The sequence below is a fragment of the Fibrobacter sp. genome (assembly GCF_017551775.1).
GTDB lineage: Bacteria > Fibrobacterota > Fibrobacteria > Fibrobacterales > Fibrobacteraceae > Fibrobacter.
In genome coordinates this window covers 1-43482 of the sequence record NZ_JAFZKX010000065.1, presented here as the reverse complement: position 1 = coordinate 43482, position 43482 = coordinate 1, and the positions used below count along the sequence as shown (strand labels likewise).

General features: G+C 52.7%; 40 protein-coding genes, 2 tRNA genes and 2 pseudogenes. 24 read left to right on the top strand and 20 right to left on the bottom strand.

All coding sequences use genetic code 11. The features are described 5' to 3' along the window. The 8 genes and pseudogenes from IK012_RS07560 to IK012_RS07525 form a co-directional block, all read right to left on the bottom strand. Positions 1–246 (bottom strand): 2Fe-2S iron-sulfur cluster-binding protein (locus IK012_RS07560; RefSeq protein ID WP_290952653.1); only part of this gene is annotated, 246 nt, incomplete at its 3' end. A 4-nt stretch (positions 247–250) separates the two neighbouring features. Beyond that, entirely contained in the window at positions 251–1558 is a 1308-nt protein-coding gene (gene nuoF, locus IK012_RS07555) for an NADH-quinone oxidoreductase subunit NuoF (protein WP_290952650.1), read from the bottom strand. Between the two features lie 2 nt (positions 1559–1560). Then, the gene (locus IK012_RS07550) at positions 1561–2622 is read right to left on the bottom strand and encodes an NAD(P)H-dependent oxidoreductase subunit E (protein ID WP_173344062.1); all 1062 of its coding nucleotides are present in this window, start codon (positions 2620–2622) and stop codon (positions 1561–1563) included. After that, positions 2619–3812 carry an NADH-quinone oxidoreductase subunit D gene (locus IK012_RS07545; protein WP_173379146.1) on the bottom strand — a complete coding sequence of 398 codons (1194 nt, stop codon included), beginning with the start codon at positions 3810–3812 and terminating at the stop codon, positions 2619–2621. Before IK012_RS07545 ends, IK012_RS07550 begins: the two co-directional genes overlap by 4 nt. Further along, a complete protein-coding gene (locus IK012_RS07540) occupies positions 3809–4414 on the bottom strand; it encodes an NADH-quinone oxidoreductase subunit C (protein WP_290952643.1) in 606 nt (201 codons plus the stop codon). Before IK012_RS07540 ends, IK012_RS07545 begins: the two co-directional genes overlap by 4 nt. A 159-nt stretch (positions 4415–4573) precedes the next feature. Further along, positions 4574–5053 (bottom strand): annotated as a pseudogene (locus IK012_RS07535) (NADH-quinone oxidoreductase subunit B); the annotation flags it as partial. Positions 5054–5181: 128 nt separating this feature from the next. Next, complete coding sequence (locus tag IK012_RS07530) at positions 5182–7125, bottom strand: immune inhibitor A domain-containing protein (protein WP_290952636.1); 1944 nt, start codon at positions 7123–7125, stop codon at positions 5182–5184. Positions 7126–7159: 34 nt separating this feature from the next. Continuing rightward, a complete protein-coding gene (locus IK012_RS07525) occupies positions 7160–7876 on the bottom strand; it encodes an AgmX/PglI C-terminal domain-containing protein (protein WP_290952633.1) in 717 nt (238 codons plus the stop codon). Positions 7877–7961: 85 nt separating this feature from the next. On the opposite strand from IK012_RS07525, the gene IK012_RS07520 reads away from it, so the two are divergent. The 6 genes from IK012_RS07520 (at position 7962) to IK012_RS07495 (ending at position 14019) form a co-directional block, all read left to right on the top strand. Further along, complete coding sequence (locus tag IK012_RS07520; RefSeq protein ID WP_290952630.1) at positions 7962–8786, top strand: TIGR02147 family protein; 825 nt, start codon at positions 7962–7964, stop codon at positions 8784–8786. Between the two features lie 54 nt (positions 8787–8840). Further along, positions 8841–10463 (top strand): hypothetical protein, encoded by a 1623-nt coding sequence (locus IK012_RS07515; protein ID WP_290952628.1) that lies wholly within the window; start codon positions 8841–8843, stop codon positions 10461–10463. 85 nt (positions 10464–10548) lie between these two features. Then, positions 10549–10740: a 4Fe-4S binding protein gene (locus IK012_RS07510; RefSeq protein WP_290952624.1), complete on the top strand. Its 192-nt coding sequence runs from the start codon at positions 10549–10551 to the stop codon at positions 10738–10740. Continuing rightward, positions 10733–11950 (top strand): NAD(P)/FAD-dependent oxidoreductase, encoded by a 1218-nt coding sequence (locus IK012_RS07505; protein ID WP_290952621.1) that lies wholly within the window; start codon positions 10733–10735, stop codon positions 11948–11950. Before IK012_RS07510 ends, IK012_RS07505 begins: the two co-directional genes overlap by 8 nt. A 28-nt stretch (positions 11951–11978) precedes the next feature. After that, positions 11979–12641 carry a type II secretion system protein gene (locus tag IK012_RS07500; protein WP_290952618.1) on the top strand — a complete coding sequence of 221 codons (663 nt, stop codon included), beginning with the start codon at positions 11979–11981 and terminating at the stop codon, positions 12639–12641. A gap of 145 nt (positions 12642–12786) precedes the next feature. Then, positions 12787–14019 carry a type II secretion system protein gene (locus tag IK012_RS07495; RefSeq protein ID WP_290952616.1) on the top strand — a complete coding sequence of 411 codons (1233 nt, stop codon included), beginning with the start codon at positions 12787–12789 and terminating at the stop codon, positions 14017–14019. A 2-nt stretch (positions 14020–14021) separates the two neighbouring features. Here the strand turns inward: IK012_RS07495 and IK012_RS07490 are convergent, their stop codons facing one another. After that, on the bottom strand, positions 14022–14741 hold the full coding sequence (locus IK012_RS07490; RefSeq protein WP_290952613.1) for an NAD(P)H-binding protein: 720 nt from the start codon (positions 14739–14741) through the stop codon (positions 14022–14024). A gap of 9 nt (positions 14742–14750) precedes the next feature. Continuing rightward, positions 14751–16799, bottom strand: a complete 2049-nt coding sequence (locus tag IK012_RS07485) for a fibrobacter succinogenes major paralogous domain-containing protein (protein ID WP_290952610.1) — start codon at positions 16797–16799, stop codon at positions 14751–14753. A gap of 332 nt (positions 16800–17131) precedes the next feature. Here IK012_RS07485 and IK012_RS07480 point away from each other — a divergent pair, with 332 nt between their 5' ends. The 11 genes and pseudogenes from IK012_RS07480 (at position 17132) to IK012_RS07430 (ending at position 26213) form a co-directional block, all read left to right on the top strand. Beyond that, on the top strand, positions 17132–17368 hold the full coding sequence (locus tag IK012_RS07480) for a hypothetical protein (protein ID WP_290952607.1): 237 nt from the start codon (positions 17132–17134) through the stop codon (positions 17366–17368). Between the two features lie 564 nt (positions 17369–17932). Further along, positions 17933–18289 carry a DUF2019 domain-containing protein gene (locus IK012_RS07475; protein WP_290952604.1) on the top strand — a complete coding sequence of 119 codons (357 nt, stop codon included), beginning with the start codon at positions 17933–17935 and terminating at the stop codon, positions 18287–18289. Positions 18290–18304: 15 nt separating this feature from the next. Then, positions 18305–18652, top strand: a complete 348-nt coding sequence (locus tag IK012_RS07470; protein WP_290952601.1) for a hypothetical protein — start codon at positions 18305–18307, stop codon at positions 18650–18652. 55 nt (positions 18653–18707) lie between these two features. After that, positions 18708–19496 (top strand): hypothetical protein, encoded by a 789-nt coding sequence (locus tag IK012_RS07465; protein WP_290952598.1) that lies wholly within the window; start codon positions 18708–18710, stop codon positions 19494–19496. Positions 19497–19647: 151 nt separating this feature from the next. After that, positions 19648–19809, top strand: a complete 162-nt coding sequence (locus IK012_RS07460; RefSeq protein WP_290952595.1) for a hypothetical protein — start codon at positions 19648–19650, stop codon at positions 19807–19809. Positions 19810–19811: 2 nt separating this feature from the next. After that, positions 19812–20243 (top strand): annotated as a pseudogene (locus IK012_RS07455) (zeta toxin family protein); the annotation flags it as partial. Between the two features lie 57 nt (positions 20244–20300). Then, a complete protein-coding gene (locus IK012_RS07450) occupies positions 20301–20927 on the top strand; it encodes a hypothetical protein (RefSeq protein ID WP_290952588.1) in 627 nt (208 codons plus the stop codon). A gap of 291 nt (positions 20928–21218) precedes the next feature. Next, positions 21219–21626 (top strand): hypothetical protein, encoded by a 408-nt coding sequence (locus IK012_RS07445; protein ID WP_290952585.1) that lies wholly within the window; start codon positions 21219–21221, stop codon positions 21624–21626. Between the two features lie 117 nt (positions 21627–21743). After that, positions 21744–22355 carry a hypothetical protein gene (locus IK012_RS07440; protein WP_290952582.1) on the top strand — a complete coding sequence of 204 codons (612 nt, stop codon included), beginning with the start codon at positions 21744–21746 and terminating at the stop codon, positions 22353–22355. Continuing rightward, positions 22352–23587: a hypothetical protein gene (locus tag IK012_RS07435; RefSeq protein WP_290952579.1), complete on the top strand. Its 1236-nt coding sequence runs from the start codon at positions 22352–22354 to the stop codon at positions 23585–23587. Before IK012_RS07440 ends, IK012_RS07435 begins: the two co-directional genes overlap by 4 nt. Positions 23588–23738: 151 nt before the next feature. Next, a complete protein-coding gene (locus IK012_RS07430; RefSeq protein WP_290952576.1) occupies positions 23739–26213 on the top strand; it encodes a glycogen/starch/alpha-glucan phosphorylase in 2475 nt (824 codons plus the stop codon). Positions 26214–26414: 201 nt separating this feature from the next. Here IK012_RS07430 and IK012_RS07425 read toward each other — a convergent pair whose 3' ends face one another. Beyond that, positions 26415–27356 carry a Gfo/Idh/MocA family oxidoreductase gene (locus tag IK012_RS07425; protein WP_290952575.1) on the bottom strand — a complete coding sequence of 314 codons (942 nt, stop codon included), beginning with the start codon at positions 27354–27356 and terminating at the stop codon, positions 26415–26417. After that, positions 27353–28075 carry a 4'-phosphopantetheinyl transferase superfamily protein gene (locus IK012_RS07420; RefSeq protein ID WP_290952573.1) on the bottom strand — a complete coding sequence of 241 codons (723 nt, stop codon included), beginning with the start codon at positions 28073–28075 and terminating at the stop codon, positions 27353–27355. The genes IK012_RS07425 and IK012_RS07420 overlap by 4 nt, the downstream gene beginning before the upstream one ends. A 65-nt stretch (positions 28076–28140) precedes the next feature. Between IK012_RS07420 and ybaK the strand changes: the two genes are divergently transcribed. Both ybaK and IK012_RS07410 read left to right on the top strand, forming a co-directional pair. Further along, positions 28141–28641, top strand: coding sequence for a Cys-tRNA(Pro) deacylase (gene ybaK / locus IK012_RS07415; RefSeq protein WP_173383381.1), 501 nt, complete (start codon positions 28141–28143; stop codon positions 28639–28641). A gap of 9 nt (positions 28642–28650) precedes the next feature. Beyond that, positions 28651–29721: a glycoside hydrolase family 16 protein gene (locus IK012_RS07410; RefSeq protein WP_290952569.1), complete on the top strand. Its 1071-nt coding sequence runs from the start codon at positions 28651–28653 to the stop codon at positions 29719–29721. A 2-nt stretch (positions 29722–29723) separates the two neighbouring features. Here IK012_RS07410 and tatC read toward each other — a convergent pair whose 3' ends face one another. From tatC to IK012_RS07385, 5 genes are read right to left on the bottom strand one after another with little or no spacing between them, the layout of a single operon-like run. Further along, on the bottom strand, positions 29724–30437 hold the full coding sequence (tatC, locus tag IK012_RS07405) for a twin-arginine translocase subunit TatC (protein ID WP_290952567.1): 714 nt from the start codon (positions 30435–30437) through the stop codon (positions 29724–29726). Positions 30438–30464: 27 nt separating this feature from the next. Beyond that, positions 30465–30662, bottom strand: a complete 198-nt coding sequence (gene tatA / locus IK012_RS07400; RefSeq protein ID WP_173379050.1) for a twin-arginine translocase TatA/TatE family subunit — start codon at positions 30660–30662, stop codon at positions 30465–30467. A 28-nt stretch (positions 30663–30690) separates the two neighbouring features. Beyond that, positions 30691–32190, bottom strand: coding sequence for a pitrilysin family protein (locus IK012_RS07395; RefSeq protein ID WP_290952563.1), 1500 nt, complete (start codon positions 32188–32190; stop codon positions 30691–30693). Between the two features lie 43 nt (positions 32191–32233). Then, entirely contained in the window at positions 32234–34288 is a 2055-nt protein-coding gene (locus tag IK012_RS07390; protein ID WP_290952561.1) for a hypothetical protein, read from the bottom strand. 25 nt (positions 34289–34313) lie between these two features. Next, entirely contained in the window at positions 34314–36479 is a 2166-nt protein-coding gene (locus IK012_RS07385) for a glycoside hydrolase family 9 protein (RefSeq protein WP_290952558.1), read from the bottom strand. Positions 36480–36759: 280 nt separating this feature from the next. Between IK012_RS07385 and IK012_RS07380 the strand changes: the two genes are divergently transcribed. Then, a complete protein-coding gene (locus IK012_RS07380) occupies positions 36760–37587 on the top strand; it encodes a hypothetical protein (RefSeq protein ID WP_290952555.1) in 828 nt (275 codons plus the stop codon). A gap of 68 nt (positions 37588–37655) precedes the next feature. Here IK012_RS07380 and IK012_RS07375 read toward each other — a convergent pair. Further along, positions 37656–37727 (bottom strand) — tRNA-Gly (locus IK012_RS07375). Between the two features lie 118 nt (positions 37728–37845). Here IK012_RS07375 and infC point away from each other — a divergent pair. Genes infC through rplT form a run of 3 tightly spaced genes read left to right on the top strand, consistent with a single transcriptional unit; the run spans position 37846 to position 39044 of the window. Beyond that, a complete protein-coding gene (infC, locus tag IK012_RS07370) occupies positions 37846–38463 on the top strand; it encodes a translation initiation factor IF-3 (protein WP_290952551.1) in 618 nt (205 codons plus the stop codon). 21 nt (positions 38464–38484) lie between these two features. Further along, positions 38485–38682, top strand: a complete 198-nt coding sequence (gene rpmI / locus IK012_RS07365; protein WP_072812865.1) for a 50S ribosomal protein L35 — start codon at positions 38485–38487, stop codon at positions 38680–38682. An 11-nt stretch (positions 38683–38693) separates the two neighbouring features. Continuing rightward, the gene (gene rplT, locus IK012_RS07360; RefSeq protein ID WP_290952549.1) at positions 38694–39044 is read left to right on the top strand and encodes a 50S ribosomal protein L20; all 351 of its coding nucleotides are present in this window, start codon (positions 38694–38696) and stop codon (positions 39042–39044) included. Positions 39045–39437: 393 nt separating this feature from the next. Here the strand turns inward: rplT and IK012_RS07355 are convergent, their stop codons facing one another. Together IK012_RS07355 and IK012_RS07350 are read right to left on the bottom strand one after the other, a co-directional pair. Then, positions 39438–40709: a pitrilysin family protein gene (locus tag IK012_RS07355; RefSeq protein ID WP_290952546.1), complete on the bottom strand. Its 1272-nt coding sequence runs from the start codon at positions 40707–40709 to the stop codon at positions 39438–39440. 34 nt (positions 40710–40743) lie between these two features. Further along, positions 40744–43152: a DEAD/DEAH box helicase gene (locus tag IK012_RS07350; protein ID WP_290952544.1), complete on the bottom strand. Its 2409-nt coding sequence runs from the start codon at positions 43150–43152 to the stop codon at positions 40744–40746. 212 nt (positions 43153–43364) lie between these two features. Between IK012_RS07350 and IK012_RS07345 the strand changes: the two genes are divergently transcribed. After that, positions 43365–43449: transfer RNA gene (locus tag IK012_RS07345), tRNA-Ser, on the top strand. The last annotated feature ends 33 nt before the right edge of the window (positions 43450–43482 follow it).

The following is a 43482-nucleotide window of genomic DNA, read 5'->3' as shown; positions in this document are numbered from 1 at the left end:
CGTGTAGCATGCAATCACGAGCATGCGGCCGCGGGGGCCTTCCTGTTCCACCAAGCACTGGCGGCAGTTACCCGATACCGGCAGGTAAGGATGGTAACATACGTGAGGAGTTTCAATCCCGACAGCCTTGAGGGCCTCGAGCAGGTTCGTATCGCCAGGAACCATCACCGGCTTGTCGTCCACGAAGATTTCCACCTTCGGGCTGTTCTCGGTCGGGAGTTTCGGCATGTTGTAGTAGTTACTCATATTATTACCAGAAAATTCCAGGACGATAGTTATCCTGAACACGCGGCTTGGCGTGGTCGGGGTTCTTTGCGATTAATTCATCGAAGTCGGCTCTGAACTTCGCCGTGTAGCTTGAAACCGGGCCACCGAGCGAAATGGACAGCGGGCAAATCGTCACGCCGCCAAAGCCGCCAGAGAGGCTCTGCATCAGTTCCACGTCGCCGTCGTGGCCCTTGCCTTCCACAATCTGGTTCAGAATGCGGTGCAACAGGCCCGTACCTTCGCGGCACGGAGTGCACTGGCCGCAAGATTCGTGGCTGTAGAAGTTGCCAAGCACGTTCAGGAGTTCGGCCATGTTGTGCGTATCGTTGATCACGATCATGGCGCCCGAACCGAACATCGTCTTCATCGAGGCGAGGCATTCGTAGTCCATCGTGGCCACGGCGCATTCGCCCGCATTCAGCGGAGCGCAAGAAGAACCACCCGGCAAAACCGCCTTCAGGTTTCCGCCCGCGACACCGCCGGCATATTCGTTAATCATCGTCATCATCGGGGTTCCGAGAGGAGCCTCGTACACGCCCGGGTTCTTCACGTCGCCGGAGATGCAGAACACCTTCGTGCCGCCGGCACGGGGCGTACCCATCTTGGCGTATTCGCTCGGGTCGTGCTGCAGAATCCACGGGAGAGCCATGATGGTTTCCACGTTGTTCACGCAGGTCGGGGATTTCCAGGCGCCGCTCACCGCCGGGAAAGGCGGCTTCAGGCGGGGCTGACCCTTCTGGCCTTCGAGCGAGTTGATAAGAGCAGTTTCTTCACCGCAGATGTAGGCACCGGCGCCGCGATGCACGAAGATGTCAAAGCAGAACTTCGTGCCGCAAATGTTTTCGCCGAGGTAACCGGCAGCGTATGCCTGGTTCAAGGCCTTGTTGATGCTTTCGATGCAGGGCAGGAATTCGCCACGGCAGTAGATGTATGCCGCGCGGGAACCGAGGGCCCATGCCGCAATGATCAAGCCTTCGATAAGACGGTGCGGATCTTCCATCATCAGGAAGTGGTCCTTGAACGTACCGCCTTCGCCTTCGTCAGCGTTCACCACGATGTACACGGGCTTGCCGGAATTGCGGGGCACGAAGCTCCACTTCATGCCGGTCGGGAAGCCCGCACCACCACGGCCGCGCAGGTTAGAGCGCTGCACGTAGTCGATGAGCTCGAACTGGCTCATGTTGAACAGGCGTTCCGAAATATTCGCGTAGCCGCCCAGCTTCTTGTAGACTTCAATGTCCTGGGCGCCCTTGCCGAAATTCGCTGTACAAACTTTTACACATTCTGCCATAATTACTTAGCCTCCTCGACCGGAGCCGGCTTCTGGGTGGTCACGGCTTCATTCGAAGGTTTCGCCGTACGTTCGCCGGAAGTGGCAATCATGCGGTACACGTCGCCGACCTTGCCGGCAGCGTCCACGAAAGCCTTGTCCTTCACGCCGGGTTCACCGACAGCGACCCAAGAAGAGCCGTTCTTCTTTTCCACCACGATCTTCGTGAACTCGGGAGCGCCCTTCCATGTGAGGGTAGCGCCGCTTTCATCGGCTTCGGCCTTCACGTTCAAAACCGGAGAAGGAGGAGCGTAGTCGGCAACCTGCGGCTTCGCCGTAGCGCCCGGAGCACCGGGGTGGCCGCAGTGGCCCTTCACGATACCGCCCAGCACGTCGTGCTTCGGCATGTCGTTCACATGCGCACGGCACCAGTCGATAATGCGGTCGATGCTTGCTTCGGTAAGAGTCGTACCGCGCTTCATCTTGAGCTGACCATCGACCACGTCGGTGGCGAAGTCATCGTTCACCAGCATCATCGGGCCGTTTCCGCAACTGCCCAGGCATTCCACCTGAAGCACGGTAAAGAGCCCGTCGGGAGTGGTCTCGCCCGTCTTCACGCCGAGCTTGTTTTCCACGTACTTGATGAGCGGCTGAGCGCCCTTGATGGCGCAGCTGATGTTGCGGCAGAACTGCAGCAGGAACTTGCCCTTCGGAGCGTGGTTGTACATCGTGTAGAAAGTCGCGACACCGAGCGCGTGTGCCGGAGCGCAACCGCAAACGTTAGCAGCCCAGCGGATACCTTCGGTCGGAACCCAGCCGAACACGCCCTGCACGAGCCACAGCACTTCGAGGAGAGCGCCCTGGCCCACCGGGTAGCGGCTGAGCAGATCGGCGCAACGTTCCTTGATTTCGGGAGTGTCGAGCTTAGCGAGCACTTCCTTCGGCTCGGGCTGCGGCACGGCCTTGTTCACGTAGCCGAAAGTCTGGCCCGGATCCGGAAGCGCGTCGATAGACTGCGTCGGACCGTCGAACTTCAGGCGGTTATTGGAGACAAACTGAACAGCACCAGTAATGTGATCTCTCATCGGTCAAGTTCTCCAGCGATAATGTTGAGGCCCGAAAGTACGGCCATGGAGTCGGCAAGCTGACCACCTTCCACGAGGTCGTGGAACGCGGCAAACTGCGTGAGGCAAGGCGGACGCACCTTGATGCGGTACGGATGGCCGCTGCCGTCAGAAACAATCGTGAAACCGAGTTCGCCGTTCGCACATTCGCTACCGCAGTAGTATTCGCCCTCGGGAACGCGGATGCCTTCGTACACGCTCTTGAAGCGCCCGATAAGGCCTTCCATATCCTGGTAAGCGAGCTTGTGCGCCGGCACGCGGATGCGTGGGTCGACGATGTCGACCGGCCCTGGCGTAAGGCGCAACAGGGCCTGGCGCACGATCTTCACGGATTCTTCGATTTCGGCGAGACGCACCTGCAGGCGGTCATTGCAGTCGCCCTGCGTGCCAACCACGACTTCCCAGTCGTAGGTCTCGTAATCGTAATAGGGTTCGTCCTTGCGGAGGTCGCTTGCAACACCGGAGGCGCGCAGGCACGGGCCCGTCCAGCCGTAGCTGATGGCCTTCTCTGCAGAAATCTTGCCGATGCCCACCGTACGGTCGAGGAAGATGCGGTTCCTATCCAAGCAGGCGTGCAGGTCCTTCAAGGCCTTCTCAGTAGAGTCGAGAGCGGCGAGCACGTCGGCCTCGAAGCCTTCGTAGCTGTCGCGGTAGAGGCCGCCGATACGGGCATAGCTGTTGGTAAGGCGCGCACCCGTGAGCTTTTCCCAGATGCACATGATTTCTTCACGCGGGTTGAACGCGTACATGAACGGGGTGGTGCCGCCCAAATCCTGGAAGGCAGCCGCGACGCACACGAAGTGGTCGTTTATACGGGATAGTTCGTTCACAATCACGCGGAGCACTTTCGCGCGTTCCGTGATTTCCACGCCGAACATCGTTTCCACCGCGCGGCAGAACGCGATGTTGTTCATGATGGCCGAGCAGTAGTTGAGGCGGTCGGTATAGGGAATCACCTGCTGCCAGGTGCCGCGTTCCACCATTTTCTCGAACCCGCGGTGCAGGTAGCCGATTTCTTCCACGCTAGCGACGATGGTTTCGCCGTCCATGGCGGCCAAAAAGCGCAAGCAGCCGTGAGTGGCCGGGTGGCTCGGGCCCACGTTCAAGGGCATCAAGTTCAGCTTTTCGCCATTAGGATCCAGTACGATCATTCTTTGATACTCCCTTCCAAAAATTCGTTGTCGTTGGTCCCGACTTCCTTGCTACGCTGGACGACCCGGTAACCGAGGTCTTCCAGGCGCTTCTCGAGGGCCGGGAGCAGGTAGTCGTTGGTGGAGAGCCACTGGCGCTTCTGCGCGGGGTAATCCTTGCGGAGCGGGTGACCGACAAATTCAACGTGGTTCAACAGGCGGCGGAGGTCCGGGTGGCCTTCGAACACAATTCCGAACTGGTCGAACACTTCGCGCTCGTACCAGTTGGCGTTCGCATAGAGGCCGCACAGCGTAGGCACCTTCAGGCTGTCCTCGGAGACCAGCACCTTAAGACGGAAGCGCAGTCCCGGATTCGAAGTGCTCTTGAAGGAATAAGAAACCGCAAAACGCGGGCCTTCGTGGTTCGGGTAAGTCAGGTAGTCAATGCCCGCGATGTCCACGAGCATGTCGAGTTTCACATCGGCTTCGTCCTTGAGGAACTGCACCACGTTGCGCAGGTAGCCCGCGCTCACGATTGCGGTCACGCCCCACTTGTCGAGCGTTTCTCTCTTGGCACCGAATTTCTCTTCCAGGGCGGTGAAGATTTCTTCTGCAGTCTTCATCTTCTACTCCTTCCAGAATTGGGCTTTTTTCACAAGGTTCTGCTCTTTTTCCTTCACAAAACCCTTGAATTCCGAGACCTTCTCGTGGGCGAATTCCTGAGCGTTGGCCTTGGCCTCGGCAGTCTTCGCCTTGATCATCTCGAGCTGTTCCTTGACGCGTTCGGCACGCTGCTTCATGTAGGATTCGTCCTTGATCTTCTTCTGAAGGTCGAACATCGCATCGAAGAACGCTTCCGGACGAGAGGGGCAGCCGCCGATATACACATCCACCGGGATGATGTGGTCAATGCCCGGAACCGTGCAGTAGCAGTCATAGAAGCCGCCGGAGCAGGCGCAAGCGCCCATCGCGATAACCCAGCGCGGTTCCGCCATCTGCTCGTAGATGCGCTTCAAAATCGGGGCCTGCTTGTAGGTAATCGTACCTGCAACCAGGAGCACGTCGGACTGACGCGGCGTAAAACGCACGTATTCTGAACCAATGCGGGAAAGGTCGTAACGACCCACTTCCGTACTCATGAATTCGATAGCACAACATGCCGTACCGTAAGGGAACGGCCAAAGGGAATTGGTCCTGCCCCAGTTGACTATAAAGTCCAGGGACGATGTTATGATGTTTGGCTTTTCTGCCTCAGCTGTCATAGAGGGTACCTCGTAAAATGCGCGTGTAAAGATAGAAAAAAACGCCAAAACTCGGGCGAAATCGCACCCGATTGGAGCGTTACAAAACCATCACGAATTTGATACGGAGTAGCGTAATTCGGTGACTATCAATGCATTACAACACGCACCCGTTCCGAGAGGCCTTTGCCGGCATCGACGCGCACAATGTATGCCCCAAAAGCAAGCCCCGAAAGGTCATGCGAGAACGACTCTCCCGCAAAGCGGTAAGCGGCAAGGAGATTGCCCTGCATGTCGAACAGGCGCACGTTCTTTTCGCCCGCGACATGCGCGAACACATCGAGCGTACGGCCCGAAACAGAGATACGCACCCGCGGATCCACGGCGACCGCGGCGGCAATCGCAACCACCGAAGAAGAACTCCCGGCAACGGAAGAATACGCCATGCTGCTGGAACTTTTCTCAGACGAACTGGATTCTACGGGACACTCCCCTATGCGGCGCGAGGCATTGGGCGTGAAGCATGCGTGTTCCTTCCCTTCGAAACGGACGTTGTAGACGCCTGAAACTTTCGCCTTCCCGCCGCCATTGACGAACGTAAAATTCTTGGAATTCGCCCCCGACTTCACGATATCCTTCACTGCGATACGCTGGTGATTGGGATCCCTGTTGATGGCGTTCTGCTCGACGTACATACCTTTGTCGTAATCGATATACCAGACAAGCACCGCATCGTCGTATTTTCCGCCGCCCAACTTGGAATCGAACTTTTCGGACGGACGATATTCCACTATATAGTACTCGTCGTTTTGGTTCGGGTTCGTAACCGAATACGCCTGCATGTCTGCCAGCCTTTTCAGGCCATAGACGGAATCTTCCTTCGAAATCTCGGTCAGCGTAAGCCAGCCCATGGCTTCCCTCTCGAAAGCCGAAAAAGCGGCAGGGATATTGCCCGCGTTCCAGCTCGTACCGTTGTACATCCCGAGCGACATGATGTCGTAATTTTCCGGCCCGGAGAGCATCTGGCCTCCGCTGGGCTTGTAATAATGGTCCATCAGGCCCAGCACATGGCTGAACTCGTGCGCGAAAATGCCCATCATGTTTATCTTGGAATTGTGGCTTCCGTCATCGTACTGCGCGATAAAGAGGTACTTGTCAAAGACGTACCCGTTGGACTTGTAGGTCATCGAAAACGGATCCGTCACCGAGCCGTTCGCCGACATCTGGTACGCATGTCCCCAGAACAGGCTGCTCTGCTTGAGCGCATCCTCTTCCATTCCCGGGAACAGGAATATGAACCCGTCCACCTTTTTGTCTTCCGAGCAGTACTTATCCGCCTTCGCGAGGAAGTCGGCACGCCGGGTCAACACCTTCACGCCTTCCGACAAGAATTCCCCTTCGCTAAAGCGGTCGCCCGACCCGAAACTGGTCAGCGAAGCATTGATATTTACCGGATACACATCGAAATGCGGGTTGAACTTGCCGCCCGAAGAATACAGGTAATAGTCGCGGAGGCTTCCGACATTGCCGTCCTTGCTGTAGCCTTCCTGGTTCAAAAATGCATGGAATTCCGCGGAATCGCCATGCGCCTTGTCCGTAGTCCCCACAAGCAACACAGGAATCCAACGCTCGCCCGTCACCCACTTCTGCGGCTTAGGCCTCGCCAGCCGAGCAGGTTTCGCATCCCGGCTGTACATCACGGGAACGTGCTCGAAATTCAGTCCTCCCGAGATTTCTTCGGTATCGGGAAATCGGCCCCCGTTCAATTCTTTGTGGTTCTTCCGGGCAGCCTCCTGATCCAGCCCCTCAAGGAATTTTACATCGTCGGCGCTGCGGTCCACCGCGTTTTTCGCGACTACCGAACTCGCCTTGCCCGAGGCGTCTACGTACACGTAATTTCCATCCGCACCCGTAACCAGGTATCCATCGGCAGTTTCGGTATAATGGTAATGTTCATCGCCAAAATGACGGATAGAAACCGAGCTCCCGTCCTTATTCTGCACCGTCTGTACGGCCATGCTAGCCGGGCGCGCAAAAGGCAGCGCAGCCAAGGCACAGACCAGAACGGCCACTATTTTTTTGCAGGAATTCATCATCATCAATATAAATAAATCCACCCCAAAAGAATCATTCAGAGAATGTAAAAGGTATGGTCACAGTGGTATTACCGCTCGTCACCTTGTTAAACTCCCAAGAAGCGACAGCGTCCTTGATACGCTCATCGAATTTGTCGTAGCCGGTCGTGGACGATTCTATGGAAATATTTATCACCTTGCCGTCCGGAGCAATCGTGAACTTCAAGACCACACGGCCTTGGAACTTCCTTTTTTTCAGATGCTCATTGTAGACGACGCGCAATTCCTTCAAACGCAAGCGTACCACCGCCATAATATCACCAGAAGTGCGGCCATTTCCTGTCCCCTTATCAACGCTGCGGTCGACAACGGAGCCGTCGCCGTTGATGCACCGTTCGCTATCGCAGATTCCTCCGGCACGTCTCCCTGCGTTATTTTTCCCGTTTGCGAATTTTGAATAACATTCATCGAGAGCCGATTTCAAAAAGGAGTTGTATTCCGGAGACTCCCTGTTTTTTTGGTAATCGGCCTCGTATTTCAAATATTCGGATTCGCCGTATTTCTGCTGCAACCTACCAAGAGCGCACCCGCAAACCTGTTCGCTTTCCATCCGCGTACAGCTCTTCATGAACACGTTTTTCGTTTCCGCGGAATAAACTGTTTTTTCAGGCTTGCTCCCCTGCGTAGCAATAGACGTCACTCCGATTGCAATCAGAGCGACACCCACAAAAGCAAGCAGTCCAAGCGTTATGTTATTGGAATTTCGCATAATCCAAATATATACAAATATACGGCAAAAACAATGTTCTCAAAAAACAAATACATTTTTAGCAAAAATTATGTATATTTGAAGCGTGAACCGCTTTTTAGACATTTATCAATTTACGCATTTCCGCAAGTTCCTGGAAGAATACCAGGCGGCCCGCACAAAGGCGGAGCCGAGCTTCACGCGCACCGAAATCTGCAACCTGCTCGGGCTAGAAAAGAGCCGCAGCTACTTTGCCGATGTTCTCAGGGGCAAGAAGGTTTCCCCCCGCATGGTGGCCAAGTTCATCGAAATCCTCGAACTCGACAAGAAAGAGGCGAAGTATTTCGAGACGATGGTAAAACTCGACCAGGCCAAAAACGATTCCGCACGCAACGCCGCGATGCAGGAACTGCTGAAACTGCACCCGAACCCGCAGCACATCCTGAACGAGGACGCCTACGAGTATTACAGCCGCTGGTACCACAGCGCGCTCTTCGCCATCCTCGACGCGATGGACGTGGGCGACGACATGGCGCCCGTGCAAAAGAGAATTTTCCCGAAGGTCCCGCTCGGAAAGTTGAAGGATTCTCTCGCCCTGTTGGAACGTCTCGGGCTTGCGCGCAAAAACGCGGACGGATTCTGGAAACCGACCCGAGAAAGCATCAGCAGCGGGCCGTACAACAACGCGGAACTCATCAAGCAATACCAATTGCAGTGCTTCGAACTATCGAAGCAGGCACTCATCACGCCGCCCAAAAAACCGACAGTAATGAGCACGCTCACGTTCAGCATCTCGAGCGAGGCGTACAAGCAACTCGAAGCGGAACTGCAGGAATTCAAGGCGAAGGCAAGGCGCATCATCGGCGAAGACAAGGAAAAGGCCGACGGCGTCTACCAGATGAACATTCACCTGTTTTCGAATTTGGAGTGACGTAGTCATCCTGAGCGGAGCGCAGCGAAGTCGAAGGATCCAGAAGAGGTTTTTATGACTAGAATGATGAAGTTTAATAGTGTATTCTTTTTTGGTGCGGCGGCACTGCTGTCGTTTATGGCTTGCAGCAACGGCACGGACACTGCGGGCGTCATCACCGAAACGGAATCGGGACAGACGGCATCCGTGTACCTCGCCGGCACCGTCAAGGATCCGGAAGGCACGCCAATCGCCTATGCACGCGTGCTGTTCACCGAACTGGATTCCAACCACCACACCATCGTGCGCGACTCCACCGAAGCCGACGCCGACGGAAAGTTCTCCTTCGGGAAAATTGTCGGCTGTACGGAATTCAACAAGCACGACAACTGCTACATAGTCCGCCTGCTCGCCAAGGCCGGAACAAAGGACGCTCCCCTGCTCGGCATCAGCAGAACGTTCAACGACATGAACCACGAGGATTCCCTGGACATCGACATCGAGGCAGGCGCCCCCGCAACAGTCGTATTGTACACAAACTACCTTGACCGCACCACCGACAAGATCGATTCCATCTGCTTCGGCGGAACCTTCATCTGCGCCACGATAACCGATGCCGACAGGGAAAAAGGCTTCATCACCATCACGGATGTTCCCGTAGGGACCCTCCAGGAAATGTATGCGTGGGACAGCAAGTACGCATCGAACAGACTCTTCCATCACGAAATACTCGCGGGTCAGACCTACTTCATGGGCAGCAGCACTTCGGGCTACCCCTTCGATTCCACCAAGTTCGCCCTCCCCACGAAGGTCGTCAAGTTCATGGATTCGCTCGGGCTCGAGCCCCAAATTGTCAACCTGCCCGTACCCGTCATGGTGAAGGATCCCCAAAAGTCCGACCGCCTCGTAGACGAGCACGGAAACACATTCTATTACGCGAACGTTGCAAACGAAACGCAGACGAACAGGCTCTGGTACATGATCGATACCCTGGGCAAGGACAGCACGAAGGCCCGCTGGCTCGGCAATGGCATTGTAAGCGGTTCCGACTACTGGTTCTTCAGTTATCACATGGATGCCGCGGCCCAGCCCGGAACTTCATTTGACGACAGCCTATTTGCAAAACACCATTATGTTGGTAGAGTCTGCGTCATGTACAATTCTCCCAAGTGGTCCGTTGACGACGGGTGCACCATCGAGGGAGAATACGACACGCAGGACAGCAGCATCGGCATCAGTTTCTGGATAACCGCAGACGCGGGCAGCTTCGCAAGTGAAGACAGCGCCGCCAGCCAGAAGTTCATCCTTTCCGCAGGCAACGATTCCGCCGGGTTCAAGATTGCCCCGTGCGAAAAGGACCCGGAAAATATCTGCGCCCAGGTGTTCTCGGGCGTGGATTCCCTGGACACGCGCATCTACGGGAAATCCAAGGCGTTGGACGGCAAGCGCCACCACGTTTCTTTCATCATCTACTGGAAGCATATCGCCATTGCCATCGACGGCGAAACCGTGCACAGCACCGACATGAAACTCGGAGAAAAGTTCTATGACGGCTTCGCCGGGATCCAGGTCGGTGACTTCGCACTCGAAGACCTGTTCATCTACGAGCCCGACAGCCGCATTCTAAATGCAAGCGAGAAGGACTGGGCCCGCCTCAAGGCATGGCTCATGGCCTACTACGAGATGCAAAAACAGTAGATGTTTATCACCCAATGTCTCCCGGGCGCAGTTCCGGGGTCACCGATAAACACGCACTGTCTGCATTTTTGTATATTCTGCAGTAATGAAAACTCTCGTCCACGACAGAAAGGTTTGTCTCGCCTGCGCGGGCTGTGTAGGCCTGTGCCCCAAGATGGCGCTTGACATGTACGGCCTCGACCTGCAAATCGACAGCGAAAAGTGCATCAAGTGCGGCATCTGCGCAAAGGCGTGCCCCGTCGGTGCGCTCAAGATTACGGAGGCAAACGATGCTTGATTCCAATTACGATGTCGTGGTGATTGGCGCGGGGCCCGGCGGTTCCGTTGCCGCAAGGAACCTCGCACGGGCGGGGCACAAGGTATTGCTCCTCGAAAAACGCGAACGCATCGGCTTCCCGGTACGTTGCGGGGAGGCGAGCACCACGCTGGCCGACCTACAGACCTACGGCCCCATCGACGAGAGCTGCATAGAAACCATTATCAACGGGCTCTACATCTACGGCCCGAACGGCGTGAACATCGAAGTCCCGAAACCGAATACGGGCATCATGCTCAATCGCGAAATTTTCGACCCGTGGCTCGCGAAACTCGCAGCCGATGACGGAGCCCAGGTTGAAACCTGCGCACGCGCGGAATTCGTGGGTGGCGTCGAAGGCGACAGGCGCATGGTCCGCGTCGTTCTCGGCAAGGGCGACGGGTGCGGCGCCGTGACGGCAACCGAAACCCAGGAAATTTTTGCGAGGATGGTCATCGCCGCCGATGGCGTCGAAAGCCGCATCGGTCGCATGGTGGGCCTGGACTGCGGACAGAACCCGCGCGAAACCTGCACGGGCGTCGACATCCAGGTACAGGGCCTTTTGACCAAGCCCGACTACCTCACCTTTTGGCAGGGCCACGACTTTATCAACGACGGCTATATCTGGAGTTTCCCGAAGCAGAAGTCGAACGTCACTAACTTCGGCGCCGGCTTCCTCGCCGCGGGCAAGCACGCGGGCAACATCCTCGAAGTCACCATGGAATGGCTCGAAAAGCTCTTCCCGGGCGCAAAGATCAACCACACCGTCGGCGGGCTCGTTCCCGTCTCCAGCACGCTCAAGGACTACACGCTCGACCGCTTCGCCCTCGTGGGCGACGCCGCCCACCACACCAACCCGCTCACGGGTGGTGGTATCGCTGCCGCGATGAGGGCCGGTCGATTCTGCGCCGAATACGTGGACAAGGGATTGAGGGAGACTTCCGGCGAAGCCGCGAGCCTCAGCAAGAAGTTCCTGAAACAATACGAAAAGCGCTGCCACGACCGCTTCGGCAAGACGCACGATTTCGAATACAAGTTCCGCAGGTTCCTGCTCGCCATCAACCGCGAAGACCAAATCGGGCTGTACAAGGTATTGCAGGGGTTCGCCCTGAGCGGATACAAGAAGCGCGCCTTCCTCAAGACGCCCGTCCAGACCGCCAAATACCTCGTTAAGTTCGCAAAGTTCAAATAGAAAACACAATCGCAGCAAGGGTTCAGCCATGACGAAAAGAAAAGGTTTTACTCTCATAGAACTGATGGCAGTCATCGTCATCATGGGTGTCCTTGCGGCCGTAGCCGTGCCCAAACTGTTCGGCCTCTCGGCCAAGACAAAGGCTGCCGAAGTCCCCACGGCCGCAGGTACCTATATCCACCTGCAAGACGCCCACATTCACAGCGACCACACCGTCGGCACGTGGAAAGAAATCGGCTACTACGCTCCCGGCAACGGGAGGACAAACAACTTCATTTACAGGGACTGCGTCCGGTCCGGCACCACCTTGCAAAAGGACGGGGGCAACCTCACAAGCTGGCAGGCTTCGAACGTGGCCGTCCTCAATTCCTGTTCCGCAAACAGTTCCTGGGCTATCATCCTGGTTCCCGTCGCAGACGACAACGCCAATTTCCAGCAGCTCGTTTCTTCGCCAGATTGCGCAGCGCTTACCAGCAGCTGGAACATAGGCGACATTGACGCCAGCGCCTGCACATCGGCAAGCAACGACAACGGAAACGAAATCGACAACGACAAGAACAACGGCAACGGCAAAAATAACGGTAATGGCAACGGAAACGGAAACGGCAAAAACAATGGTAATGGCAACGGTAATGGCAAAAACAACGGCAATGGTAACGGCAACGGTAACGGAAACAGCAATAAAAACTAGCCGTAAAACCACCGTAAAGCCACATTCCAAGTTGGACTAAGGCAAAACAGAATATTTTTTTGGAGCCCTAGGCTCTTTTCCGCCCTTCAATGTTTTATTTTTCTTACGGTTTACTTTTCCGAGTTTCTCGGGAAGGAGTTTTCGTATGATGAAGAAGGGCGGATTTACCCTAGTCGAAGTAATGGTCGTCATCATCGCCTTGGGCGTGCTCGCAGCCGTGGGCCTACCCAAAATGTTTGGCGTCATCGCAAAAGCAAAGGCATCGGAAATACCCGTCGCCGCAGGTACCTACATCAGCCTGCAGAACACCTACCTGCACGAAAACAACGGCGTAGGCAGCTGGCAGAACATCGGCTACGGAGCCCCGGACGGCGGCCAGAGCGAATACTTCGAGTACAGAGGCTGCATCCAGGGGACCATCGCCCTCAAGCCCAACGGGAAACGCATGGTCGGATGGCAGGCCTTCAACAGATCCAAGCTCAACGACTGTCAGCCGTACAGCGCCTGGTCGATAGTCCTGGAACCCCTCGACGTCCACGAACTCCGATACAGGCATCTAGTCTCCTCGGGCGAATGCGGCGCGCTGACAACCAGCTGGGACATAGGGAACGCGGGCGTAGGCGCATGCGAAGCCACCGCCGAAATCACCTCCGACACCCCGCCCGACACGGAAGAAGAACCGGAAGATACGAACGAAGAACCGCCCAGCGACCCCACCCCGTCCAGCACCGGCAGCACCCAGAGTTCCAACAGCAACCAGAGTTCTTCGAGCAATAGCCAGGTAGACTGCGAAGCGTTAATGGCCACGGGACACGCCAGCGACCCCAGAAATATCAAGGGCGGTCACTGCGGATGGTGCTACGTGCAGGAATGCAGGCTAGCAGTCAACAAGGGACAGAGCGGCCTCAGCGTCGACGAGTGTGTAAGGCTGTGCGACTACGAAAAGGACCATGACATCGATAGCGAAATTAAAAAATACGAAGAAGAGCAGAAACAAAAACAGAAAGAACAGCAAGAGCAACAAGAACAACAAGAACAACAAGAACAGCAAGAACAGCAAGAACAGCAAGGACAGCAAGGACAGCAAGGACAAGAAGGCCAGTCCGGAGGCAACGGCAATGGACAGGGCAGCGGTTCCGGGAACGAGGCCGGTGGAGTCTACATGCACGACGACACGCCATTAATCAAAGACCAGAACGGCAACGACGTGGATTATGAATCGCTCCCCGACGAAATCAGTTGCAAGACAAGCGATTGTTGCACAAGCTACAAGGGAAACAGCGGCAAATGCGCCAGCTACAAGAGCATACCGAAGTCCCAGTGCGCGGTCTACGACACCGACACAAGGACATGCACACAAACGGTTGAAAACCCTTAAGTTCAGTTCTCCCGGAAAAAAGCATCCGCATTCGTACTCGACAGCACGCGGTTGTATATGATGCGCTTGCCCTTCACGCCGTCGCTTGCGCACACGTGGTCGGAAGGCGGCTTCAGGAGCGAAGCCACCAGGTGGGCCGCGACCGATTCCGCAAACACAGGGCGAATCCTTGCTGGGATAATCGCGAGGTGACCGCCGAACAGCTTCTGCATCAATTCTTCGCCAAAGCGCTTGTCGCGGTGTTTCCCGAGCAATAGCGAAGGTCTCACCAGCGTGAGCGACTCGAAGTTCATCATGGTGAGCCCTTCTTCGAGCATGCCCTTCAGGCGGTTGTAGAAGAACGGCGAATGCGAATTCGCGCCCTGCGCGCTCACGCAGAGGAAATGCTTCACGCCGGCTTTTTTCGCGACGGCGGCCAGCGTCAGCGGGAGTCTCAAATCAATCCTTTCTTGCGCGGGTTTGCTGCCCGCCTGCTTGATTGTCGTGCCCAGGCAGCATATCGCCGCGTCGAGGCCCGCAAACTTCTCGCGCAGCTTGTCCACCTGTTCAAAGTCGACCACATCGAAATCGATTTTTGCGGCACCTTCCAAGATTCCCGTTTCGGCGGGCTCGGGCACGCGGCGTACCGGGCAGTACACATGCTCCACCTGGTCAAGGCGCACCAGGAGTTTCAGGACATTTTTTCCAATCAGGCCGGTCGAACCGAAAAGCGCAACTTTCATACTGTAAATTTAGTCCTTTACGCAGCGGACAGAATAGCCGTTATCTTTATCGCCATATTCTAGGCCAATTCCGCCATACTTGTATTCAAAAGAGGCGAGATGCACTTTTCCTCCTTTATTCCTGCTTATAAACACCTCCGAGGACGTCCAGAAAAGCGCCTGTTCACCCTCGCCTCGGTAATCGCTATGTTTTTTCGATTCATACTTTTCATCAGCATGCAAGTAATGAATCTCTCTCAGAAGATTAAGAATTGCCTTACTATTTAACCTGTCGCTCACCCTGAATCCCGTCGGTAGCACAGAGAACCCGAACAAATCCGTCCCCTTCCGTTCACTTCCACATAGCAAAAGATTCTTGCACATCGGTCCCGACGAGTCTACCACACTTTTCCATCCCGTCCTGGATTTGAGCATGTCGGCGGAAACCGAATCATTGTACACTTCATGGCTCAGTTCTATTTTCAAGTCCAGAATTTCCTTATAGCTCGGCAGATGCCAACCGGCTGGGCAGGCATCCGTTGCTGGCTCCCATTTATAAAGGCGGCCATACTGGAAACAGGTCAGTTCGTCATCATCGTAGCAATAGCTTCCTTCCGTCCTGTAATTCAGGTTTTCCGCCATCCACGTCTGCTTGCCTATGACAACCGTCCTGTATTTTTGCCCGTCACGTTCATCCGTCATAATCCCGCTACGATAATCCGTCACGTTATAATCCGTTACAAGTCTAAAATCATCCATCTTAAATTTTACCGCATTTTCAACTTTTGCAGGCGACGGTTCCTTGGTCTTTTTTGCAGTTTTTTCCTTGAAGCAACGGACAGCACACCAATACGGACCTCCAAAGAAGTCATCTTCGGTATAGAAAGAGTTGTAGTTCGCCTCATCCATCATATACTCCATTGTCATGGCATACTTGAAATTGCTTTCAGAATCAAACCCGTCAGAACTCCAGAAGCACACATTCTCGCCGCGATCGCTTTCGGGCAAGGCGGTAAACGAAAATGCATCTATGCCATTGCCGTCCGTCATTATGCTTTTCCTTCTAGTTCTTATCGGTTTTGTACTCACATAATGGTCGCTTTCCCAAACATGCCAATGCCATCCTGTCCTGGATTTTAGCATTTTGGCAGCGGTCGATGACCCGCCTACATTTTCAAACAACGTAAGGAACTCTTTCATTTTCGGCAAGCGCCATCCTGACGGGCAAGCGTCTTTTGCCGCCCCCCAAGTGTAGAGGCGCCCGTACTTGTCGCAATTACTTGTGCTATCTTCGTAGCAAGCGCTACCATCTGCCTCGTAATTCAGGTTTTCCGCCATCCACGTCTGGTCGCCAATAGTGACCGTCCTGTAGGTCAAACCATCACGAAAGTCCTTTATATGCCCATTACGGTAATCCGGCATAATATAATCCGGAATAAACTTGACAAACCCTTTGTCTTTCTTGAAAGAAAAAGGCTCCGCAGATTCATCCTTGACACAGCGAACGTTATACCAGGAATCGCTAATCCTCGGCAGGCTACCTGCATAGTTTATAAACACACTATCGCTATAATAACTCAGGCTTACATAGTATATAAAGTTGTCATCTCCCTCGGAAATCCAGAAGTTCGCGTCCCAGCTCCTCCTGATATCGGGACTGGCAGAGAACGAGAACGCATCCGTGCCGTTGCCAGCCGATTCCTTGCCCGACATGTCGCGCCAACCATGTTTTGACTTGAGCATTTTCCCTGCGACCGACTTCCCGCCCACGGCTTCGAACAACATCTCAAATTCGCTTTTACTCGGAAGATGCCAACCCGCAGGACATGCGATCATTGCACTTTTCCATTCGTACAGCTGCCCTTCCCTGGCGCAAGCAGCATAATCGCCCCCATAGCAACGGCTATAGTCTGCTTCGTAATTCAGGTTCTCCGCCATCCACGTCTGCGAGCCGATTGTGGCTGTCTTGTAGACGTGGCCATCGCGCAAATCCATGAACGAGCCCGTCACGGCGGAAGTCGCCGCCATCGCAGCAACCGCCATCAGCGCAATCAAGATGAAAGGCAACCTCTTCAACATGTTTTAAATATATGTTATTTAATCAATTTGAGTTCAAAAATACGTCCCTTACATACTATTTTGCCTGTTGGAGGGCTTTAGTATGTAATTTTCGCAAAATCACAAATAAACTAACAATCAAAAAGCACTTTTAACAGTTTATTTTACATACTAACAAAGCATTTTCCGACATCTAGTATGTAAAGCATCACGCGAATTCCCCCACACGTCCACATTCTTACATACTTTTTCATCTCTTTTGCCGTTTTAGTATGTAAGAGTGTCAAAAAAGCCACCCCAAACCATGTGCAAGCCACCTCTTAGGACGACTTTTCTTTTTTATCTTTATCATTATGGCATTCTTCACTAGATCAAACCTCGACGACCTGCGCCGCGAAGCGGACCAGCTTTCCATCTGCGTGGAGCACTTCCTGTACGCCTCCGAAATCGTCCCCGAATGGGACGAAAAAACCAAGGGGTTTTACGACAACTGCATCGAAAAATGCAACGGCCGCCTCAAGGCCATCCACTTCCTGATGGAAAACATCCGCACCCAGAAGGAATCGGCCCCAGAATCCGACGAACCCTAGGACCACCCCGCCCAGTTGTTCAGACGGCCAGATTTTACTATTGTTATTTCTAATAAGCGAATAGAAAAAGGCCCCGAACGTGACAAACTGGATTAAAACAGTCAATTCCACGAACGTCATCTTCCTGATTATTTCAACAATAATCTGCGTTTTGCAGTATGCTGTTTTTCGTGTAGATCGTTTTGTTGCTGCTGGTGTTTATGATTCACATGGGAATCCCGATACATTCTACACCCGCGATTTAATGAGTCTAGGTAGTGATGACAACGGAATCATGTTTACCATGATGCTTTTCAGGATTATTTTCATTTTTATTACTTTGCTAAACTTGAAAAAGCGGTGCTTGAAATTTTTCATCATTCCATTTCTTTTTGACATATTGTGCCTATGCCTAATATCAGATACGACAAGCATTGGCCGGACAATTGTTGACAACGGCGTTTTTCTTGCATGGTTCTTGATATGGATTATTAGTTTTGTAGGCTGCATTTTTGTGATGTATCGTCAATGCGTGCGATAATCGAGCAACTTGGATTGGAATTTTAGTAAGTGCGGAGCGTCAAAATGAAGAAGAAAAACTCTCACGAAAACTTGATTTTAGAATATGCTTACCTTTCAGATTTGTATGGCGACGCAATAGAAACGGGCAACCATAAAAAGGCGAATAAAGCCTACGACGAATTGATGGCAGTTTATCAGCAAATCAAGGCTCAAGGTGCTTTGACCAGCGATGCTTTTCATGAATTACTTTCCGCTCCGTCTATGGGAACAAGGCTTTGGGCCGCAACGCATTATCTTGTAATTTCGCATGAGGAATCTAAAAAGGTTTTGACCGCCCTTGGCGAAGTTTCGAACAGTCTGCTGGCCGTATCTGCCAAAATGACACTTGACGAATGGAAAAAAGGAAATTTAATTTTGTAAGTTTGATAAAAGACGATGAATAAAAACGATTATGCTGCGACAAGAATCTTTTTAAAGGGCTTCTCAATTGTTGCCCTTCTGGGTTCTTTTCTAGGTTCTTTCGTATTTACTTGCTTGGCGCTGTTGGCTCCATTACGTCCGTATACGGAAGCAGAAATAGAAACAATAGTAGATGATGATTGTGTTGCTTTTATTGGTGTAGCATGTTGTTTCAGTCTTTTCTTATTGGCCATATCATTGATAATTCTAAAATTTGGAAAATTTGATTTTTCAAGAAAGCTGCCTACGAAGATTGTTTATATGTTCTGGATTGTGGTTACTATGGCAAGATTGTTTTATGTAATCCCTTATTTTCACGGTTAGTTTTGTGTTTGCCAAAATCCTTATGAAATTAATTACATGCAAAATAACTGTTGTCATGACGATTTTGGCATTCGTCTGTTATGCATATTCAGAGGATGACGCTTGGGATGAAACGTTTCCTGTTTATGTGAATATCACAAAAAAGTATATGAACGTTGGCGCCGAAGGCGGTCATCTGCCTGATGTCTTCTATACAATGCAATTGGACCGTTACGGCTCCCGCTACGTTTCTCTTGATAAGGAAAACGAGGGCGATCCCGGTCGCATCGTGTGGGCCTTGTACACTGAAAAGAACGGCATGTTGGACAGCGCGATTGAGGATGAAAACGGCAAATTGTACAAGTCGGTTGGCGGTGGGACCGGCGGTAGGATCCCGCCCCCATTAAAAGAAAAACTAAAGCTCCGCGATTCGGAAAATGTTGTTGTCGCCCCTTTGTCTGCTTTTGACGAAATTGCAGTTGATTTGAAGAGCCTCAAAGGGGATGGCTGCCCATTGTGCGATCGAGTCAAGATTACTTTTGTTTTAGAACTCTATGGTGATAGAAAAAGCTTTATTCGACGCCTTCAGTCCTATGAACCATTATTCCAACAGGCACGCGAAGCAGGATTCTCGGTCATTAATTTTGCTTTAATTTGCGACGAAATCTCTTGTGGTGATTTGTCACTCTTTTTGGAGATGTTTCAATCAGTCGGTTTGGAACCGCCACCACCTCCAAAAAAGACGAAACTTCTCCACCTGCCCAGCACAAACGGTAATGTATTAAGACTCTTAGAACAAAAGAATAACATTGATAAAGTGCTAAAGGATATAGAGAAACTCGGAACAACTAAGAATTTCCAGTGAAGAGGCTGAAAAAGTTTTGTCTGCACTAGGTGAAGTCCCGAATAGCTTATTGGCGGTTTCTGCAAAATCACTCTTGAAGAGTGGGGAAAAGGACGTTTAGTTTACTCCGTTCCGCAAAAAAGAGTATATTTACAGAAAACGAGGTGGTAAAATGACTTTGGATACTTATAAGTTGACTAGCACCGAGGAACCATCGGACGAGCTTCTTTCACAGTTGATGAAAGAGGCTTTTGACGATGCCCGCAAGGCTGATGCCGAAGCCACCGCCCGTTATTTCGCCGAACTCAAATGCGCTGCAGCAAAAATCCGCTAGTTATGTCTCCGACTGAACATCGCCCTGTGCTAATCGTGATTGCCGGTCCAAATGGGTCTGGAAAAACGACAATTACATCCAAAATCCTTCGCCATGAATGGATGGAAGATGCTGTTTACATCAATCCCGATGTTGTTGCCCAGGATCGCTTTGGGGATTGGAATTCTCCTGAGGCGGTTCTTAAGGCTGTTCAGTATTGTGAATCTTTGCGTGAAGATTGCCTTAAACAGCGGAAAAGCCTCATTTTTGAGAGTGTTCTTTCTTCAGACGGCAAGGTCGATTTTATCAATCGAGCAAAACTGGCTGGTTATTTTATCCGTATCTTTTTTGTCGCTACGAGTCACCCGTCCATTAACGCTGCACGAATTGCTAAACGAGTGATGCAGGGCGGCCATGATGTTCCGATAACAAAAGTTATTTTCCGATACTATCAGTATTTATTTAAAGGAAAGACTCCCCCCAAAAATTAGGTTTTTGTAAAAGGTGAAGTTATGAAAGTTAAAACTCTGATAAGTATTTTATTGATTTCTTTGTTTTATGTTTCCTGTGGAGATAATTCTAAAGAATCCAATATATCTTTAGTAAATAAAAAAAGTAATTATAGTGATGAATTTGTGGAATTAGTTCAACGTTATGGTCAATACAGTGTTGTGCTGGCGATAATAAATATAAGTATGAGGCTGAATGAAAATTCAGAATTTGTGCGCATCATAGAAGATTGGGATTATGCTGATTATAAAGAAAATATTTTAAAAACTATTGATTCCAGTGAATCCTTTAATCAGGCGATACGCAATCAAGTGGAAACTTTAAAAAGAAAAAGATCGTTACAAAACATTATTGAATGTTGGTTGGAAATTTATAATTTTATTAATCATCTAAGGAAATTGAATTTTGACATGTCTTTTGAGGAATTCCTTTATAGCATTTCAGAAATGAAACCGATAATGGATAAATTTTTTCAAGAAAATGATATACAAGAGTGGTCCAGCATGTCGTATTCGCAAATGTATCTGTTAGATTATTATTTATGCAATTATTTGGCAAGTATTCCAGAATACGAAAGTATGAAATTACTAAGTGTCTTAACAAAATCGAGCGTTGATCATTTAGAATGACTCAAAAAAAAATAATCCGCTGATTTTTGGTATAAGATGAAAAAAAGTAGAATTGTGAAAATAAAATTGAAAAAATTAAACTGAAATTATGGGGAAGTCTAGTCGTTCTTTGATAAAAAATAAGTCCGCATTTGCAGGGCTCATACCGCAAAGCCTGCCGCGTCTGCAAGAAAATGGGATTGTTGATATGAATAGGCCTACAGTCATAAAAATTTTTCTCGGTGTCCTTGCGGTTGCCTCCTCTTTGAGTTCTCTTATGTTTTACGTACTCCCTTATTATCATGGTTGATTATGAATGAAAAAGAAACTTACCCAACCCAACGGAAGTGGATCAGAATCCTTTTTCTGCTTGTGCTGTTGTGCCTTGTGCTGTTTTGGTGCACGCACGAAGAAGACTATGTAGGAACGTATAAGTGCAAACACGAATATGGAGAGGAAACGATTACACTTTATCCAGACCATTCTTTTTTGCAGATATTTGCGGACAGCAATGGCGTTGATTCAAATGAGGGTAGATGGCGGACCGAATCAAATAGGTTTGTTCTTGATGGTTGGGTTATGTTTAAAGCCCCAATTCAGGATGAAGAAATTAGGTTTCGACTTTCGGAAGGAAAAAAGAGATTTGTTTTTACTGATGTAATAAACAACTGCATTATTATTCAGGAAGACCTTCCTGAATTCAACCCCTGTAAAGAATAATCCTATATTAACTACACGCTTCGCATTTCATAAAAAAGCACCTTTAAACGCTGGTTACAATATGCAACAAAAGCCACAGATAGGTAGGAAGAAATGAGAAAATATTTTGCCTTAGGCATGGTCGTCATCTTTTTATTGGGTTTCTTTTTAGGGCGAGAAACAAGCTCTAATTCTCCAAGTCCTTCCATCCAGACTCCTTTAACAAAGCAGCCTGAAGCATCGATAAACAAAACAGATTCCGTTCAAACAAAAACGGATGTCCAGTGTTTCGTCGAAGCCTTGATTATTTCGATTTATCCGAACACAGCCCTTCGCTTGAATAATTGCAAAGCAGCCCACGTTGATGTCTTGGAAAACGGTTTCAAGAAATTGGCGGTCAAAGATAATGGCAAAGATGTTTTAAAAGCCTTGGAAGATTATTCTCGCTCAAATGTGGAATTGGGAAATTTTGATTTTTTTATTAGTATGTTGATATATCAATTGTCTCTTGAAAATGAAACAATAGAGGGAGACCGTAAGAATTGGATCCTGTTTCCGCAAAATTTATTGATTCCTTATGAATCCACATATCCAGAAGCATATTATTATTTGGCTTTAGGTTATCTTCAGACATATTCTTCAAAAAATAATTGTAAAATTGCATTAGAATTTCACAATGAATATCGCAAGTTGGGCGGAAATATTGAAATTAAATTTGAAGACATCTGTAAGGATTTTGATCAAGAATGACCCTATACAAAGGCATGACAGTAAACGAGCGCCTGTTTTTAAGCGGACGGATGGATGAATTTGACGCACTGGTTCGTGCCAAAGATGTCAATGGGTTAAAAGCTCTTCTTAAAGATGTTGAAATTACTGACGAATCGTCAATGCGTGCGATAATTGAATCGCTCGGCTTGGAATATATGCCTCGCCAAAAAGAAACTCGCTGTGCTAAACGGAAGTGGATCAGAATCCTTTTTCTGCTTGCGCCGTTGTGCCTTGTCGTGCTGTTGGCAACTCTGTCTAATTGCCTATCCAATTTTTGGATGATCTTGAAAGATCCGACTTACATCATTCCCAAAGAATCGAACATCTTCCAATTCGAAGTGAACCAGATGAACGAGGGCTCGGGTGACTGGTGGATATATGGTCAGGACAACAAAAACTACTACTTCTTTTACGGTCTTGAATCGTTGCCTTACATAACATTTTCAAAAAACGATGCTCGTGCATGTAGCAACTTCGACAAGTTGAACATTAATACATGGTGCGGCAAATTTGCTGAACAAATCAAAGTCAGGGATACGACCGTGGCCTACGCAGAACTTCTAGACGATGGATGCGGAGTTCTGCTCTATCGTTCGAATTATCCGGATTTGCTATTCTTTGTCAGATTATCAGATTCGTCTTTATATGAAGTGGATAGCATTGTAGATTTCTATGAAGACTTTACGGTTTATCAATCAGAAACGGATTGGAAAAAAAACAGACGAGATGTATTGAAAAAAATGTATGAAGACATAATGGGATATCAATCAGAAACGGATTCGAAAAAAATGGACGACGGAGACCGGCTTAGAAAAATGATTGATTATGGAATGATTGTAGATCCTATAATGAATCGCTTTGCGGGGGAATTATTTATTGTTGATGATGATGGTATTTATGAATTATCGTTGTCTAGACGAACATTCAAAAGAGTAATTCACTATCACATGGCCTTAGATATATTTGAAACTTGTAGCGACAGTATGATTTGGAGGCTTCCAAATCCACAAAAAAGTATTTCCTCATCAGCTATTAGAGTATCTTTCCAAGACAGTAGCTTTTTTGAACTTACACCCAATGGAACTTTAAATATACAGGTTGTTGACAGCAATAGTTGCCTGAAAGTGAAAGGTGAATACAATCAAGTTCACTACGATTATGCGGAAGGCAAAAAATGCAATGCAAGGATACCTTTGTGCGAGCCGTTCTAATAGGGCGTATAGCAAAAAAATAGAATAAAGCCCCCTTCACCCCCGCTTTTATTAAAATCCTTTTACATTCGGGTGCAAATTTCCTACATTTTTTCACGTAAAATCGGGATTCCCGAATCTGATTTAAACCATAAACCCCATAGGCTAAGTCATGGCAAAAGCAACCAAGAAAGCAGAAGAAGTCGAAGTGCTCGGCACCGACGCGGAATCGTTCCGCAAGGCATTCACCGACCACATCCACCACACGCTCGCCCGTAACAAGATGACCGTGACCGACCACGAGAAGTTCCTCGCCGTCGCTTACGCCGTCCGCGACCGCCTCGTCGACCGCTGGATCAAGACCCAGAACACCTACTACGACAAGGACGTCAAGCGCGTCTACTACCTCTCCCTCGAATTCCTTATCGGCCGTACGCTCGGCAACTCCGTGCTGAACCTCGACGTCGAAAGCGCCGTTACTGAAGCGCTCGACGAAATCGGCATGACGCTCGAAGAACTCCGCGAACAGGAAGTCGACGCCGGTCTCGGCAACGGTGGTCTCGGCCGCCTCGCCGCCTGCTTCTTGGACTCCATGGCAACACTCGAACTCCCGGCCACCGGTATGGGTATCCGCTACGAATACGGCATGTTCAGCCAGAAGATCGTGAACGGCGAACAGGAAGAACAGCCGGACAACTGGCTGCGCCTCCCGAACCCCTGGGAAATCGCCCGTCCGGCGAACGCCATCAAGGTCCCGTTCTACGGCTACGTGGTGAGCTGGATGGACGACAAGGGCAAGCTCCGCAACCGCTGGGAAACGAAGGACTACGTTCTCGCCCTCCCGTACGACACTCCGATTCCGGGTTACAAGAACAACACCGTGAACAACCTGCGCCTCTGGAGCGCGAAGTCCACCGACGACTTCGGCCTCAGCTACTTCAACAACGGCGACTACATCGCCGCCGTGCAGGACATGGAACTCTCCGAGACCATCTCCAAGGTGCTGTACCCGAACGACTCCTCCATGAATGGTAAGGAACTGCGCCTCAAGCAGCAGTACTTCCTCTGCTCCGCTTCTCTGCAGGATATCATCCGCCGCTTCAAGAAGCTGCACAACAACGACTGGAAGCTCTTCCCCGAGAAGGTCGCCATCCAGCTGAACGATACGCACCCGGCAATCTCCATCGCCGAAATGATGCGCATCCTCCTCGACCTCGAGGACATGGAATGGGACGACGCCTGGGAAATCGTGACCAAGACGTTCGCCTACACGAACCACACCTTGATGCCTGAAGCCCTCGAAAAGTGGCCCGTCAGCCTGTTCGAAAAGCTCCTGCCGCGTCACCTCCAGATCATTTACGAAATCAACGCTCGCTTCCTGCGCATGGTCAGCATGAAGTGGCCCGGCGACAACGCCCGTCTCGCCCGCATGAGCCTCATCGAGGAAGGCGGCTGCAAGATGGTCCGCATGGCCTACCTCTCCATCGTGGGTTCGTTCGCCGTGAACGGCGTGGCCGCGCTCCACTCCGACCTCCTGAAGACCACCCTCTTCAAGGACTTCTACGAACTGTGGCCCGAAAAGTTCAACAACAAGACGAACGGCGTGACACCGCGTCGCTGGGTCCGCAAGGCCAACCCCGCCATGTCCGAACTCATCACCAGCAAGATTGGTGACAGCTGGGTCAAGGACCTCGACGACCTGAGAAAGCTCGAAAAGTTCGCGAAGGACGCTGCATTCCAGAAGGAATTCATGGCCGTCAAGAAGCAGAACAAGGAACGCCTCGCCAAGTACCTCAAGGAAACGCAGGGCGTGGACCTCGACACCGACATGTTCTTCGACGTGCAGGTGAAGCGCATCCACGAATACAAGCGCCAGCTTTTGAACATCCTCCACGCCATCCACCTGTACATCCAGCTGAAGGACGGCAAGGAAATCATGCCGCGCACCATCATGATCGGCGGTAAGTCCGCTCCGGGTTACTGGATGGCCAAGCAGATTATCCGCCTTGCGAACGCCGTGGCCGCCATCATCGACGCCGACCCGGTTTGCAAGGGCAAGCTCAAGATGGTGTTCCTCGAGAACTACCGCGTGTCCTTCGCCGAGAAGATCATCCCGGCCGCAGACCTCTCCGAACAGATTTCTACCGCGGGCACCGAAGCCTCGGGTACCGGCAACATGAAGTTCGCCCTCAACGGCGCGCTCACCATCGGTACGCTTGACGGCGCCAACGTGGAAATGAAGGAAGAAGTCGGCGACGAGAACATCTTTATCTTCGGTCTCACCGTCGAAGAAGTCACGGACCTGCTCGCCAAGGGCTACCGTCCGCGCGACTTCTACGAAAAGGACGACGACCTGCGCCGCGTAATTGACCTCATCGGTTCCGGCTTCTTCAGCCCGGACCGTCCGGACCTCTTCAAGCACATCGCCGAGAAGCTCCTCACCCACGACCCGTACATGCTCTGCGCGGACTTCCGCAGCTACGTGGACATGCAGGCCAAAGTGGCGAAGGAATACCAGAACAAGAAGGCATGGGCCGAGAAGGCGATCCTCAACGTCGCTCGCATGGGCAAGTTCAGTTCCGACCGTACCATCAAGCAGTACGCCGAAGAAATCTGGAACGCCAAGCCGTGCAGCATCAAGCTGTAATCCAGCGACAACCGCAATTAAAAATCCCGCGAGAAATCGCGGGATTTTTTCATTTTTTACGCTAACGTAAAAAAATATTCTTTTTACAAAAAAAAGAAATTTTTTCAGTTGCGAGCAGAGCAAGGCCGCAGACCCGAAGCCGTACAAATCGTACGGCGAGAGGTCGAGAACGCAGCTATGCGAAGCAAATGGAAAAATTATTTATCGACTGGCAGCCATTTTTACGCAGTCTGCCGCAGTCTGCGCCAGTCGCTTCCCCCAGTCACCGCACGCCCCGTCCAAAAGCTTCAAGAAGAACCGATGTTCGTTTTCGAGCGAATCGGGAATATGCGCGATTTCCCCGTTTTCAAGATAATGCGCCAGGCTCACGGTATAGCTGGATTCGGGCGAGCCGCCCTGCCGGCCATAACTGACAGAAATCGTGCGCACGTCCACGTCGCTATCGCGGTTCACATAAAAGTCCGCGGTCACGCCCCGGTACTGCCCTCGCACGACTTTCAGGCAGAGGCCCGCCCTATCGCAGGACTCGGCAGGGATACTCGACGAGACTTCGACATCTTCGTACCGGAAGAGCGTAAAGAACAGTCCCAAATCGTGCACCAGCAAATCGAGAGAAACATCCACGTCGCGGCAACGCGGGCAATACCTGTGCTCGCGCCGAAATTCAAGACGGACGGCGGGCACGTTTTTTGCGGACAGCTCGGGAGAGTTGCCGCGCATCAATTCGGAGTCACAGCTGTTTATTACATACAAACTATTCAATTCCAGCAAGAAGTGCTTGCGAAAATTCAGGAACAGCGGATTGAAGCATTCCGACTGCGCCACGAAAAGGAGTGTATCATTCCGAAGCGAGATGTCTACGAGTTCCTGGGCTTCTTCGCCAGTAATCGCGAGCGGCTTTTCGACCAGCACGGGGATTTTCTGTTCCAGGAAAAACTTCGCGTACCCGTAATGCGTAACCGCCGGAGTCGTCACGACCGCAAAATCGAATTCCTTGCCCGCGATGGAGGCGGCCAGCACGGACCTGTCGGAACATTCCTTGTCCAGCACGGCGACGAATTCCACTCCGCACGCCTCGAAGCGCGCACGGTGCCGCCCGCCCATAACTCCGTTACCGACGAGAATCGCCTTGTAACGCTTCATCGCAGAGCCTCTTTGTTTGGAATTCCTTCGTTAAACAACGGTTCACTCGCGAGATCGATTTCCCGCTGCACTATGCGGATACCTTCCGGCGCGCCCTTCAGGCAAAAAGCCGCGCAGTAGCCGCCATCATGGCTGACTTCGCGGAAGGTATATTCCGGCCTTGGCCCTTCGTGATCCAGCGAGATTCCTTCGGGAGCCATCGCCAGCGTAAACTTGTCCGGGGAAAGCGACATGCCGCGGCCCGTGACCTTCATATAACATTCCTTCAACGTCCAGAGCCTGCAAAATGCGGTATCTTGCGCATCGCCTTCCGGGAAGGATTGTATCCAACGGGTTTCGGATTCCTTGAAAAAACGTTCCGCAAGCCGGGAGCGTCCTTCCTTCACGCGTTCCACGTCGCAGCCCACTTCGCAAGGCGAAACCACGCACATCACGCGCTCCTTCGAATGGGAGAGATTGAAATGTACATCCGGAAAATCGCGGAACGCGGGCTTTCCGTTTTCGCCCAGCACCACATTCTCGTCGGCGCCCTCAATCCCAAAATCACGACACGCAAGGCGCAGCAGGAGGCCCACGCCAAGCGACTGCATGCGCCCGCTCTGGAACCTGAAACGCATCGCCTTCTCCCGACGATAAGCGGGAACAGTCCCGAGCAGCCGTTCAAAAACTGCGGAATCTTCCAGCGCCGAAATATCTGCCGTGTAGACGAGCGTATCCATGATGGGGAATATAGAAAAATGGGGACATTGCACACCACTCCGCAAAGATTTATATTTTACACCATATGGATATCAAGAAGACAAATGCAGCGCGTATTCTGGACCGCCAGAAAATCAGTTATGAACTTATCCCCTACAAAGTCGATGAAGCCGACCTGGGCGCACAGCACGTAGCCGACAGCCTCGGCGAAGACATCAACCAGGTTTTCAAGACTATCCTCGTTCACGGCGACAAGATCGGTTATTTGGTTTGCGTCGTTCCCGGGAACCTCGAAGTGGATTTGAAGGGTGCTGCGAAAGTGAGCGGCAACAAGAAAATCGATACCGTCCCGCTCAAGGACCTGACTCCCCTCACCGGCTACATCCGCGGTGGCTGCAGCCCGCTCGGCCTCAAGAAGAACTTCCCGATTTTTATTCACGAGACCGCGATGCAGTTCCCGTACATCTACGTGAGCGCTGGTGAACGCGGCCTGCAATTGAAGGTTGCACCCGCCGACCTCGTAAAGGCGACACGCGCGACCGTGGGCGTTATCGCAAGAGTCCCGCCCGAAGCCCCCGAAGACTAAGAGGTTTCCATGCGCCACAAGACAGTCCTAAAGTCTGCTTTTCTCAAGACTGCGGCAACCGCATTCGCCATCGCGGGAATGCTTGTGGCATGTTCCGACGACACCCCCAGCGCTCCGGATACACAACCGGAATCTTCTTCCACCATCGAACCTACAAGTTCTGAACTGGCAAGTTCTTCATCCAGCGTCACGTTGGGCATTTCCTCTTCCATTGCCGCGCCCGTAGAATCTTCTTCGAGCGGCGAAATCGAGGTTCCCAGCTCCTCGGCCGAGATGACTTCATCAAGCAGCGAAACCGGCAATCACGGCTCTTCGGCCGAGATGACATCGTCGAGTAGTTCCGCGGCCATCACATCTTCCAGCGAATCGCCCTACCTGTGGAACGACGAGTTCGATACCATCGACACCGCGAAGTGGACGTTCGAAATCGGTACGGGCGCAAGCGGCTGGGGCAACAACGAGAAGCAGTACTACACGGGCCGCAGCGAAAACGCCTACGTGCAAGACGGCATCCTCCACATCCGCGCGAACAAGGAAAGCTACGAAGGCTCCGGATACACTTCGGCCCGCATGATCACCAAGGGCAAATTCACTTTCACCTACGGCACGGTCGAAGCCCGTATCGCACTCCCCGTGGGCAAGGGAATCTGGCCCGCGTTCTGGATGCTCGGCGAAAACATCGATCGAGTCTCGTGGCCCGCCTGCGGCGAAATCGACATCATCGAGGCCGTGAACAGCGAAAACATCGTCTACGGAACAAACCACTGGTCTTATAACGGAGACCACGCCCAGTACGGCAACAACACCGGCGATTATTACGGCACCAGCAAAAAGCTGGACATCACGGAGTTCCATACGTACAAATTCACTTGGGACAAGGAACTCATCACGATGTACGTGGACGATTTCAAGTACCACGAAATTTCCATAAAAGACAATGCCGGCGGAACGGACGCCTTCCACAAGCCGTTCTTCTTTATCCTCAATGTCGCCGTAGGCGGAAACTGGCCCAAATTCGATATAGACGATTCCCAGTTCCCGAACGAAATGCTCGTCGACTATATCCGAGTTTCCCGGTAAAATTACTTGTAGCGCCTAGCCGCCAACAGCCCCGCCTCGAACAGCAGGTACGTCGGGGCGCCAAGCAATATCTGGCTCACGATATCGGGCGGCGTAAGGAGTGCCGCTACCAGCAAAATTGCGACCACCACGTAGGGGCGCTTGTCGCAGACCGTTCCGTAGCTCACGATGCCCGCACGTATAAGCGCGTATGTCACCAGCGGGAACTGGAACATGCAACCGAACGCCAAAGAAAGCCAGATGGCGAGCGACACCAGGTTCGAAATCCCGAAGACGGGTTCCAGCATGCCGTTCGCAAAACTCATGCCGAACTTGACGACCAGCGGGAAGCAGACAACCAGGCAGAACGCCACACCCGCGATAAACAATAAACTGGTCAGGGCCGCAATCGAACGGATGAACTTTCTTTCATTATCGTAGAGCGCGGGCAGCACGAACTGCCAGATATTCCATGCGATATAAGGCGAAAACAACACGCAATCCAAAAGAGCCGCAATCTTCACTTGCAGCAAAAAGACTTCCATCGGGGAAAAATAATGGAGGGTCAGGCCCGCCTGCACCGCGATCTGCTCGCAGAACCAGTCCAGTATATAGGGCGAAAGCAGGAACAGCGGGACGATGCCGATTCCCAGAGCGACAAACGAACGTATGAGAGCATGTCGCAGAGCTTCGAGGTGCGACACCAGCGTAGACTCCTGTCCGTTTTCTGGCGACATTGTCAAAGGGCTAAGACCGATTGAAAATTACTTCTCTTCGGTTTCGGCGGCTTTTTCGACCGTCTTCTGGAGATCTTCGGCTTCTTCCTTCAGCGCGTCCTTCGCCTTCTTGTACTCGTTCTGGGCACGACCAAGCGAACGGGCCAATTCGGGAATTCGCTTAGCCCCGAACAGGAGCAAGACGACCACCACGATGAGGATTATTTCGGGAATTCCAATAGACATTGCGTACCTGCCTTTTTGGTAAATATACTCACTTTTTCGCAGAGGTCTGCTTGTCGCTCTTCAACAGCAATCCCGACACGCTCTTTTCACGCACAAACGTTTGCTTGGCGACTTTCTGCACGTCGTCCGCCGTCACCTTGTCGAGCATGTCGGCCCACCTCAGGAATATGTGGTAGTCGCCGAACATTTCGTACCAGGCAAGCATCGTCGCGACGTTTTCCATATCGGTAAAGCTGCGCACCAAGCCCGCATAGGCGTGGTTCTTCACCTTCTGGAAATCGTGTTCGCTCACGGGTTCGTTCTTGAGTTTCTCGAGTTCTTCCCAGACAATCTTTTCGACATTATCGGCGTCGGCATCGAGCCTCATGCTCACGCGCACCGAGAATTCCGAGACATACTTGTTGGGGCTGTTGCCCGCACTCACGCTCACGGCAAGCTTTTCCTGTTCCACCAGGCGCTTGTAGAGCCTGCCCGAACGCCCGTTCAGTACACCTTCGGCAATGTCAAGCGCATACAGCGAGGAATCGCCCACCTCGGGCGTCTTGAACACCAACACGTACAAGTTCGGGGCATCTGCGCGTACTTGCTTGAAGCGCTTTTCCCCTACCTGTTCCGGGTCGCGGATTGTAAGCGGGGGGAATGCCTCCCCCGCCGGAATTTTTCCGAAATACTTCTTCACCATCTCCATCGTGGAAGTTGTATCCAGGTCGCCCGCCAGCACGAGGATGGCGTTGCGGGGCTTGTAGTACTTGCGGTAATGCTCGTCGGCCATCTCGCGGGTCAAGTTCATGATGTCGGAAGGCCATCCGATAGTCGGCACGCGGTACGGGAACGCCTCGTAGATGAGGGAGTTGAGCGTCTCGAAGAAGCGGCCCGTGGGCTTGTCGTCGTAACGCATGCGGCGTTCTTCGCGCACCACGTCGCGCTCGGAATAGAACTCGCGCAACACCGCATTCTGCATGCGGTCGGATTCGAGCCACATAAAGAGTTCAATCTTGTCTTTCGGGAGCGTCACGATGTAGGCCGTCATCAAGTCGGTCGTGAACGCGTTGAGGCCAGTACCGCCAACGGACTGGTATGCGCCCCAGAGTTCATCTTTCACGAAGAGCTTGCGCTGTTCGTTCAAAAGGGAATCGTGTTCGGCGGTCAGCTTTTTCACGGTCGCAGAATCGCCAGCGAGTTTCGCCGGGCGGATAAGCGCCTGAAGGCTGTCTTCGCGCACCATGAACGCGGCGTCGGCGACACTGTCGGTAACGCCCACCTTGTTGGTGCCCTTGAAAAGTTCATGTTCCAGAATATGCGCCAGACCAGACTTGCCCGGGACCTCGTGCACGGAACCCGTCACGTAAAACAGGCGGCAGCTCACCGTGGGAGCCTGCTTGTTCGGGTGCAGCAAAACGGTAAGCCCGTTCGGCAGGACTTCCTTGTGGACATCCAGTTTCACTTCGGCATGGGAAAACGCACAAAAAGAAAGCACCGCGGCGGCAACCGCGATACGCTTTTCAAAAAATTTCGGTAAAAAACTCATACCCTAAATTTACACATTTTTCGGGCGGGAGCCCACCGGCAAATCAGCGGACAATGAAGTTCTTCGCACGATTGCCCGATTCCAGACGCACCACAAGCGGCATTCCGCGGGCACCGGCCCCGATGTCAAAGCGGTACGAAGCACCGGCAAACGAGACAGAAGCAAGCGCATTGCCCTGCATGTCGAAGATGCGGACAACCTTCACGCCCGATACGGGAGCGATGATTTCCAGCATGCGGCCGGACAACGAGACGCGGAAACCAGCGTCAGCCGGAATTCCTTGCCACGCGATAGCCGTCGAGGAACTGGACCGCGCTTCGGAAGAACTCGACAAGACCGCCTTCGAACTGGACGAGGACTTCGCGGAACTCGACAGCGCTTCAGAAGAGCTCGATTTCAGCTTGGAACTGCTCGACGATTTTACAGACGAACTGCTCGATTCCGGCTCCACACTGGAACTCGATTCCTCACTGCTCGACGAAACAGGGACATATTCACATCCATTCACAGGGATGTCCCGATTCAGCACAAAGCACACGTTCGTATCCGGTTCCAGAATGTTGAACAGGCCCGCAAGCACCGTATCACCCGCATGCGAAAGGACCGGCGAAAGTTTCGTCACATTCTGACTTCCCGGGAACGGGTCGTCCTTCTGATAGGCTTTTCCACCATTGCTGTCATACCCTTTCGACTGCGAAACCACCTTCACGTCCCCGGCCTCAACAACATCAACATACTGGTGTGCCACCGAATCGTTGAGGGCATCGCCATTCCACAAGCGGGAATTGTACTCGATATGCCATACAAGCATCCCGTGATTCGGAAGCCCCGAATCCCACTTGACCAGCTGGCGGTTCTCGAATACATACCACTCCTTTTCGTTCGCGCTCACGGAGTAGGCGAAGTTGTTCGTGCCAAGCGGCGGGAGCGCCTTCACCAAGGAATCCTTCTCAAGTACGGTATAATTCAGCCATCCCATGAAGTTTCGCTCGAACGCGCTGTAGTTAGGCGGCTTTCGAGAACTGCCATTATACATGCCCGTCGCCATCACATCCCATGCATGCACCCCGGGAGCTTGGTAAGGGCTGCTGGAGTAATTGGCGCTACAGTCGCTCGACCATACACAGTAATGATCCTTAAGGCCCATCGTATGGCTGAACTCATGAATCAACTGCACAACATGAGTGGAGCCCTGGTCGATAATGAAACAGGTATTGAATACAAACCCGTCCGCAGTCTCAACCGTCGACTTGTATTTTTTCATCGTAGTCTGGAACCCGCCCAAGTGGCTACTCCCGCTCTTGTAGCGGCCTCCCGCATACAACACGCCGAACGCATCAATTTCGCCATCGTTGTCCCCATCATACAAGGAACCATCGAACGAAGGATATTTTTCCAACATCGATAAAACGGCTCGTTTCATGAGGAGCGCCTCGTTCCCGATATAGCCCTCGAAAGGTTCGCTCTCGCTCACCAAAAATATGTCGAAGGTCGGAACAAACACGCCAGATGACTGGTCATAGAAATAATCCCTGACAGACCCCAGATAATTATCTTCGTTGTAGTTTTCGGCACTCAAGCGTGCGTACATGCCCGCAGAATCGAGATTTTCCCTGCCGTCAGCCTCCCCCGCCACAAGGATGATAGGGAAGCGCAAATGTCCGCGGGAATGGTGCGATGCAGGCAGAGCAGTCGGCACCCAGGCGGCACGCATCGCCTTGCGTTCCACATAAGAACCTTCAAAGCGATTCGGCGTTTTCTGCCTGTGCGCCTTGAAAGACTTTTCCCGGTCGAGGCCGTTCAAGAAGGCTTTTTCCGCAGGGCTACGCCGATGCGCATTCCTCGCCTTGAATTTTGAGGGTTCGCCGTTTTCGTCGGCGTAGTAGAAAACTTTATTTTCATCGGTCACCACGAGGTAACCATCTTCTGTACGCGTAACGCTGTAATATTCGTCACCCAAATCCTGGAGCGTAAGCGAATCGCCGTCATTGATGACGACCCGCCTTTCGCTGGGATCGAGCGGAGATGCGAACACCGCCGCAGGCAACAACGCGCACAGGGCGACAGCCCCGGCCGTCAAACGAAATTTACCTCCCATTAAACACTCCCTATCGAACGTTCAACTAACGGACAAGCACCTTCTTCGCGCCAAAGCCGTCAACCTTGACCAGGTATGCGCCGCTCTTGACGCGGCTCAGGTCTACAGTTGCATGGCCAGCAGTGAGCGAGCCCGAAGCAACCTTCGCACCGTCAAGGCCAACGATTGCAACGCCCGCAGAATTTGCACCCGCAGCGTTCACCGTGAGCATACGGCCGGAAAGGCGCACGTCAAGCCCTGCGGCAACGACATTCACCTTCGGAACAGAGACCTTTTCCGGAACTGCGATAAACGGCTTGTTCTCGTCGTAACGGGCGACAAGCGCGTTCATGAACCACGTGGTATGCGGGAGCCACTGTTCATCCCAGCGCCACACCTGCCACGATTCCTTCAAAGCGTCAAAACCCACCGCGGCGACACCGTCATCAGTCCAGGCAATTCCCGAACCGTCGTTGTTCTTGCCGGTAATGCCGTTCGCGATACCGCCCTTGAGCGTCGCATCGTAATTCGACTGGCCGTCATAAATATTGGGATTCTTCTTGCCGATACCGTACATCATGCAAGTTGCGTAAGGGTTCTTGCCCAGAATCCAGTCGAGCTGGTCGGCAGCGTATTTGTTCACGCCGTCATCAAGCGACTCGAGGGCGTTTGCCGCATACACCGCAGCCGCGGCAAGGCTTGCAATTCGCGCATCTTCGCCCTGCCACCAGTAACCACTCTCGTTGTCATGCGGAATAAAGAAACCGTCCTTGATGGCATTGTTCGTCTTGTAAGTCTGGCGTGCATAACCGAACGGGTTTTCTACCTTGTTCGTAATGGAGACAAGCCATTTCAGGTGCTTTTCGATGGCAGCCTTCGCGGCCCTCATGATGTCCGCGCCGGGAATCTCGCATTCCACATCCGGCGGGCACGGTTCGTAATCAATCATGGCTTCCGCTTCCAGGTAACGCACCAGGGCCATCAGCGGGAGGCCCGCATCGCTCGCATGCCAGAACGGGCGCGTCTTCGCGTCGTCGCTCCAGAAATATCCGTCATCGCTCAGGCGACCGGCAAGGTGCTCCGCACGGGCCTGCGCATCCGTCAGGTACTGGCTCTTGCCCGTCGCTATATAGAGTTCCGTCGCCGCGAGGAGAGCCGTGTAATCGTCGATGATATTTTCCTTGCCGTCGTCGCAGTAGGCGCAATTGCCGCCAATGCTCTGCTTCGAGGTCAGGTGTTCGTAAGCCTTCTTTGCCGCATCGAGGTACTGCGCCGTAGTGTAGTCGCCCTTGGCTGCAATGTTCATCCCTTCAAGATGCGCCACGCGGGCAAGGCCAGCAATCGCCATACCGCCGCCTTCGCGGAATGCTGTCTGGTAGTCAGCACTCTTTATGCCGTCGGAGCCCTTGAACGCACAGAGTTCGCGCTTGTCCAGCGGGTTACCCCACTTGTCGAAAACCGTCATGTAGAAGAATCCCTGGTCATCGAGCATGCGCACCAGGAAGTCCGCACCGAAAGCGGCTTCGTCCGCAGTCTTCGCCTTGGTGCTCGTCTGGCCGAGCAGTTGCGGAATGTGTTCCGCCGCAAAGGCGAGCGACCACACCGTCAGCGGAATCTGCTGCGGGTTCAGGTAGTTCGCATAAGAAAGATGACTGAGGTACTTGCTCACGTCGCCGCTCGCGTCGTACCAGCCGCCGTGAACATCACGCGTGGCGCCGCTTCCGTAAACGGGAACCTTCTTGTCCTGTTCCACAATCGTCTGGTTTGTCGCGCGATCATCATAGAAGTAGTTCATGACCATCGAAAGCGTCTTTTGCGCAAGCGCCTTCTCGCCAATAAAGAACTTTCCAGAACCGGACGGGCTGCCCGCAGCCACCTCCACATGGAAATTGCCCGATTGCGAGGGCTTTTCTGCCAGGTTGATGGTGTAATACTTGCCGTTGTTCGTCCAGTTGTCCGGATTTACGCCCGCACCGAAAGTGCCCGTCGCCACGGACGCGCCGGTCTGGCCGCCATCCGGGTCGAACCAGAGGGTCCACTTGACCCCTTCGAGGTTGTCGGTGCTCCTGACCACGATGGAAATCGGCTTGTCGGAGTCGTAACCCGCCTCGTTGTAATAGAAAACGTTCTCAGCAAAAGAGGGTACAGAGAAAGCCACGGACCCGAGAAGGGCCATGACGGGGAATTTCTTGATAAAAGGGTTCTTCTTCATACCCCGAAATCTAAATTATGTGTCGCTAAAATGCGTGTAAACAATTATATAGACTCCACATCGGTGACGAAAAACACCAAAAAAACACTAAAAAATACTAGTCCATAACGCAACGGACGCTGCGGCCGGATTTCTTGTCTGTACTATACATGTACCAAACATCGGCATAATGCGTAAAATGCATAAAGTTCGCTTTTTCTTCAGAAAGGCTCTTTTTCGCTGTTTGTATATTGAATACAGAAAATTTCGTTTGGTATCGGATGTTGATGGAGGACGAGTTATGAAATTTTGGATTTTGTTTTTGGCTTCGGTATGTTCGGTGCTCTCGTGGGCAGACTGCCATACCCTTGACTTGTCGGTGCTTTTTTCGAAAGACTTTATGGTCATTGGCGCTAAGGGCGGATTCACTCCCAACATTTTCTACACGACACAATCCGGGCAATATGGAACCCGTTATGTAACGCTCCATCGCGAAAGCGAAGATGACCCGGGCCGCATTATGTGGGCGCTGTATTCCGAAAAGAATGGCACGCTTGACCATGTAATCGTTGATGAGGACGGCCAGATGTACAAAGCCGTGGGCAGCGGCGAAGGCGGAAAGAATCCTCCGTCGAGAAAAAGTTTTAAGTATCGTGGAAAAGACGGCGTTGTCGCTCCGCTATCTGCTCTTGATGAAGTGGCGTGGAACCTGATTCAACTCCGCAAAACTGCAGAAGACCGCCATGACTCAAATGATGTCTTAATTGTTGTGGAGTCTGAACAAGATAGGGAAGCTTTTCTCCGCAAAATCCGTTCCTATAAGCCTTTGGTGCAGATGGCAAAGAATGCGGGCATCTCGTATTTTTCCTTTGCGGTGTCGGGTGAAGTTGGCGCGAACTTCGGGGATTTGACGAAATTATCTCAAGACATGTATGATGCGGTGGGGCTTAAAATGCCTCCTCAAGAAGAAGTGAAAAAGCATCAAAGATGCTCCTGTGTCGTTAGTTCTGAAAAGAGAACTCCCAGAGCTGTAATGTTTGAGAATGATAATCGAGACGGTGTTGGAGAACCCGTAGAATTAAATACGCCTCATAATAGAGGCGTGCTGAAAATTCTTAAAGGTAAATAGTGCACAAAAAAGACCCCTCAAACGAGGGGTGGGCGCAAAAAAAGGACCTCCCCAAAGGGAGGTCCAAGAGCGGCGGACCGGGATCGAACCGGCAACCATTAGCTTGGAAGGCTAAGGCTCTACCATTGAGCTACCGCCGCATGTGTCCAAATTTACTAAAAAACGTCCATTTTTAAAGGGGTTCGCCGAAAACTATTGGAAAATTTTTTAAAACTTACTAAATTTTCCTCACGTTTAACATTCATACAGAGGTCATACTTGTTCCCCAATCCGCGCGATCGCCGCATGCCCAACCGTCCCAGCGATGGGACACGCACAAACGAAGACATCCACATTTCCCCGATTAGACTCGTGAAGGAAAATGGAGAAGCCGTCATCATCGAGACGAGCAAGGCGCTGCAGATGGCGAAGGACGCCGGACTGGACCTGGTGGAAGTCTCCCCGAACGCCAAGCCGCCCGTATGCCGCATCATCAACTACGGCAAGTACAAGTTCGAGCAGGTGAAGAAGGCGAAGGCAGCCAAGGCCAAGCAGCACGTGGTGAAGCTGAAGGAAATCAAGATGCACCCGAAGACTGCGGAGAACGACTACCAGTACAGGATCAAGCAGGCTGGCGAGTTCTTGCAGGACGGTATGAAGGTGAAGCTTATCATGCAGTTCCGTGGGCGCGAAATGGCGCACATGGACTACGGCAAGCGCCTGATGGAACGCGCCAAGGAAGACCTGGCCCCATTCGGCGATTTGGAAATGGATTCGCGGGTGGAAGGCAACACTATGCTTTCTATCTACGGTCCTAAACGTGGTGCTGGTTCCGCCAAAAAGCAGGACCAGGCACCGAAGCCCGCAACCGAGCCAGAGGCAGCAGGTGAGGCTTAACATTAACCTAACGAGGTAAAAATGCCTAAAATGAAAACACACAGCGGTGCTAAGAAGCGCTTCCGCGTGACGGGTTCCGGCCACGTCAAGTTCAAGCGCGCTGGTATGCGCCACATTCAAGCCAAGATGACCACCAAGCGTAAGCGTAACCTGCGTAAGGGCGCTCTCGTCAAGAAGGTCGATACCTATCACGTCAAGCGTCTGCTTGTAGTAGCATAAGGAGAGTAAGAATGCCACGCGCTAAAACCAGAGTTCCTTCCCGCGAACGCCGCAAAAAAATCCTCAAGGCCGCCAAGGGCTTCTACGGCCGTCGCAAGTCGAACCTTCGCCTTGCCATCGACGCAGTCGCCCATGCTGGTCAGTATGCCTACGCTCACCGCCGCGACAAGAAAGGCGCTTTCCGCTCTCTGTGGATTGTCCGTCTCAATGCCGCTGTCCGTGAATACGGCATCAGCTACAGCCAGTTCATTTACAAGCTTTCCAAGGCTGGTATCCAGATGAACCGCAAGGTTCTTGCTGATATGGCCGTCGCCGATCCTGAAGCTTTCGCCAAGGTCGTCGAAGTCGTGAAGGCTGCTTAATTAGCTGACTTAGCGAAAATGCGAGAAATTGCACCCTGCCCTGCAGGGTGCTTTTTGTTTGCGCGGTTTGAGGCGAAGGCCATGTGAGCTGAAACGGCTTGTATTAACAAGCCGTGGAGGCGAGAGCATGCGAATTACCGCAGGTCTCGGAGCCCTAGATGATGAGCATGCGGTCTCATACCGCCGTCGCCGATCCCGAAGCTTTCGCCAAGGTCGTCGAAGTCGTGAAGGCTGCCTAAGGTCTGACTTAGCACTACGCGAGAAATTGCGCTCCGCTTGAAAAGGCGGGGCGCTTTTTACATTGTCACCCTGGAGGGAGTCCGTAGGACGACCGATAGGGTCCAATTGCTATGGATCCTATCGCCTTCGGCTCCAGGAAGACAAAGGAATGTCTTAGAAAAAGTCTACGTCCAGTTCGGTCTTCTTGCGGCCGGCGGGCTCGATGACTGCGGCGGAGAACTTCGCGGCGTTGAACAGCTTGTTCGTAGTCGCGACGACTTCTTCCTCTGTCATGGAGGTGATGATTTTTTCGGAGTGTTCCATCGTGTGGAATTCACCGAGATGCAAGGTCTGTTCCGCCATGCGGACAACGCGCTTCTCGGGGCTGTCGGCGCCGAGGTACATGCCGCCCAGGATGTTCGTCTTGGTGCGTTCAAATTCACCCTTGTTGAATCCGCGTTTCAAAAAGTTGCGGGTCTCGTTCAGCGAAAGCTCGAGCGCCGTCTTGAGCTGGTGCGGTTCGGTGGCAAGCGATACGCCCCAGTCGGTGCAATCGCAGTAGATGTCCGCAGTGGAATACACGGAATAAGCGAGTCCCTTGTCTTCGCGAATTTTCTGGAACAGGCGGCTCGCCATGCCCGCACCCATCGCCACGTTGAACAGCGAAAGGGCGCAACGTCCGCGCTCGTCCATCAAGTTGCGGTCAAAGCTCAGGCCCCAGAAAAGGTTCGACTGCGCGATGTCCTGCTTCTGCACGACCTTCACGCTGTTGTGCGCCCGGTAAGCATCTGCGGGCAATACGCCGCGAGTCTTTTTCTGCGCAAATTTTTCAGCACAAAGTTGCACGAGCTCTTCATGATTGACCTTGCCCGAAGCGCAAACGAGCAGCGGGATTTCGTCCGTCACCTGCGCCCTGTACTTGAGCATCTGCTTGTGCGTGAGGGCCTTTACCTGCTTGATGTTCCCGGTAATGGAATGCGCGATGCCGCAACCCTTGAAGTGAATTGCGTTGAACACGTCGCCCACGATTTCTTCGGGAATGTCGTCGTAGCTGTGGATTTCCTCGATGATGACGCGGCGTTCCTTCTCCATCTCCTTCTTGTCCATGCGCGGATGCATGAGCATGTCCGCGATCACGTCGACGGCGAGCGGAAGGTGGCTGCGTTCAATCTGCGCGTAGAACCCGGTCTCCTGCCTTGTGGTATAGGCTTCCAGGTTTCCGCCCTTGTCCTCGACGGAACGAGCAATTTCAAGCGCGGTGCGGTTTTCGGTTCCCTTGAACACCAGGTGTTCGTAAAAGTGGCTCAGCCCAAATTCGTCTTTTGCCTCGTGACGGCTCCCGCGCGGAATCCATACGCCCATGGCCACGGAATAGGCATGCGGCATATAGTCCGAAAGAATGGTGATACCGTTATCGAGAACTGTCTTCTTTACAATCTGCTTCATTGTGCGAGGCTAATATAACACTTTTTCAAGAGCACTACACGCGTCCGAAACGGCGGGTCTTGCGGAAAGGCTTGTCGCCGAAACCGCGTTCGTCGTGTTCCTTGCGGAACGGGCGGTCTTCGCGATTGCCGAACTTGCGGTCGCCGAACATCTTTTCGCGGCGGGCCCTGCGGTTTTCGAACGGGCGGTCGCCTTCGAACTTGCGCCCACGACGGTCGCCATCGCGATGGAACCCGCGGCGGCCTTCACGACTTTCACGCGGGCCGGTAGGCGGTTCGTCGGTCATCAAACGGAAGCGAGAATCGTTCCCGCGAATCGTCATCCCGGAGAGGATGTCCAAAACTTCTTGCGGGAGCGTCTCGGGCAGTTCGACGGTACTGAACCTGTCGAAGAGCTTGATGCGCCCGATGTTGCTGCTGCTGATGTTGCCTTCGCCAGCGATGGCGCCCACGATGTCCTTCGGGGTAACGCGGTCCATGCGGCCGACGCCCATGTAGTAGCGCAAGAACCCTTCCTCGACCCCGTTGTTGCCTTCCTTGCGTTCCTTACGCAGGCGGCTCTTTTCTTCGCCGCTGAATTCACCGGCGGCCCTTTCGGAATCGCGCCCAAGGAAATCCCTCCCCCCGAGCTTCTTTTCACGGCGTTCCTTCGGCGTATCGAGCGGAGCGAGTTCCGGGAACAACGGCTGCTTCTTCTGGTACATCTTGATGACAGCGGCGGCGACATCTTCGGCGGTCATTTCGCGAACGGAACCGTCTTCGAGCACCACGCCGTTTTCCATGTTGCAGCCTTCCTCAACCATCGCTCGGACAAGAGCCTTGAACTTGTCGAGTTCGCCGTAGCTCACGACGCTCTTCACCTTGTTCTTGAACGCACTGACGCGCTTTTCGCTAATTTGTTCAGAAGTCGGCATCGCCATCGCCTCGATGGGCTGGCGGGTAGCCTTTTCGATCGTCTTCAACAGGCGACGTTCGCGCGGGGTGATGAACAAGATGGCGTTACCGCTCCTGCCCGCACGACCCGTGCGGCCAATGCGGTGCACGTAGGATTCCGTATCGTAAGGAATGTCGTAGTTCACCACGAGCGAGATGCGGTCCACGTCGATACCGCGGGCGGCCACGTCGGTGGCGACGACAATATCGAGCTTGCCCATCTTGAGACGGTTGATGGTGCGTTCGCGCATCGACTGCGCAAGGTCACCGTTGAGCGGAGCCACGTTGAAGCCGCGACTTTCCAACTTCTCGGCGACTTCGGTGGTGTTCTGCTTGGTGCGCACAAAAATCAGCACGCCATCAAAATCTTCACCTTCGAGCACGCGGGCAAGCGCCTCGATCTTGTGTTCGCTTTTCACCAGCAAGAAGCGCTGACGAATATTTTCCACCGTCGTCGTCTTGCCTTCGATGCGCGCCTCTTCGTATTCACCCAGGTGCTGTTCAATAATCTTCTTCACGTCAGCCGGCATGGTCGCACTGAAAAGAGCGCGCTGGGCATCGGCGGGAATTTCCTTGAGAATGGTCTCCACGTCTTCCATGAATCCCATGTCGAGCATTTCGTCGGCCTCGTCGAGCACGATGGCCTTCACACCCGAAAGCACGATGGAACCGCGCTTGATGTGGTCGATAAGGCGGCCCGGAGTTGCGACGATGATGTTCGCCTGGCGCTTGAGCGCACGCATCTGGATGGCGATATCCTGCCCGCCGTAAACCGGAACCACGTGGACCTTCGGCATCTTGACCGCATACTGCTGGATAGCTTCCGCCACCTGGATGGCAAGTTCACGCGTCGGCGTGAGAACGAGCATCGACGTCTCGTGCCCGTTGAACTGCAGTCTCGAAAGGAGCGGCAGCGAGAACGCGGCCGTCTTTCCCGTACCCGTCTGGGCCGTTCCCAGCAGGTTCGCTCCCTGCAACAATGCGGGGATAGCCTTCGCCTGAATCGGGGACGGAGTCTCGTAACCGGCCTTCTTCACCGCCTCGAGCACCTCGGGAATAAGCCCCAGGTCGTCGAAGGTAACAAGCGACTCATCGCCGGCATCTTCAGCAGGTTCCTCATCATCGGACGCGCCGACGGCAGGTTCCACAATTTCATCTGCGGTTTCTACAGCGGGTTCCTCGGGCAACGCCTCCGCAACTTTCGCAGCGGCACTTTCGGCGCAATCCTTCTTGGATTCCGCGTAATCTTCATCGTCCTGTTCGACCTCGCCATCTTCGAACTCGACCTTCGTGCCGATCTCGATAGCGGACTTCGGTCCCTTCCTGAGCACGTCGCCGTCTTCATCGACAACGACACCGTTCGGATTCAACGCGAGGAACGCGGCTTCGTCCGCCTCGTCTTCGTCGGCGCCACCAGCGATGGCATTCAAGAAGGCATTCGCCTCCTGCGCAATCTTGGATTTCGGATCGATATTTTCTTCAGGGATACGTTCTTCGGTACCTTGCTTCATAATACACCTTCGGGGCCGTTAAACTTCATCTGCGGCCCATGCCGCACCATCGAAAGGTTCTTGTAGCGAACCCAGAAAAGCCCCGAAGCGCACTCGCGCTTATAAACCTGAAGTCCTTTGGCCCTATAATTTGAGGCCAAATGTAGAAATAAACAGCGGAAAATCAAAGATATAGACAAACCGCAAAAACTTTACTAAATTATGCGAACCTTGGAGAGATGCCAGAGTGGTCGATTGGGCCGGTCTCGAAATCCGGAGACTGTCACAGGTCCGAGGGTTCGAATCCCTCTCTCTCCTTGAAACGAAAAGTGGAGCCGTAAGGCCCCACTT

Bases quoted from the DNA above. Each gene is read 5' to 3' on its own strand.
- nuoF (WP_290952650.1), bottom strand. From the start codon at position 1,558: ATGGCAGAATGTGTAAAAGTTTGTACAGCGAATTTCGGCAAGGGCGCC.
- IK012_RS07550 (WP_173344062.1), bottom strand. From the start codon at position 2,622: ATGAGAGATCACATTACTGGTGCTGTTCAGTTTGTCTCCAATAACCGC.
- IK012_RS07545 (WP_173379146.1), bottom strand. From the start codon at position 3,812: ATGATCGTACTGGATCCTAATGGCGAAAAGCTGAACTTGATGCCCTTG.
- IK012_RS07540 (WP_290952643.1), bottom strand. From the start codon at position 4,414: ATGAAGACTGCAGAAGAAATCTTCACCGCCCTGGAAGAGAAATTCGGT.
- IK012_RS07530 (WP_290952636.1), bottom strand. From the start codon at position 7,125: ATGAATTCCTGCAAAAAAATAGTGGCCGTTCTGGTCTGTGCCTTGGCT.
- IK012_RS07525 (WP_290952633.1), bottom strand. From the start codon at position 7,876: ATGCGAAATTCCAATAACATAACGCTTGGACTGCTTGCTTTTGTGGGT.
- IK012_RS07515 (WP_290952628.1), top strand. From the start codon at position 8,841: ATGACTAGAATGATGAAGTTTAATAGTGTATTCTTTTTTGGTGCGGCG.
- IK012_RS07510 (WP_290952624.1), top strand. From the start codon at position 10,549: ATGAAAACTCTCGTCCACGACAGAAAGGTTTGTCTCGCCTGCGCGGGC.
- IK012_RS07505 (WP_290952621.1), top strand. From the start codon at position 10,733: ATGCTTGATTCCAATTACGATGTCGTGGTGATTGGCGCGGGGCCCGGC.
- IK012_RS07500 (WP_290952618.1), top strand. From the start codon at position 11,979: ATGACGAAAAGAAAAGGTTTTACTCTCATAGAACTGATGGCAGTCATC.
- IK012_RS07495 (WP_290952616.1), top strand. From the start codon at position 12,787: ATGATGAAGAAGGGCGGATTTACCCTAGTCGAAGTAATGGTCGTCATC.
- IK012_RS07490 (WP_290952613.1), bottom strand. From the start codon at position 14,741: ATGAAAGTTGCGCTTTTCGGTTCGACCGGCCTGATTGGAAAAAATGTC.
- IK012_RS07485 (WP_290952610.1), bottom strand. From the start codon at position 16,799: ATGTTGAAGAGGTTGCCTTTCATCTTGATTGCGCTGATGGCGGTTGCT.
- IK012_RS07480 (WP_290952607.1), top strand. From the start codon at position 17,132: ATGGCATTCTTCACTAGATCAAACCTCGACGACCTGCGCCGCGAAGCG.
- IK012_RS07475 (WP_290952604.1), top strand. From the start codon at position 17,933: ATGAAGAAGAAAAACTCTCACGAAAACTTGATTTTAGAATATGCTTAC.
- IK012_RS07470 (WP_290952601.1), top strand. From the start codon at position 18,305: ATGAATAAAAACGATTATGCTGCGACAAGAATCTTTTTAAAGGGCTTC.
- IK012_RS07465 (WP_290952598.1), top strand. From the start codon at position 18,708: ATGACGATTTTGGCATTCGTCTGTTATGCATATTCAGAGGATGACGCT.
- IK012_RS07460 (WP_290952595.1), top strand. From the start codon at position 19,648: ATGACTTTGGATACTTATAAGTTGACTAGCACCGAGGAACCATCGGAC.
- IK012_RS07450 (WP_290952588.1), top strand. From the start codon at position 20,301: ATGAAAGTTAAAACTCTGATAAGTATTTTATTGATTTCTTTGTTTTAT.
- IK012_RS07445 (WP_290952585.1), top strand. From the start codon at position 21,219: ATGAATGAAAAAGAAACTTACCCAACCCAACGGAAGTGGATCAGAATC.
- IK012_RS07440 (WP_290952582.1), top strand. From the start codon at position 21,744: ATGGTCGTCATCTTTTTATTGGGTTTCTTTTTAGGGCGAGAAACAAGC.
- IK012_RS07435 (WP_290952579.1), top strand. From the start codon at position 22,352: ATGACCCTATACAAAGGCATGACAGTAAACGAGCGCCTGTTTTTAAGC.
- IK012_RS07430 (WP_290952576.1), top strand. From the start codon at position 23,739: ATGGCAAAAGCAACCAAGAAAGCAGAAGAAGTCGAAGTGCTCGGCACC.
- IK012_RS07425 (WP_290952575.1), bottom strand. From the start codon at position 27,356: ATGAAGCGTTACAAGGCGATTCTCGTCGGTAACGGAGTTATGGGCGGG.
- IK012_RS07420 (WP_290952573.1), bottom strand. From the start codon at position 28,075: ATGGATACGCTCGTCTACACGGCAGATATTTCGGCGCTGGAAGATTCC.
- ybaK (WP_173383381.1), top strand. From the start codon at position 28,141: ATGGATATCAAGAAGACAAATGCAGCGCGTATTCTGGACCGCCAGAAA.
- IK012_RS07410 (WP_290952569.1), top strand. From the start codon at position 28,651: ATGCGCCACAAGACAGTCCTAAAGTCTGCTTTTCTCAAGACTGCGGCA.
- tatC (WP_290952567.1), bottom strand. From the start codon at position 30,437: ATGTCGCCAGAAAACGGACAGGAGTCTACGCTGGTGTCGCACCTCGAA.
- tatA (WP_173379050.1), bottom strand. From the start codon at position 30,662: ATGTCTATTGGAATTCCCGAAATAATCCTCATCGTGGTGGTCGTCTTG.
- IK012_RS07395 (WP_290952563.1), bottom strand. From the start codon at position 32,190: ATGAGTTTTTTACCGAAATTTTTTGAAAAGCGTATCGCGGTTGCCGCC.
- IK012_RS07390 (WP_290952561.1), bottom strand. From the start codon at position 34,288: ATGGGAGGTAAATTTCGTTTGACGGCCGGGGCTGTCGCCCTGTGCGCG.
- IK012_RS07385 (WP_290952558.1), bottom strand. From the start codon at position 36,479: ATGAAGAAGAACCCTTTTATCAAGAAATTCCCCGTCATGGCCCTTCTC.
- IK012_RS07380 (WP_290952555.1), top strand. From the start codon at position 36,760: ATGAAATTTTGGATTTTGTTTTTGGCTTCGGTATGTTCGGTGCTCTCG.
- rpmI (WP_072812865.1), top strand. From the start codon at position 38,485: ATGCCTAAAATGAAAACACACAGCGGTGCTAAGAAGCGCTTCCGCGTG.
- rplT (WP_290952549.1), top strand. From the start codon at position 38,694: ATGCCACGCGCTAAAACCAGAGTTCCTTCCCGCGAACGCCGCAAAAAA.
- IK012_RS07355 (WP_290952546.1), bottom strand. From the start codon at position 40,709: ATGAAGCAGATTGTAAAGAAGACAGTTCTCGATAACGGTATCACCATT.
- IK012_RS07350 (WP_290952544.1), bottom strand. From the start codon at position 43,152: ATGAAGCAAGGTACCGAAGAACGTATCCCTGAAGAAAATATCGATCCG.